Raw genomic sequence first — 57,671 nt, forward strand, 5'->3', positions numbered from 1 at the left:
GGTTCGCGCAACTTTTCGGAGCTGCTGCCCGCTAAGGTATGCCAAGATTGCCCCGCTCGCGATTGCTAGCCCGATGCTGCTGGTGATCACAAAGCCCGTTCTTTGGCTTACCGTTTGAACGCGCTTGGCTCGGAGCTGTTCTTCTATGGCAATGAAGTTTGTGATCAGGCTTCGCATCCTGTCCATTTCCCCTTTGCGGCGCAGCAGGGTGGCTCGCAGGGTGACTCGATCGCTGTCCACCAGGGCAAGGACTTGCGGCACACCCCGCGTCCATTGAATTTGCTGCTGCTGTAGATCTTCGGCTTGCTGCACCTGCCTCGGATTGTCGCTCACCAGACGTTTCAACTGATTTGTGGCAGTCCCAATCTGGCTGCGGGCTTGCTCGTAGGGTTCTAAAAAGATTGGCTCTCTGGTGAGCAAATAGCCGCGATTGCCGGTCTCCATGTCGAGCAGCAGCTTTTGCACCCGATTGGCGTGGGAAATGACGCGATCGGTGTGATCGACCCATTGCAGGGCTGTCATCAGGTGCAGCGTTTGCCCGATGAAGATGCCCGATACCAGTAACAGCAGCACAATCGGAAGGACGAACGCCTTCGTTAGCCGTTGCTGAAGCTGTGTTTGAGCAAAGTGCTGCCTAGTGTGGTTCATTCAATCACCCTAACAAATGATCGATTTATGACCCATCAAACTGGCGGGCGAGTTTTCAAGAGCCTGGTAATCTCTATGATGAGCACCACTGGTTCGATCGGCTCTGCCAGATGGCATTGAAACCCTGCCTGGAGTGCCTGCTGCTGGTCAAGCTCTGCCGCGTAGGGATCAGACTGCTGCGATTGAAACTGACTTGTGCCTGTAGACAATTCCATCATTGGTGATACCCCCGCTGTGGCTTGAAATAGTTAGCATCCGAGATTGGGAACAAGTCAGGACAAGCTAAAACTCTTCTGAGAAATATTGCTTTAACAACCGACTCGCCGTAGCTTGGTTTGCCTCGATTTCTTCGGAGTTCTGCCCAATACCCGTTCAGGCTGGGTCAGCTCAACCTGCAATGATTTGACTTGCCGCAGGACGATCGGAATTGGCTTGGCACGATCATTCTCCCACCGGTTGATTGTAACTAAGGACACACCTAATTTAGCAGCAAACTGCTCCTGCGTTAATCTACACAAGTCGCGCTCAGAGGGAATCAGAATATCAATACTGGCAAAGTCCGTGTTGGCTGTATTCATACTGAATCATGTACTGAATCATGCCGATTGGCCGTTTAACTTTGTCGTTTTACCTTAACGGAAAAATACTCGCAAAATCCTCAAGGAAAATGCGTTAGGGAATGTACTCTCTATCGAAAGGTGTGAGAGCAGTTGGCACAACTGACTTTTGATAGATCTGTCTACTAAGGATAGATTTATTTGCAAAGAACTGCTGGGAGGAATGCTTTGAGCCGCCTGCAGAGTGCCATATTTTCAAACCCTTATTTTCAAACCCTCCTTCAAGAACGGCTCAAGTAAGAACGGCTCAAGATGATCAATAAGACTTTAGCTCCTTTCCGATCGCTGCAATTCCCCAGGCGATCGACTCTGGCGGGTGAGAGAAGTTGAGGCGCATCGCGTTATAGCCTTTGCGATCGGGAAAGAAGGCGGTTGCGGGCGTGGTGAGGATGCCCTGTTCGCGCAGGGTGTGGCAGATTTGCTCTAACGGTAGCCGATCGGGTAGCTGTACCCACAGCAGCAGTCCTCCGATGGGCACAGTCCAGGTTACCTCTGCGGGAAAATGATCTTCCAGGGCTTGCAGCATTTGATTGCGGCTCTGAAGGTGATAGGTCTGCAAGTCGCGAAGCCGATGGCGATAGTGCCCCGATGCCAAATATTCGCTGACGATCGCCTGTGAAGGAGTGGGCGTGTGCAGATCGTTGATCAGCTTTTGCTCGATCAGGGGTTGCAGATGCTCGCCCGTCACCACCATATAGCCCACCCGCAAACTGCCCATCAGCGTTTTAGAAAAGGTGCTGACATAAATCACCCGATTTTGCTGATCGAGGGCTTTGATGGGCGGCGGCACGGGTTCAAACTGGAGTCCTTCATAGGCGTTGTCTTCTAGAATGAAGCAGTCATACTGCTGTGCCAGGGCGAGAAGCTGTTTGCGGTGGGCAAGCGACGTAGTGATTCCCGTAGGATTGTGCAGCGTGCTGACGGTGTAGATTAATTTGGGACGATGGCTTTTTAAGTATTGTTCAAGCAGTTCCAGATTCATTCCAGCGGGGGTCATGGGAATGCCGATCGTCCTGGCTCGCAGGTTTTCCAAAATCGATAGTGCGCCGTGATAGCAGGGCGTTTCCACAATTACCCAATCTCCCGGCTGCACAAAGTAGCGCAGTGCCAGCGAAATTCCCTGCATTGAGCCAGTGGTGATCATCAGATTATCCGCAGAAACGATCAGACCGCGCTGCACCAGCAGTTGAGCAATTTGCTGCCGGAGGGTTTGCAATCCGCGTGGCGTGTCGTACTGATAAAGCGTATCGGCAATCTGACTCATGGCACGACGGGCAATCCGCTGCAAGTCTTCTAAGCCAAATGCCTGAGGAAAACCACTGCTAAAGTCCAGAATGCCTGGCTGTCGCTGTGCCTCAAAAGAAGTCATGTAAGACTTACAGAATGTTCCATATTGGGGTGGAGGAATGACTACCCTTTGAGCCGGGGCAAAGCTAGAAACTAGATTGAGCGGGATTTCAGGGCAGCAGTTAACAAAGTAGCCCGACCCCTGACGAGCGTGAATTAGCCCGTCTGCTTCTAAAACGCTGTACGCCTCGATCACGGTGAGCTTGTTGACTGCGGCTTCTTTCGCCAATTCGCGTACCGAGGGCAAACGATCGCCCGGTTGCAGTGCCCCGGAACTGATCAGACGACGAATGCGATCGCGAATCTGCAAATAAATTGGCTGCTCTGCCTGGCGATCGAGGGGAATTTGCATAGCGCAAGTGCATTCAACAATGCAAAGAATTGAACCTTATCGCTTTTATCGCTCATTCGCCTGGAAATGTCCTGGTACAGTTTCTTAAATTTTGAACAGAACAGTTTTAGAAATCTTGAACTGTACTAGCAAAAGCGATCGAATCTGTACCTTCTCCTCAAAGAAAAGTCAGCGCAAATTAGAACAATACTGATTCACGACTCATTCACCCCGATTCACTTTACTCATGACTGATTAACCTTATTCACCCCAATTCCCCTTTAAGGAGGCTGCGATGAATACGCCAGAGTATCGCTACTTGACCGATGAAGATCTTGCCCTGCTTCAAGCCAGAATTTCGCGCCAGTCTTCTATTTCGCTGCGGCGATCGCTGAGTTCGCTCTGGCAGGCTTTTTTGAACTGGGCTGCGGCTCGTCCTGAACCCCGGATCACAGAAAAGTTCGATCGCCAGGGATTGAGGATGGGCTGGCAGGTCTTTGACCCGGAAACTGGGAGAACTGCTTTCTTAGGTTCTGAACTGGAAGTTCGTCAATGGTTAGAAGAACGCTATCGATAATGGCGTGGTTTCCTTGTGGAAGTTTTGGGGTTTGCCAAGCCAGTTTTCAATGCTGATTCCCAGTGCTTTATTCACCGTGATCTTGAAATCCTGAGAACACTGTAGAGAATGGGCAGTTATCGATTTTGACAATCATGCGGTTATTGATTTCGAAAATCGTGCTCAATGCGATTTATACACCCTTGAAGATCATTCCTTAAAAGTTGGTGCATGAAATTGCCCCATTCAATCGCCGCGATAAACTGCCAAAAGTTAACTGAATTCAGATCATTCTCAGATTCATTCATAGACATCTTGTTGAAAGAGAACAGGCTCTCGCTGCACTGTGGCAGATCCAACTAAATTGACAATCGCCTGGATAAAGACTTCGGGTTCGATCGGCTTGGAAATGTGCTTCTGGAACCCGGCTTGGAGTGCCTGCTGCTGATCGAGTTTGCTGGCATAGGCAGTCAGCGCGATCGCCGGAATTTGTCCTCCCTGGTCTGGAGGTAAGGCTCTCACCTGCTGTATCAGCGAATAGCCATCGATGTCTGGCATTCCAATGTCACTGATGAGCAGGGCGGGCTGAAAGCGATCGACTCCGGTTAAAACTTCCAGAGCTTCAGCTGCTGACGCTGTAATCTGGACGATCGCTCCTGCCTGTTCCAGAATGGCGACGGCTAACTCTCGCATATCTGCTTCATCATCGACTACCAGGATTCGTAGGCCGGTGAGGGGTTGGAGGGGTAAGGAAGTCAGCGAACTGTTTGCATCCCATTGCCCCATCTCCCCGGCTCTGATTCGCTTCAGCAGCGGTAGCCTGACGGTAAAGGTGGCTCCTGTGCCTTCTCCTTTACTCTCAGCCCGAACGGTTCCTCCATGCAGTTCGACCAGTTGACGCACGATCGCCAGCCCCAGCCCTAATCCACCAAATTTACGGGTGGTCTTCCCATCCTCTTGCCGGAACGACTCAAAGACATAAGGTAAAAAGTCTAGCGCGATGCCTTTGCCCGTGTCTCTGACTTGAAGCTGCGCCTCTGACCCGACCCGCTTTAACTGCACCTCGACCTGTCCGTCACTGGGAGTAAATTTGATGGCATTGGAAAGCAGATTTGACACAATTTGCTGTAAACGTCCGCTATCTCCTAGGACAGGGAGGAAGGACGAATCAAAGTCAGTTTTAATCTGAATATTTTTGGCTTCGGCTGCCAATCGCACGGTTTCTAACGCGGCTTCGATCGTCAGGACTAAATTAACAGGGGCTTTGTTTGAAGCGAGCTTGCCGCGCAGAATTTTAGAGATGTCTAGCAAATCATCAATGAGCTGCGTTTGCTGTTTTGCATTGCGCTCAATAATTGCTAATGCTTGCTGTGTTTTTTGAGCATCAAACCTGCCTGTTTGTAACAGCTTTGACCATCCCAGAATCGGATTCAGGGGCGATCGTAATTCATGGGATAGCACTGCCAGAAATTCATCCTTGATGCGATTGGCTTGCACTAAATCCTCGGTTTGCTGCTGGAGGGCTTGCTCTACCTGCTTCCGCTGGGTGATGTCGAGTAGCGAAACCAGCACATGATCATACGACTCTGAGGCAGGTGGAAACGTGATGCTAAACCAGACATGGAGCCGCTCACCCTGCAAAGTTTGCAGAACGGTTTCTGTGACAAAAAAGGTTTCTTCGTTGGCGATCGCGAGTAGCTCTTCGGCAAAAGCGGCTTGCGTTTCCGGGACAAAGATTTTCTCTAAGGACGCGAGCAGTTCTCTTTTTTCTTGGGCGCCAAACATGGTTAAGGCAGCCTGGTTCACATCCTGAGGTTTGATGAGCTGTGCCATTTGCTGAACAAATTCGGGATGATCCGCAAAATACTGACGAAAATCCTGAACTCCTGCTGCTTTGAGCTGGTCGATCGCAACCTTTGCTTCCGAAAAATCCTCTTCCCAAATTGCCACGCCGACTGATTCAAAGATGTAGCGATAACGCTGTTCCTGTTCTACTAATTCTGATTGTGCCCGTTTGCGTTCTGCTTCGCCGTGCCTTGCTGAGGTAATATCCAGTGCTGTGCCAAAAAAGTCAACGGTTCGGCGGGCTGATCCTTCCCCTTCAAATCGAGCTTGCCCCTTGGCAGATATCCATCGCTCGGTGCCGTCATTCCACACCACCCGATACTCAATTTCATACGTTCCCGCTGAAGCGGGATCGAGTGCAGCCGCCACAGCCTCCGCAACCGATTTACGATCGTCGGGATGAATGCGCTCCAGCACGGTCGAGAGCGGAATCATAACCAGGTCATCTGGCTCACCCCAAATTTGACGCATTCGTTGATCGATTTCGACCAGGTTTGTCTCCAGATGCAGCCGCCATCCTCCTACCTGCGCCACCTGGGTTGCTATCCGAGTCCATGCTTCACTTTCTTGCAGGGCTTGTTCAGACTGCTTGCGATCGCTAATGTCGATCGAGACTCCCAAAATTTGGCAAGGCAAACCATCTGTAGTGCGGTTAAACACAACGCTTTGCGTATAAAACCAACGCCACTCGTCATTGGCATGATGTGCGCGATACTCAATGCCCAGCACCTCATTATCGGCTGCGGTCTGGAACGATTCAGAATAGGATAATACGCGCTGTCGATCGTCAGGATGAATCAGGATTGCGATAACGTCTGTTCCCATTGCCTGAATCTGTTCAGAAGAGTATCCCAACAAATCAGCAATTTGGCGGTTTGTATAAATATTTCTCTGTTCCAGAATGTCATGGACAAACAGGATACCGGGCATCGCTTCGGCGATCTGCTGGCTGTAACGCTGGCTTTCCTTAAGTTGGGTTTCAATCTGTTTGCGAACCGTAATGTTTTCAAAGGCAAGTCCAAGGCAGCGATCGGGAAGGGCAAACGCTTTGAGCGCATAAAATCCAGTCGAGATACCGTCTTCACCGTAGGAAACTTCGCCCAAATCGATTGGTCGTCCAGTCTGAATCACCTCCAGGTATTGCTGTACCAATGGGGTTTGCAGCAGCTTCGGAAAGCTTTCTGCCATCGTTTTGCCGATCAGCGGTTCAAAATTCAGCCCAACTGTTTCCGAAGCGGCAGGATTGGCAATGAGCAGCCGAAACGATTCGGGGTTATTGGGGTCTTCCAGTTGCCAGACGACAATCCCCACTTGAGTATTGCGAACGATATCCGCATAAAGCTGCAAACGCTGTGCGGCTTCCTGCTGAATGTCTTCTGCCTGCTGTCGCTCTAGCTCTGCTGCAATTTGCACGGCAAACAGGGTCAGTAAGGATTCAACAAGCTGGACATTTTCTATCGGCTTGTTGTCCATTACGCCCAGTAAGCCTAACAGCGTGCCCTGTGAATTAAAGAATGGAATCGCGGCATAGCTTTCAATTCCCAATGAAACCAGAAAGCGATCGTCAGGAAACAACGCCTGAGCCTGACTGCCATAGCAGACAATTTTCCGTTGACGAATCACTTCGAGACAGGGCGTATTCTTGAGCGGATATTCCAGGTTGTCAGCAATTTTGCCTTCAGCATAAAAGGCGATCGTTTTGATCGTTTCCGGGCTGTCGTCCATCAGCAAAGTAATGCAGGCGTAATTCACCCCCAGGGCGGTGGCGAGATGCTGTACCAGCGCAGTAAAAAAAGCCTTGCCTGTTACTGCCGAAACGCCCTGCGTGACCTTTAGCAGAGCTGCATCAACCTGAGCCATTCTACGAGCCGCCAACCGTAGCTCCAGCTCATCCATTACTATTGCGGCTAAGTCAATCAGGGTTGCTTGCTGCTCATCGGTCAGACCCGGACGCGGTTTCGTATCTACCAGAGAAAGCGTGCCCAGATTCACTCTGTTTTCAGTTAGCAGCGGTGCACTTGCATAAAAGCGCACGCCTGGTTCACCCTGCACAAAAGGATTGCGACTAAAGCGATCGTCTTGCAGCGCATCAGGGATGATCAAAACATCGTCACCCAATAGCGCGAAGCTGCACAGAGAAACATCTCGCGGAATTTCCTGCTGATCAAACCCGTAACAAGACTTGAACCATGCCCTTGACTCATCCATCAGAGATACAAACACCATCGGTACATCAAATAGCCGCGCAGCCAGAGCCGTGATGCGATCGAATGCTGCTTCGGAAGGCGTATCGAGAATGTTGTAGTACCGCAGTGCCTCTAATCGTTCCGTTTCATCGACAGGTCGAGCAGCAGACTTAGGAATGGGCGGGGGCACGGCTTCTGCCATAGCAAATTACAAATAAAGTTACAAACTATCAGAAACGAAAATTCTCAATAAATTATGAGAAGGGGTTGCGTGTCCGTTTTTCCCATGTCCGTTTTCCCAAGTTGTTGTATTGGAGTGTTTTATTTAAGCAGCCATCGCTGGAGGAGCCACTTGAGAGGGCTAGCAAGAGTTTTCTGTCTACTACTTTTGAGTGGTCATGATCCAACGTCTATCATTCTAAAGGTTGGGCTTCGGTTTTGCTTGAGCGGTTTTGCTTGATCGATTCTGCTGAGTGAATTGCTGAATCAACGGCTGAGTCCATTGCTTGCTGAATCCAGTGCTGAATTCATTGAACTGCTGGCGATCTGATTGCTAGCGGTCGTTTGCGGTTGACCGTGCTGTTATCGCTGCGGATTGAGCACTCGCGCAGCAGGTCTTACCCCGGCAAGATGCGATCGGGTCCAATTCAGCAATGTCAGCCGTCTTTTTGTAGCGTTTCAAACAACCTTAAGCATGGCTTTACAGTTGTAAAGGTAAAGTATCCCAAGTACCTGCGATCGTCAAAAATAAGGCTGTTATTTCTTTATAGACCTATCCAGGGGAGGATTGACAAATCAATCAATCTAGTGTTTATAGGGCGAATTGCTGATAAACACTATGAAGATTACTTGAAATCCTTGCGCCACAAAAGTTTTGTTGTAATTATTAAGAAGTGCAAAGATGCAAGATATCTGAGGCTTACGGTGCCGAACGTGATTCGTTCTGGAGTGACCTCATCTACCCACACAATTCAGAACCACAGAGTAAAAGATTCTATCTAGGATTGGGGCATGGGTCGTCTAACGGCTGCACAGCTCCAATCAAGACTCCGCGTTTCGCTCAGTCTGCGGTGCAGTGATCAGGGATGCAGTTGAGGTGCTTGTCCACTCAATAATTTCTCCCTCCGCCTCGGTGAACTGTGAGTCTCGCCCGCTTAACGAATGAATACTTCCTTGTCCATTAGTCCGATCGATAAGTCTTTGAACGTCAACAACACAAACAGCATCAATGAGCTGAAACAAGCAGTTCAGGTGTTTATCCAAACACAGTTTACAGGCTGCTTAGAGATAACGGTCAAGGGTCAACAAAGCTTCCAGGCAAACCTGTTCTTCAGATCAGGTCGTCTATTCGCAGGAAGCAGTAGCCTCCATCCAGTTCGTCGGTGGTGTCGCCAAGTGGCTCAATACTGTCCCCACCTCACGGCATCTTCTTCACAGCAATCTCCTCAATTTCAGTATTGGAGTCAGAATGGCTTAATTGAATTCACAAAACAAGGCAGGATAACCCATGAGCAGCTGGCTGCAGTGGTTGAAGGCAACCTGATTGAGATTTTGTTTGATATTACTCAAACCGCTGCCCAAACGAATGCAGAAATGCAGCTCACCTGCAAACCGCTCACAGAAAATCTACTGCCTCCCTACTTGGTTTTTCCTTCAATCAGTCGCATTCATCAGCAAGCGCAGCAAATTTGGCAAGTTTGGCAAGAGTCTAACCTGAGCCCGTGGTCTCCCAATTTAGCCCCGGTAATTTGGGACGCTGAGGAACTCCGGCAGCAAATGTCATTCCTGGCGTATCACAATCTCACATTATTGGCAGACGGCGATCGCACTCTGAGAGACATTGCAATTCAGCTAAAACAGCCCCTCGTGCCGCTAACCCGCTCCCTGTTGCCCTACCTTCAGAGCAGAATTGTTGGTCTAGACCAGGTTGGGGATTGGGATCGCGATCGAATGTCTTTGTCGAATCGTCGCACAACTCCACCAAGCACAACTCCGCCCAGCATAACTCCGCCAACGGCTGTTGCTGCTCAGGCGCGATCAACGCCGCTAATTGTCTATATCGAAGATAGCCGCTTTGACAGTGTTGCCATGAGTCAAATTGTGGCTCAAGCAGGCTACCGATTTATTAATGTGCGAAACCCGATCGAGGCATTGCCCATTTTGCTGGAGCAGAAGCCAAGTCTCATCTTTCTAGATTTGCTGATGCCCGTGACCAATGGCTATGAAGTCTGCACCCAAATTCGACGAATCTCAGCCTTTAAAGACACGCCGATCATTATCGTGACGAGCAAAGATGGAATCGTCGATCGCGTTCGGGCAAAGCTGGCAGGGTCTTCAGAGTTCATTACTAAACCGATCGAGCGAGACAAAGTATTGAGTGTTTTAGAAAATTATCTAAAAAGTTGCTGAACGTCTCTCAATCGACAGTAGATTGAATAGTGTCTGCTGGCATGACATTTGCAAACAAACGGTGAACAAAGTAGGAGTGTATTAAAGATACAGCCTTGGTGTGAAATCTATACGGACTTTTATGTTTTACTCAGGAAGTAACGCGCTTTACCAAAGCGATGATTGAAGAGGTGATCGAAGAGGATATTTGAACAATTGCGATGATGCCTTGAACGATGCTGCTCCCAGGTCAATGTTGGGAAAAAGCCAATTACGATTACTTTTCAGGGTTGCTTTTCAGTGCTACTTTCAAAATTTTACAGCGTTGACCGATTTAGGGAGCTGCAAAAACTGAAAGGCTAGCAAAATGAATTTGTGTCTATACAGTAGTCAGTATTAGAGAATTTAGGGGACAAGGTCGCACCTTTGATAGTCCTCAAACATTCTCCAAGAATTAAAAGGAATGCTCCAAGCCAATTCCAATGAATTTAGGATTAGATCGAATGCCAAAAGTTCTCCTGGTTGAAGATAGTTTGACCGATGCTGAGATATTAATTTCCTACCTTCAACAAATCGGCATTGCTGTTGTCAAAGTCACGAACGGCGAAGAAGCTCGTACAACGCTCAAGTTACACAAACTTGATCTGGTGGTTTTAGATGTGATGCTGCCAGGACAAAGCGGATTTGAACTTTGCCATGAATTTAAAACCAACGTCGCGACAGGACATATTCCAGTCGTTCTATGCTCAACGAAGCAAACCGATGTGGATAAACTTTGGGGATGCTTATTAGGTGCGGATGCCTATCTACCCAAACCAATTAATAAACACAAATTGCTAGACACGATCGCAGAACTCATCCGGTTAAAAGGGCTGAATAACTAGATGGAAAAATCATTGCACCTGGAGCTAACCGCAAGCAGCCTTGATACATTGCTGCTGGACCCGCTCCCGCCCGAAGTTCGCCAACGATTACTGCGCTTTGTCCTGAGCGATCGGGACGAAGTTCTCCTTCCTTTAGAGCAAGTGACCGAAGTGCTTCACATCGATCCGGTCGATATTTTACCCATTCCCGAAATGCCGGGTTATGTGTTGGGAATTGGCAACTGGAGAGGGGAAATGCTATGGCTGATCGATCTGAATCATTTCATTGGGTTTCCTGGTTCCCCGTTCCACGCGCAGGCTTGCTCTTATTTCACGGTTCTTGTGGTTCAAATCAACCATGCCTTTGTTGGAATTCGAGTATTACAGGTTAAGGATATTGAATTACATAATTTGCAGCAGCTTCAGCCCGTAGTTGCTGGCTTATTTTCTCCCAATTTGCTGCCGCTTGTTTTGGGAGTTCTGCCCGAAAGCTGTGATGCGGTCTTAAATCTTCAAGCGATCGTTCAATACCCTTTATGGAACAGATACCCGAAAAAAGGCGTTTGAAATTTTTGAATCCCAATGCCTCGCCCCTGATGCGATTCGCCCGGCAAATCGTGGCGAGTTCCGATCAGGACTTTTCAGCAATTCAGAATAGCGATACCACGACTGCGGAGGATACGACGATGCGAGCCTTTGAAAGATCTCATGAGAAATACCAGCAGGACTATAGTTCCAGAATGCAGCCCACGACGAGCGTCGAAACAAAGGTGGATGAATTTGCGATCCCCGGTGGTAACAGTCTACGGAATGAAATAAAAACGGTTGATCTGAACCAAGCCTTTACCATCGTCAAACAGATGCAGCAGGCAGACAACCTGAATACGCTGCTGGCAACAACTGTCAAAGAAATTCATCAATATCTGCAAGTCGATCGGGCGATCGTCTATCAGTTTCAAAGCGAGAATCAGGGCATTGTGCTGGCAGAATCGCTTACCGGAGGTTATACCCCCACCCTGGAGGAAACGCTGCCCGCGATCGCTTTTGGGGCGGCAATGTCGCAAGATCCCCAGCCCTTTATGACCGTGGATCTGACTTCAAGGGCATCGCTCACCCCCCACCAAGTGCAATTGCTCGATCGATTTCAGGTGCAGGCGAGCTTAAGCTTACCGATCTGGCTCGAAGATGAACTGTGGGGACTGCTCGTGGTGCAGCAGTGCAATCGGGTGCGACAGTGGCAGGATATGGAAATTCTAGTGCTGCGTCAAATCGCGACGGAACTGCAACTGCAAATGCAGCCGATCGAATATCGCGATCGACGGCAGCAAAAGGCAAGAATGGAACCCGTTCTGGCTCAGATAATAGAATCAACGAACTCTTCTTCAGATACCTATACTGCCCTGGCGAATCTCTGTGAACAGTTGCGACGGTTTTATAAAGCGGATCGGGTTGTGGTGTATCGCTTCTACCCGGAATGGCAGGGGGAATTCGTTGCCGAATCAGTTGGGGCGGGCTGGCTCTCGCTGGTGGATGCTCAGGCAGATGATCCTAGCCTGACCTCGTCTGAAATCGTCAGCCACGATCGCTGTGTGAGCAAGCGAAACGGTGCGCCCGCGTTTAATGATGATCGAGACAAAATCCTGGAAGATACGCAGGGCGGCAGTTACACTAGACGGCAGCAGGTGAAGCGGGTGAATGACATCTACAGTGCTGGCTTTTCGAGCTGCTATATTAACACCCTGGAAAAGTATCAAGCGAAAGCTTACATTATCGCGCCTGTGTTTGAGCGAGATAGCCTGTGGGGTTTAATTGCGGTCTATCAGTGTACGGCTCCGCGAGTTTGGACGGATTCTGAAGTGATGCTACTTTCGTTGTTGAGCGATCGGCTCAGTACCGTTTTGCGGCAGCTCGAATCTATTGGTCGAGTTCAGGAAAAGTCAGCACAGCTTGAAAGCCAATCTCAGCGGTTAGCCCAGATAGTCGAACGGGGCGTTTCCTACAGCAAGTTGACGTACAAGCTTGGTTCTGCTCTGCTTCAGGAGAATTTCTCGATCGATCACATCCTGCAATTCGTTGTTAAAGAAGTGCGACAACAGTTGGGCAACCATCGTGTTGCGCTCTATCGCTTCAATGAAGACTGGAGCGGTGAATTTATTATCGAAGATGCCGATCGTAACTGTTATTCGATCGTGGGAGCACATCTCAAAGTATTTGGCGAAGATAGTCTGCAAACGAGCCAGGGAGGACGCTATCGTCGCAGGGAAACGCTTTGCGTTGATGATATTTCGGTGAATGAGTCGTCAGATTTTCCGGTGACGCTTTTACAGGAATGGGGCGCGAGTGCCTATCTGGCTGCGCCGATCGTCAAAGAAGAACAGCTTTGGGGATTGATTGTTGCATTTCAGAACGACGGTCCGCGTCACTGGGAACAGATTGATATCAACTTGCTGGCTCAGGTCGGAGTGCAGGTCGGGCTGGCCTTGCAGCTTGCAGAATCCTTCGAGCAGCTTCGAGGACAATCGATGCGAATGGCTCAATCGGCGGAGCAGGGTCGCTTTATTCTTTCAGTTGTGGATCGGATTCGTCGATCGCTCGATTTGCAGCAGGTTTTCAAAACCACCGCACGAGAAATTCGCAATTTTCTGGAGGTCGATCGCGTTGCGATTTTCAAGTTCCATGCGGATTCCCATTACACCACCGGAGAAACGATCGCTGAAGACGTGCGCCCCGGCTACACCTCTGCTTTAGCAGTTCAGGTGGTTGATCACTGCTTTAATGAACGCTATGCCGAGGAATACCGAAAGGGACGAGTCTGGGCAACTGCCGATATTTATCAGGCAAACCTGCAAGCGTGCTACATCGAAGTCTTGGGCCAATTTCAGGTCAGAGCAAATCTGGTGATTCCGCTGTTAAAAGGTGAGGAACTCTGGGGCTTGTTCTGTATTCACCAGTGCAGCGGAGCCAGAGAATGGCAGGAAACTGAGATTGAATTTGCCAAGCAGATTGCGGCTCAACTCAACGTGGCGATTCAGCAGGGCGAATATGTGGAGCGATTGCAGGCTCAGTCCGCACAGCTTGCAGAAGTTGCCGATCGAGAGAAAGTTGCCAAAGAGCAGCTCCAGCAAGAGGTCATTCAGCTTCTCTCTGCCGTTCGTCCTGCGCTGGATGGCGATCTCACCGTTCGCGCCCCAGTGACCGACGACGAGGTTGGCACCATCGCTGCCGCCTATAACAATACTCTGGGCAGTCTACGGCAGATTGTCATGCAGATGCAGACCGCAGCGAATCAGGTCGCTCAGACTTCTCAAGATAGCGAATCTTCGATCGCCAGCCTCACGGCTCAGGCACAGGAGCAGTTTCAGGCGTTAACGCAGGCGCTCCAACGAGTTCAGCAGATGGTCAGCTCGACGCAAGCCGTAGAAACCAACGCGCAACAGGTCGAAGCTGCCGTTCAACAGGCAAACCAGATTGTGATCACCGGGGATGCCGCAATGGATCGTACCGTCGATGAAATGGAAGGCATCCGTGAAACCGTTGCCGAAACAAACGATCGGCTTCAGCGATTGAGCGAATCGTCCCGCAAGATTTCCAGAGTGGTGAGCTTAATTAGTAACTTCACAACGCAGACTCAACTCCTGGCACTGAATGCTGCGATCGAGGCAACTCGTGCTGGAGAATATGGACGAGGTTTTGCAGTCGTTGCGGATGAAGTCCGATCGCTAGCTCGCCAGTCTGCCAATGCTGCAACTGAGATCGAACAGCTTGTCCAGGAAATTCAGGCGGGAACCGCAGAAGTGTCTACCGCGATGGAAACGGGCATTAAACGGGTGGTCTCAGGAACGGAAGTGGTGAATGATGCGCGTGAAAATCTGAATGCGATCGTGGATGCGACAAGCCAAATTAGCTATCTGGTTGCAGGAATTACTCAGGCAACGCAAGAGCAAACGCACCAGTGCCAGTCGGTGACACAAACAATGACAGAAGTCGCAGCGATCGCCAATAAAACCTCAGGTGATGCGGTGGAAATTGCAACCTCCTTTAAGCATCTGCTGACGATGGCGCAAGATCTGCAGTCGAAGAGTGAACAGTTCAAGGTGGATTGATGCGATCGCTCCTCAGGAGTTGAGTAAAGTTTTGGGGGAATTTGAGGAGTCTTAGAGATCCTACAGTGCCCCCTATATTCCTCAACTCTAGAGGACTTTGAGAACACAAGGATCGCCTTTTCTCAGGAGTCTTTGTTGTCTTTGTCAGATGTGTTAGCGCAGTGTAACGCGTTATCGTCAGGGCTTCTAGAAATTGATGCGTTACGGTTTTGCCCAACCCACTCTACGGTTAATTACGCCTACCTACTTAGCACAGCAATTAGCACAGCAATTATTAGTAAAAGCGATCAGTTATTAGCAAAATAATGACTACAGATTCAGAGATTCGCGAGAGAACTTATCAATATTTTCTTCAAGAAGCACCAGAATTGCTTCAAGCATTAGAACAGGGATTGCTCAGCTTCAAAGAAGAACATGGTATCAATCAAGTCAATAACTTGATGCGAGTGACGCATACGCTAAAAGGGGCAGCAACCAGCGTAGGACTGGAAACGATCGCCACTGTTGCTCACTCTCTAGAAGATATTTTTAGAGCCTTGTGTAATCCTCAGGCCCCGATTAATTCTGAAACCGAAGCGTTGCTTTTTGAAGGCGTGGAGTGTCTGCGTTTGCCGCTCGTGGCAGAACTTACCGGAGGCGCGGTTGACCATTCCGAGATTCTCGATCGAGCCGCTACGATTTTTGCTCAGTTGCAGGAGCAGCTCGGCGATTGTTTTGATCAAACGGTTTCCTTGCCTACCTCGGCCGAACTGGGTTTCGATGTCACACAATCGATTTTTGAAGTCGGCGTGGCTCAGCGATTAGATCAGATGACAGCCGCCTTGTCCAATGCCCAGCCCGACGAATTAGTGGCAATGCTCCAAACTCAGGCAGAGGTGTTTCAGGGTTTGGCAGAGTCGCTCAACCTTCGGGGATTTGGCGCAATTGCTCAGGCAACGTTGCTGGCACTCAACCATTACCCTGAGCAGGCGACAACGATCGCAGCCCTTGCATTAGCTGATTTTCGAGCCGGGCAAAGTGCAGTGCTTGAAGGCGATCGAAGTCAGGGCGGGTTCCCTTCAGAGGCGTTGCAGCAACTGGCAGGACAGAATGTTGATGAGGCAATCTTCGGTGTCGTGGAAATTTCGGCTCCTGAATTAGAGCTACCGAATCAGTCGGATTTAGCGGATTCAGCGAATTTATCAGATCTATCAGATTTATCAAATGCATTAGATTCAGCGGATTTATTAGATCTATCAGATGCATTAGATCTATCAGACCCATCTAATTCACAGGAGTCAGACCCGTCTTCAGATGCCTCAGGAGGTTCTCTGATTGAGAATATTTGGGGTCAATTGACCGACCTCGAGAGTCTCAATTCTGAAGAGGAGACAGAGCAACTCGCTGCAATCACCGTTGTGCCTCCGGCCGAGAACAATTCAACTTATCAAATTGATGTATCCCCGATCGCCAGCGATACTTCGGCGATGCCTTTCCCAAAGGAGCCGGGCAATCCGCCTGTCCATGTTCGGGTGAACGTTAAACACCTTGATGAATTAACTTATTTGGCAGGTGAGCTATTAACCAATCACAGTCGCCAATCCCTTCAGGTCGAACAGCTTCAGGGGGCTGCCCAGGCATTAATCAGTCGAATTCGGCAGCATCAACAACGCCTCAACCCGCTCCGAAGTCCGTCGATCTGGCAAACGAGCGGATTAGAACGCAAGCCGCGAAAATCAAAAAAACGTTCATCGCGGAATGGCGCAGCTCATCAACAAGCGACCGATCGCATCAATCGAAAAGATAGGATTCAAGATTCTCCAGGCTCTAACCCGATTAATCCCCAGCTCATCCAGTCGTTGCTGGATGACATCGTTCAGCTTACTGAAGTTGCAGATGCGATCGATTTATTCACCCGGACATCCAGTCAAACTTTAGAAAATCAGCGATCGCTATTAACCAACACGCGCCGCGCTCTGATTGAAGTTCGAATGCTGCCGCTGGGCGAAATTCTCAATCGCCTGCCGCCGATCGTGCAGCAGCTTGAAACCCTTCACAATAAGCAGGTAACGCTGGAATTCAATGGCACTGAAGTGCTGGTCGATAAGGTGGTGGCTGAGAAGCTATACAACCCATTGTTGCATCTGGTTCGGAATGCGTTTGATCATGGCATCGAACCGCAATTGCTCCGACAGCAGCAGGGTAAAGTTGGCTATGGCACGATTAGAATCTCTGCGCGGAATCAGGGCAAATACCTGATGATTGAAGTCCAGGATGATGGAAAAGGGTTGGACTTTGACCAGATTCTGAAACGGGCGATCGAGCGTCAAATCATTTCGGCAGACGCAGCAATGAGCGTTAAACCGTCGCAGTTGATTGATCTCTTGTTTGAGCCGGGGTTTTCCACTGCCGATCGCGTCAGTGATTTGTCGGGGCGCGGCGTTGGGCTAGATGTTGTACGAGATCAGATTCAAGCCCTGGGCGGCTCTGTCACGGTTGAATCGCAAAGGGGAGAAAGCACCTGTTTTGTACTGCAAATTCCGCTCAATTTGACTGTTGCTCCCCTGCTGGTTTTTGAAGCTGATGCGAAACGATATGCGCTGCTTGATGACGCGATCGAACAAATTGTTATTCCTCAATCTGCTCAGGTTCTAATGCGAAACGATCGCAGAATTTTGCAGTGGGGCAAAGGGAACGATACAAAATTAGTTCCACTTTACAAGCTAAAAGATCTTCTGAACTATGATGCTTTAATTCCTGACTTGACTCAGTTTCAAATTCAAAATTTGCCTGTTCAAGAAGGAATTAGACCTGTAATTCTGATTCGCTTTCGAGATACGCTATTAGGTCTAGAGGTGGATCAGTTGATTGGCGAACAAGAATTAGTCATTCGCCCTTTTGGAAGTTTGCTGAAATCTCCTGACTACATTCACGGCGTTAGCGTTTTACCTGATCGTCGCTTAGCTCTGGTCATTGATGGTGCATTATTAATGCAAAAAGCACTTGAAAGCCCAGTGGCTTCCAGTATCGCTCGCCATTGGAACAGTCAAGTGAGCCAAATGTCGCAGGACGATGCCGCAACGGCTCTGCTTCAGCCCCAGGCTCAAGCTGCTTTACCAGGCTTGCCCAATTTTGTGATTCCGGCTAATCCCAGTCGCAAGATTTTGGTGGTGGAAGATTCCATCACAACCCGTCAGGCGATCGTCTTGATGCTGCAAAAAGCGGGTTATCAGGTCTATCAGGCGCAGAATGGATACGAAGCGTTAACACAGCTCGAAAAACAGAAAATTGAGCTTGTGCTGTGCGATCTAGAAATGCCGGGAATGAATGGCTTTGAGTTTTTGAGACGGGTTCAGCAACAGCCAAACCTTGCCAATATTCCTATTCTGATGCTGACCTCACGTAATGATCAAAGCTACCGTTTGGTGGCTTCACAGCTAGGGGCAGCCGCGTATATGACAAAGCCTTACATGGAACATAAGCTGCTAGAAATGGTTGAGAACTTGCTTGAGAGAACTATCTTGAGAAAACCGTCTTAAGAAAATCATCCTGAGCAAGCAATGATGAGGTGATTTTTAATCAACCATTCGACGAGCAAAGAAGAAATGATACAGCGCGAGCAAGAAGAACGAACGTTTGTTGTATTTGCGATCGTAGGATATCACTTAGCTCTGCCGATCGAAATTGTATTACAGGTTGTGAACTGCCCGGCAATTGCTCAAGATGAGCTGAGCAAAATTGGATTGCTACGGATCGGGCAACATCTCATTCGGGTCGTTAATCTAGATCGGTGGCCAGACATCGATTCGGTTGAGTCGTCCCGGAAAAGCCAGAACTTTTTGATTGTCATTGCTGGCATTGAAAAGAAATTGTATGGAATTCTGGTGCATGAGCCGCCAAATTTGATGAAGCTTCCGCTCAATAAAGTTCAATGCCTGCCCCCAATGGAGCGTCAATTTCCTTTGTTGAATCTGGTAAGCCATGTCATTATGCGAGATCAGGCTGAAAGTCCAACAGCCGTCTTTTTGTTGGACAGAGATAAGTTTTAAAGAATATTGGGGTGATGCGCTACCCCTTTAGCCCTTGAGCCAGACGATCGATCCCGACTGCAATTGTTTCTGCATCCAGGTCTCCATAGCCCAAGATAAATTCACCTCGATCGCCGGAATCGAGATAGTGAAATTGAGCAGGCATGATTCCTACACCGGCTTTCGCAGCCCGTTCGATCACTTCTGCATCACTCCAGGGCGAATCGAGCTTGACCATAATATGAATTCCCGCCTTTTCACCAAAAACGATCGCCCGATCGCCAAAATGGGTTTTCAAAGCTTGTACAAGCGTTTGGCGAAGCTGGTCATAGTGCGATCGCATTTTGCGAATGTGGCTCTCCAGATGTCCCGCTTTGATAAATTCGGTTAAAACTTGCTGTTCGAGTGTGGGAAGCTGACGATTGCTTAGCCATTTTGCCTGGGTGAACAAAGACACCAGCGATCGAGGAACCACAAGATAACCGATTCGCAACGCAGGAAATAGAACTTTGGAGAACGTGCCGATATAAATAACAGAATGATTTTGATCTAATCCCTGTAATGCGGGAATTGGTCGATCGCCATAGCGGTACTCACTATCGTAGTCATCTTCGAGAATTAAACAGCGATGCTTTTGTGCCCAGCTCAATAGTTCCAGGCGGCGGGAAAGCGACAGAATTGATCCGGTGGGAAACTGATGCGACGGCGTGACATAGACTAATCGTAAAGTATCTAATCGCAAAGTATCCGAATTCAAACTGGCAAGTTTTTCGACCCTTAAGCCTGACTCATCGACCGGGACCGGAAAGAGGGTGGCTCCGTGACTGAGAAAAACGCGACGCGCACTCAAATACCCCGGATCTTCGATCGCAATTCCATCCCCGGCATTAATCAGCAATCGCATGATCAAATCGAGAGCCTGCTGCGTGCCGTTGGTGAGGATGATTTGTTGAGGGTCACACTGCACCGCTCTTGCCCGCGACAAATACCCGGCGATCGCCTGCCGCAATGCCTGCTCGCCCTGAAAATCAGTGGTGTAGTCTAACCAGCGATCGTTTGACAAACAGTAGCGCGACAACAATTTGCGCCAGAGCGCGATCGGAAAATGCTGAAGTGCGGGTTGCCCATAGCGGAAGCTGATCGGCAAATTTGAACTGGGCTGCGGTAAAAAAGAAGTTTGGCTCAGGCGAGTGCCGTAGTGAGACAGCGCAACGGATTGGGTAGGAGAAACGGGTTCTATTTCGATCGGCGCAGACTGCATCAGATCATCAGGAAGCTGAGCGCAAACATAGGTTCCAGAACCCCCGATCGTTTCCAGATAGCCCTCGCTGAGCAATCGATCGTAGCTCTGCGTGACGGTGGTGCGCGAAATGTGCAGAGACTGAGCCAGCGATCGAGTAGAGGGAACCTTTTGGCGGGGCAGCAATCGTCCGGTGAGAATCGATCGCCGCAGTTCCTCATAAAGCTGCTGATGGAGCGGCAGGGCAGCGTTGCTATCGAGGGTAATGGCTAAGTCCATCTCCGGTTTCGCTCCTTTGTGTTCAAAGTGGACTGATAGAAAAGCATACAATTGGCTATTGTGAAAGTCCACTCAGGCGGGCTAGGCTCAGAATACCAGGATGTTAAGCGATGCCACTCAATGCAACACCAGATGCAACAGTGCTTCCAGATTCGGGCAGCCGTTCCCGCAGAAGATGCCTTAATTGCCCATCACTTTTATCAGATGTGGTTAGACAACCAGATTGCTGAAGAATCGATCGCACCTGACTGGTTAGAAATTACCCTCGAATTTATCCAGCAGGCTCGTCATACCTTGGGATATCAGGCGTTTGTGGCAGAGGTCGAAGGACGAGTGGTTGGTTCTGCCGGAGGTCAGCGATTTGCCGGACTTTACCCCAGGGTGATTAAAACTTGCGATCGATGTGATGGATACATCTGGGGCGTTTATGTGGAGCCTGCCCATCGAGGTCGCGGAATTGCAACTCAACTTACCCAGCAGCTAATGGCTTATCTGAGGACGATCGGCTGCACCCATGCCGTCCTCAATGCCTCTCCATCGGGCAAGCCGGTTTACGCTCGCCTGGGGTTTATGGAGGGTAATTTGATGCGGCTTGATTTACAGCAGCAAAATGTCAATCTGCATTAATTCGGACCAAAAGAGACTAAAAGAGATTAAAAGTTGAGAACAAATGCGATGACATCAATCAATACCGGAATGAATCCAGAGACAAACGATAGGGATACAGAATCGAACTCATTGGAGATCACCCAGCGCACCCAAATCAAGCGGCTCCCGCAGCGTGGTAACTACGATCGCCCTTTGATTCACCAAATCCTGGATGAAGGCTTAATTTGCCAGGTTGGATTTGTCGTGGAGGGTCAGCCCTTTGTCATTCCCACGGCTTACGGTAGAGTAGACGATCGCCTCTATCTTCACGGATCGCCTGCTAGCCGAATGCTGCGGACGCTGAAGCAGGACGTTGAGGTGTGCGTAACGGTGACGCTGCTCGATGGACTTGTACTGGCGCGATCGGCGTTTCACCATTCTATGAATTACCGTTCGGTGGTGGTTTTTGGGCGAGCAGAAGTTGTTGAAGATGCCGCCGAGAAAATAGCAGCATTGAAAGCCTTTACAGAACACGTCATGCCGGGTCGCTGGTCGGAGTTGCGTCCTGCTACACAACAGGAAATCGCCGGAACGCTGGTGCTCTCGCTGCCGTTGAACGAAGCCTCTGCCAAGGTGAGAACGGGACCGCCTAAAGACGATGAAGCCGATTATGAATTGCCGATCTGGGCAGGAGAATTGCCTTTACGCCTGACTCCCCTGGCTCCCGTTGCCGATCCTCAGCTCTCGGTCAATGTGGATGTGCCGTCTTCAGTGCAGCAGTACAGCAGGAGCCTGCTGGAGGCGGCGGAATGAGCGCGAAATTCAGGTATTTGCTGGGTGATTTTTCCAAAAGATTTCAGCCTGAAACGATCGGTTTAGCCTACGGATTTTTAGGAGTACTTACGTTTAGTCTGACGCTTCCGGCAACCCGCATGGCAGTCGTTGAACTTGATCCAATCATCGTTGGGTTAGGACGAGCGATCGTTGCAGCGATTCTGGCAGCCGGGCTGCTGAAAGTGACTCGGCAACCGCGACCTGCTCAGCGTCATCTTACAAGCCTGGTTGTGATTGCGGCTGGCGTGGTGGTGGGGTTTCCGCTGCTTTCTGCCTGGGCAATGCGATCGCTTCCTGCGTCTCACGGGGCGATTATCCTGGGCATTTTGCCGTTGGCGACTGCTGGGGCGGGTGTACTGAGAACGGGCGATCGTCCCTCTGCGCTGTTCTGGCTCTGGAGCGGTCTAGGAAGTGCAGTGGTTGTGCTGTTTGCGGTGTTAGCAGGCGGGGGACACGTTCAACTTGGAGATTTTGCATTGCTGGGGGCAGTTGCATCAGCGGCGATCGGGTATGCCGAGGGAGGACGCTTATCGCGTGAGCTAGGCGGCTGGCAGACGATTTGCTGGGCGTTAGTTTTGTCTGCGCCGTTTCTGGCTGTGCCCGTTGCGTTGACCGTTGCTGAGCGAGGACTGCACGCCTCCTTTGAATCGTGGTTAGGCTTTGGTTATGTCAGCGTGTTCAGTATGTTTCTGGGCTTTTTTGCCTGGAACCACGGGCTGGCGATCGGCGGCGTGGCGCGAGTTAGTCAAGTTCAGCTTTTGCAGCCTTTCTTGACGCTTTTTGCCTCTGCCCTGCTGCTGCACGAACCGATTACCTTCTTCACGATTGGGACGGCGTTTATCGTAGTTGTCCTGGTGGGTTTGGGAAGAAAAGCTCCGATCGATCGACTATAGCCCGTCATTCTCTTAAGACAAACCTTAGACAAACCCTGAAAGCAAACCCTTAAGGCAACTCTTAAGGCAAATTCACCATCTCGCGGATATCGCCCCGTACCCCGCCCACACCCTGATAAAACTGGCGATCCTGTGCTTGTACTATCATTGGCAGCCCGTATTTGGGAGCCATCACAATCACACCTGAGCGCTCGATCGAGCGGCGGGGCACAAACTGAAGACGGTATCGCTGGAGCAGCATCGCCAGAATGATCTTGATCTCCATCATGGCAAAGCCTGCGCCAATACAAATCCGAGGACCCGCACTAAAGGGATTGTATTCGTATGCGGTTGGGGTAATCGTTGTCCAGCGATCGGGGTTAAAAGAGGCAGGGTCAGGATAAAGGTCGGGCATTTGGTGCGTCTGGTAAATGCTGACCAGCACCTCGGTTCCTTCGGGCAGGGCATAACCGCCCAGTTCAGTTGGCTTAGCAGTGACGCGACCATTCCAGGGAACGGGGGGCAAGATTCGCATACTTTCTTTAATCACTCGCTCCAGCAAGGGCAACTGCTGCAACTGCTCTAGCGACGGCGCACTTCCGTGCAGAACGGAGTCTAGCTCATCGACCAAATCTCCTAAAATCTGCGGATGCTGTGAGAGCAGGAATAAAGTCCAGGTTAGGGCGTTGGCACTGGTTTCATGCCCTGCTACAAATATCACCCCAACGTGCCCCAGCAGTTCTGCTTCGCTCAGGCGAGAGCCGCTTTCCTCATCCCGTACCTGAATCAGCATCGATAGCACATCGGGTTCATCGCCACCCCGCTGCTGTTTGGCTTTGATTAACGCGCCCATTTTCGCTTCGTATTGAGCCACCCGGTTTAAGTATTGCCACCACGGTGAACCGGGCACATCCAGGGGAAAGAGCTGCGGTAGCAGACTCCCCTGCAAATGCAATGCATCGTAGATGATTTGCCCTGCGCCACGATCGGTTCCAATATCTTCTCCAAACAAAGATTTGGTTGCAATGCGAAGGGTGAGCTGTCGCATCCAGTCAGCAATCTCATGAACCTGCCCTGGCTGCATGCGGTTCAGCTCGTTCTCTGTAATGGTGATCATGTCGCTGGCATAGGTTTCGAGCCGCTGACGATGAAAGGCAGGCATCATCAATTTGCGCTGTTGCAGGTGGTGGTCTTCATTGACCCCAAAGAGTCCGGCAAGAAAATGCTGAAGTGGCTTGGTGCGCTCTGAGGTGTTTCGGAAGCGGTATAGTGGTCCGGTCAGCGGATACTTGTAATAAACGTCGTGCTGAGTTGCCACCTGACGCACCAGATCAGGACCATAAGCGAAGACCGTTCCGGGACAGTGAGTACGGGGGGAGTAGATGCGGGTTCCTCCATTCCGGGACAGGGCAACAAGCGTGCCATAGTCGCGAAAAAGCTGGCGGCTATAACCGATCGAATCTCTGGCAAACCGGAGGCTGTTGAACGTAGAACCCAGGAGGGGCAATGGACGCGGACCTGGGATGTTAAAGCTGGGACGTTCTCCGATCGCAGGTGTCATGGGTTCCTCCCCAGATGGCTACCGTGGGTAACTTCATCCGCATCTTATCTCGATCGCCAGGGTTGCAATCAGAGCTGTGATTGAGTGTTACAGAACGCTTGAATTGTAGTTCTGCGCTTTTGGGAAGGACTTGCTGCACCATCAGCCGCATCAATCAACGGGTGGAAATGGCTGATTCCGAGGGCGATGTAAATCGCTGCCAACGCTTGCTAAAGGAATGCGCTAAAATTTGACCGAAAATCGACGGCTGCAACAGTACGCTCGAGGGTTTGAGCAAATGCAGCACTTCCAGGAAGGTGTGATGAATGCTAGCGCGATCGACGATCAGTTCTAGTAGCTGATCCCAGTACCAGTTTGTGAACCGGGTGGCAGCGTTTATTGGTTTGCCCTGAGTGCTGTGATAGCGGTAGTCAATGCTGATTGCAGCCGTCCATGCCTCTTGATGCGCCTTGGCAAGCTGTTTTTGCAGCGCGTGAGTTTGCTGGTCGAGCTTGTCGATCGCCTGGTGCCGAAGAAACTGATCCAGTGTCATGGCTTCAAGGGCAGCAACGGTCATGGCTTGCCCATAGGTAGGATTCAGCAAGCAAGCCGCATGTCCGACGACAACTAAACGGGCAGGCAGCGGGGACTGCTCATAGTAATGCTGGCGATTTTCGTTGCCGTAATAGGCATAAGGTGGCGTTAGTGGGGTTGCTCGCTCGATCGCCTCTGCCAAAACAGGCGAGGGCAAACTGCGGGCAAACGCTAAAAATCCTGCATCATCAGTCGGAGGATAATCGCGATCGCCGCCGACTAAACTCACAATCCAGCGACACTGGTTGGGATTGTCGCGATCGCCTTCAATTGGAAAGATGGCTCCGCCTCGAATCTGCTGAGGGGGGGCAGTGGGCATAAACACCATTTTCCAATTCACATCCCAATCGGGCGGGGGCTGATAAATCCGAGCTACATAACCCACAAAGGCATTAATCTCGGTTTCGGGCGGTGCTTCATACCCTAGTTTCCGTAACCACTGCGGCGTATGAGAAGCCTTACCGCTGGCATCCACAACCAGATCCGCGTACAAATTCTGATTGGATTCAGAGTTGGATTCAGAATTGAGTTCAGAGTTGGATTCAGGATTAGATTCAGGATTGAATTTTTTGTGTTGATGCAGCGATACCCCCAGAATTTTTTGGCGTTTCGGGTCGGTTAACAGTTCAGTCACGCTGGCTCCTGTTAGAAACTGCACCTGGGAAAAAGCGGCTAATCGGCGGCGAATGCTCCAGTCCAGCAAGTCCCGGCTAAAGGCAAGCAGTGCCAGCTCCGAGTCACGCTGGGCTGCCCAGCCGTTCGGTGTGAGGAAGGCAACGTCTTTTATGCTGTCTAGCTCGATCGCACCCTTGTCGAGCAGTTCTGATTTCAGTCCGGGAAAGAGCTGTTCCAGGATTTGTTGCCCTCGCAGCATCAGTGTGTGGGGAAAGCGAGAGTGGGGCACTCCCTTGCGGGGGGCAGGCTCATCTGGATAAATATCGCGCTCGATAACGGTAACGCGATCGAAATGATTTGCCAGAACCCGACTCATGAGCAGCCCTGACAGACTGCCCCCAATCACGACTGCATGACTGTTGTGTTGCATTATGGCATCCTCCAAAGCACTCAAGCAGCCCGACTGCCTGATACTCTCCAATCTTAATCGCGATGTTAATCAAGCAACATTCCCCTTCAGGGGAACAGGCAGGACACGCGGCTACGATCGCCCTTCCTTTCTTGCCTTTATCCTTTCTTGCCTTTATCCTTACCTTTGAAGCGCGCTGCAGCTCTACTGCATCCGTAAACAACACGACTGCGAGTAAAACAACATAACTGCGAGCAAACAACACGGCTGCGAAAAGGATTCCTGTCGCATGTCTAAAAGCATTCGCTGAAACATTGAGCGGGGTATCGGTATTTCAGCCCTTAATGAACTGCCAGCCGCAGCAGAATGCGATCGCCTCGGTGCTCTCAGTTTTCTACACTTTTTTGCAAGCAATAATGTTCACGCGATCGTCACTGCGAACGTTCTTTCAGTTCTACATACTCAATCTAAAACTGTACAAATCATCTATAAGCTATCTACAAACTATTTATAAATTATTTACAAATTAATGATGCTTCGGTGCAGATAATCCTTGATCCCTTTTCATCCCCTATGATTTTCCTGATAGGTTCTCCTGCTGTCTTAATTTTTGTAGCTGGGTAGCTTCGAGTTCGGTGAATCGCGATGCAGCGAGTCCATTAGCTTGACGATGCAGCAGCTTTCAGAGAATTTGATGGAGCTTGAAGTCGATCGAGGGGCTGGTACGATACCATCCTTAAATAATGGATTGGCAACACTACACTTTTTAACTTCCTTACTTCCTATGGAGCCATCACTGCCCACTGAGGTGATTCTCAGCCACCCAAAACGATCGCTTGGTAGCCTGCACCTGAATTGGAATCCACAGCCAGGGGCATATCTCGATCTCGAAGGTAAAACCTATGCAGTGCTGGAGCGTCATCATCGCTATCAGTTCAAGGCAGGCAAATACTGTCTGCAAAAAATTGCCCTTTATGTCCAGTCCATTCAGCGTCCGGCTGAGCAGAGTGAGTTTAATGGACTGTGGATTATTGGCGATGCGACCTGTCGCTACAGTGCGCGATCGGAGCTAATTCGGTGTGCGATTAATCCGTCTGGTCCCTGTGAAGGATGCAGCCACTATGAAACGATCGCCGAAGCCTGAAGTGGCTTTTGCCAAACGGCCCCACCGATTGCTTCGCACGTTCCTGGAGAGATAATCGCCTCACAGCCTGTCCAGCTTTTCGCCTACCTGGAGCCGCATCCCGTTGACAAAATCCCAGCCGGACTGCGATCGTTTTCCGGCAGGCTGCACCTCTTTGAGCAACAGCACCCCTGCCCCGGTTTGCACCACCGCGCCCTGACCTTTCAGCAATCCCACGATCGTTCCCGGTTCCGCGTCTTGCAGTGCATCAGCCTGGGTCCATTCCTGCTGGATCTTGCCGAGTTCTGGCGGCATAACGGAAAGTGAACAGTCCAGGGGAAGAGTAACGCTAATCTTGAGGGGCGCATCTCGAAACTGAGTCACGCAGCTCGGATAAAAGCCGCGAATCTGATTGTGTAGCTCCAGAGCCGATCGCGTCCAGTGAAGCTGATAGTCTTCTTTTTTGATCAGCGGCGCGTAGGTTGCCTCGGCATCATTCTGCGGCACAGGCTGAATCAGGTTTTGCTCCAAACCAAACAGTGTGTTTACTAGCAGCGTCGCCGCATCAAAGGACAGGGTTTTTGCCAGGTCGAGGGCATGGTCGCTAAGGGCGATCGGCGTCACAGACTTGAGCAGCATCGCGCCTGTGTCCATTCCCGCGTCCATCAGCATCGTGGTAATTCCGGTTTCTGCTTCGCCGTGATAAAGGCTCCACTGAATCGGCGCAGCTCCGCGATACTTCGGCAAAATCGACCCGTGGGCATTGATGCAGCCCAGACGCGGCATATCAAGAATTTCCTGTGACAAAATCTGACCGTATGCCACGACCATAAAAGCATCTGCCCCTGCCTGACGCAAAGTTTGCAGCACCGTTTCATCTTTTTTGATGCGCTGCGGCTGCCACACCGTTAGCCCCTGCTCGATCGCCAGAGCTTTCACCGGAGAAGGCGTGACCTCATTGCCGCGTCCCCGTCGCTTATCGGGCTGCGTCACCACGCCCAACACCTCGATCGCCTCATGACGAACCAACCGTTCCAGGCTGGGCACGGCAAACTGAGGAGTTCCAAAAAAGATAATTTTCATAGGAGACCACAGGAAAAAAGCAGGCGATCGCAATCATGCCGAATCATGCTGCTGAACGATTGAGTTGCCGAACTTCTAATGGGATGGACTTCGGATTTGATTTATTTTGGCTCGATAATAATTTCAATTCGGCGATTGCGCTGGCGATTGATTGGCGTATCGTTTGCTGAAATCGGGCGACTGTGCCCATAGCCTTCGACCAGCCAGTGATAGCCCTCCTTGAGCTGACCTCCCAGATACTGCTCGATCGCCTTTGCCTGTTGAAACGATCGCTCTCGATCGGCAGCTTCGGTGCTTTGAGCATCCAGATGGGCAGTCACGCGAATCGTCGCGCCTGAATACTGCTTAAGGTCACTGACAATGCTGTTTAAAATCGCATCGGTTCCCGGCTTCAGCGTCGTCTGGTCTGACTCAAATAAAGCATCACTGGGCAGCGTCACCATTAGCCGATCGTCCTGAGACACCGTACTGGTTGCTGCCGGAGGAACAGCTGTTGCTGGATTGGGGCTGGCAGTCGAACGGGAAACACCCGGATTAAGCTGCTGCTGAATTGCCTGAAGCCGGGCGGTAATATCGCTGCTGCGATTCGGCGTTCCCAGGCGATTTTCAATTGTAGTGGCGCGATCGCTAATCCGGTCTAGCTCCTGCTCAAGCTTGGTGAGTTCGGTTTGCAGCTTTTGACGATCGGCATTGGCCAGGGGCAGTGCAGCCGCATCGGTTACGGTGGTTGTTGCAGGAGCAGGACTCGCGGCAGGCGAATTGCCAGCGACGATCGAGGTATCAGGCGAAGCAGTCTTGCCCTGCCAGGTCTGGGGCAATCGCTCAATCTGTCTCAGCAGGGTCTCCGAGCTATTCAGCAACCGCTCGACAAAGGGCATTTCCTGCGTTTGAGCCGGATAAAAATGAGCGATCGCCACGCCTGCAATCACCGCAAAGCTCCCGCCTGTGCCCAGCAGCATCAGCCGAAATAGCCAAACCAGGGCTGACCCGCGCTTACGAGGTTTCGCGACGACTGTTTTTGCTGGCGGGTCAAGCAGTGCTGCCTGCGGGGGAATTGGCTCATTGACCCCGGTCGAACTGCTTTGCACTGGCTCTGCGGTGTTAGAGGGAGAAGTCGAGGGGGATTGCGTCATACACACCTCATGCACGTCCTTACATTCCTGATGATGCTAACTCAATTGGTCACAAAGTCCAGCATTTTGCGGCAGTTTTTTCTTCCCGATCAGGACTCGCGCTAAAAATAAACTTTCCGGGAATAATACCTGTAATCGAGGTGAAATGAATCATCGCTGAGGATTGAGCAGCCCGTAGCAAAGCTGTATTTCGCAACATTAAGGCAAGTTGAAAGATTTTCTAAGCAAACCATCCTGAACGGTAATCCCTTGCTATACATGGAAGTAGAAAGCTTTTGCTGTTTGGGCGCACTGTTTCAATTACCGTCGTCCAGAGGCTACTTCTATGGTTTCACGGCTTCCTACGGGATCGGCGCAATGCCCGTCCCGGCTGTGTTTGTCAGTACTTTTGCTATCGTGTGCCGTGTGGGGTGCAGGTTCGCGCTGGGCTTTATCTCGCTCAGTTTTTGACTCGATTTCGACTTCTACCTCGACTTCTGCTTCGATTTCCACGGTTGGTTTCACAACTGACCAATCGGGAAATCACGCTCCGCTTTTTACCGATACTTCTGTTCCCCAGTCTGACCATCCTCCTCACACCGATAATTCCATGACCCCTGTGCAGCTTGACCCGCTCGATAGTCCTTATCCGGTTCCCTGGAGCTGGATTATGGCAGTGCTGACCGAAGCAAAAGCAGACGCAACGCCGCGATTTCGCTACTACCGCAGTCCTTCCCTGATTTCGCCCGACGGAGAGTACGCCGCTTACAGCCGGATTCAGGTGGAACTGGGAACGCACTTCACTCAGAGCCGAGTGGCAAGCGTTCTGTTCCTTGAGAATTTGAAAACGGGTGATCTGCACACAATTACCGCTTCTTCCCCGTTTGCCGATAACCCATTTATGGCAGAAGCTGAGCCAGAAGAGGCAGGGCGCATTGCCATTCTGATTCCGGTTGCCTGGTCTGAGTCGGGCGATCGCGTGCTTGCCCGTGAGTTTGAGTCGATTTTTGGCAGCGATATTGCGTCTGATTTTGCCGTTGTCTGGCATCGATCGTCTAACCTGACCCGCACGATCGCCCCAACCCAGGTAGACTACAGCAATGCCGTGCTGCTGGGCTGGAGCCAGACTGATCCTAATCAGGTGCTCTTTCGAGCAGGCAATTTGGGCGATCCCGAATGGTTGCTCTATGCGGTCGATGCAAGCGGTCAAACCCGCCAGATGGCTCAAGATCAGCCGATCGTGTTCGGGCAAACGGTCAACAGCATTTGGGCAGGACCACAGGCGTACGTTCGTCCTTGATTCTGCTCTAGATTCTTTCCCTGCTTAAATAGCCGCTCAGGGCGAGGGCGAAGGTGAGGGTAAGACTTCCGCCTGTCCATTCCACGGGCTTACCTCCAGCACACCATCCGGTTGAAACACCACGCGAAACTGAGCCAGCGGTTCCTGGCTGTTTGCCTCGTTGGGGGGATAGCGTAGATCGACCAGGGGCGTTTCGTTGACAAAGTTGAGTGCAGGGTCATTGGCAAACCTAAAGCCCAGCACTTCTCCTGACGGGGAAACCCCGACCCGGTAAATTAACGCTTCTTTGAAAGTTGGCTCAGTTCTCCAGGCGCGATCGAGGCGCTCGTACAGGGCAACTTGCAGCCGCTCAAGCTCGATTGGCTCTGTAATCTCAGGTCGGTTTGTGAGAATGGCAGCTGCCGCTGGATTGGTTGCTGCATTTGCAGATTCCGTAGCGGCTCCGGCACTGGCGTTTGCGGCAGGCGACTCAACAGGAGAAGCGATCGGCGAAGATTCGGTCGGGCTGTTAGTTGCCTCAGGCGAAGGCGACTCGGTTGGGGCAGGGGAACTGCCGGGAGAAGGGCTGGCAGCAGGCGAGGCTCCGGGCTGCGTTTGGCTGGTGGCGTTCGGCACAGGCTCCGGTCGGCGCACTTCGGGAATTGGCACAAAGAACAGCGCGGCGGCAGCAGCAGCCAGTCCCGCAATCCCTAGCAAGGCAGGCACGGTTTGCTGAGTCGCAGGTTTTTGCACCGCAGCCTGTCGTTTCGGGAGCGGCGATAGATTCAGCGTCAGATCGGGCAGCGTTTGACCATCTGCTAGCATTTGGTCGATCGCCTCAACCAGATCAAAAAACTGAGTGGTGGTCAGGTCAAACTGGGCAGCCGTGGGATTGACGGGGCTATCAACGTGAACTTCCTGCGGCTGAACCAAAAGGCGATGCAGCGTAGGACTGACCTGGGCAATTTGAACTGACGATCCGCCGCGCTGCCCAACTCCTGCCGCATTGCTAGCAAGCTTAGATCGATGGGGAATGCCGCTGAGGTAGGTTTGGGCATAGTCGCTCACGGTGGTTATGAGCTGGTTGAGCAAATCTCGCCCGCCGGACAACGGCTTTTCCTGTCCTGCCAGATAGCACTGAAAGCCTGTAACCATCGATAGCAAAGAATGAGCCATACCGCCGCTAGCAGCCGGATCGCCTACCCCTTGCAGAACTAGGGTGCAATTCGGCAAACTATATTGCCGTTGAATCGTCATGACACTTCTCCATCAAACAAGCTGCTCCAGAGCCGCTGGCTTCCTGCCGTGCCTGTACAAAACAGGAGCTGACCCAGCAGGGTAAGTGCCAGTTCGTTGAGCTTTTCATCAGAGCTGTAGGCCGTGACCGCCGATCGTTTTGGGTTCATCCGCGATCGAAAATGGGCGCGAAACCGCTCCAGGTAATTCGATAAGCGCAAATGGTGGTCGGGAGTAAACTGTTTTTCGACCATTTGCTCGTAGGCAAACATAAGCTGCCGCACTAGCACCGTGAGCCGACGGGCAAGATGGCAGGTAATCACGACTAATGCTTTGCCCTCGGTAAGGCTGAGCGGACGACGCTGACTGTTTCGTCGGAGCGGGTTTGTTGCTCGCAGTTTCCACAGTGCCACGCGGTTCGGAATCACGTCGCTTAGCTCCAGCTGTCGGGCAGCCGCTAAAATTGCTTCGGAACCGCCTAGATCCAGAGCTTCGATCGCCAGCAGCAGCAAATCAATATCTTGACGAGTCCGACGCGGACAAACTCCTTCCGGCACATTGGGGTCAGGGAGGAGTGATAAAACTGCCGGAACTGATGGGGTGGGTGGACTACTTGCTTGCATTACCCTCAAAAAGAAAAATCAGCAGAGATTCTAGCAAACCATACTTTACCCGGGTAGATTTGCCCAGAGTAGATTGCTCAGTTGGATTTGCCCAGTATGGAGCAAAACTAGGGTGAAGCAAAATGGTGTAGCACAATTGCGGGAGTCTGCCCAGTCCATTATCCTAGCATCTCCGTATCCGCAGGTTACACTTCATTCGGTCAAGTTTGCTGTATAGCAGACGGGGCAACCGACTTTATAGTGCCCTTAATTACCAGGATCAACCTATGCAAAGATAGGAAAGTGATTTGAACGCAAATCAAACTGTGCCGCTTCGGGTGCAGGATGCAGTTGCGAGGTTATTTTTTGAGACGTTGTTTATGAAAGTTGGCGATCGTGTACGAGTCAAAGAATCAGTTGTGGTTTACAACAATCCCACTCACCGTAACCAAGCGTTTGACATTCAGGGCATGGAAGGAGAGATAATGGCACTCGCTAACGAATGGCATGGCAAGCCGATCAGCGCAAACTATCCGCTTCTGGTTAGGTTTGACAATAAATTTAAGGTGCACCTGCGCGAAAACGAGCTGGAGCTAGTTTAGATAAACGACAGCCATCTTTAGTACGTTTGTGGTTTGTTTGCGATCGGGTGGTTCGCGAACTGCTGTTGAGGAATTCATCCAGAGGAATTCATCCACCCGATAAGCCCCTCGCACAAGGCTCAACCACCCTCTAGCTCAACCACTCTCTAAGGAGTCGTAGACGGGGCGGCATCAGCAACACTGCGATTCTCGATCGTTCTTACCGTAACGACTTGTGGAGGCGTTGCGTCAGGCGGATAAATAAATTGCAGCTCAACTTGTCGCCTTGCCCCGCGTGGCACTGTCATTCGGATGAGCGGCTGCCCTTCCTGTCCGCGTCGCTGCACAAGGTGCATATAGCGAGTCTGGGGAATGCCAAAGTCGTTAATGAAGCGAATCCGCACCGTCCCCCGGAAAAAGATCTGATCATAGGGCGGATTGCGGAACCGTAACCCATCGCGCTGTCGCTCGTCCTGCATCGGAGTTTGCATCATCACGGCAACTTGCTGTGTCGTGTCGGTATTGTTTTGCAGCGGCAGCGTCACGTTGTACTGCACGCCATAGTTGCCATGGGCCCGATAAGCCGTGTCCGGGTAGCGTACCAGCATCGGGGCACTTTGAATCTGCCCTGTGCCAAACGTATTGCGATCGACCGTGCTGAGGACATAGGAAAAAGCCCGTCCCGGCTGCGGAATGCTGAGATAGTCTACCGAGGAGTTATCAGTCGCTGTTGCAGTCCACTGCGTCCCCTGCGAAACACCTGCCACTCGGCCGTAGAAGAATCGTGTAAACGATCGGCTATTGGGCGGCGTCGGAATTCGATCACGCGGACCCGCAAACGTTCCGTTCCTCAGCAAATTTTCCCATTCCACCTGAGTCGGAACTCGTTCTACCCCTCTTGTAATTTGGGGTGCGTACATCGCAAGGCTGGCGACATAAACAGGTCCATTGCTGTTTAACTGCATCAGAATCGTTCGACCATTGCTAGGGAGCGGACGATTATCTCGCACAGGCGGACGACTGACCGCGGCCGCGTTGTTTGTGCTGATACCGGTCGCCAGCGGACGCGCTACGGGATTGCCTTCTGGATCGGTCTGCGCTTCTTCGGATGCAGCGGGAGGGGCGGGTAAGCCGGGAATAATGTAGCCAGGGGGCAGTGTGCCGTTGGTTGCCACGGTTAATCGCCGCAGCGGAATCGGCACGTTTGCCAGAAGATAGGTTCCCCCAGGCGGAATGGTAATTTGAGTGGGCCAGTGCGTCTGTCTCTGCCCTCGCAGCACATCGTTGGTGGTGCGGCTACCTGGTCCTGCAAAGACGGTTCCCATCGGGTTCGCCACATAAGCGGGCAAGTCGAGGAAAGGAGCCTCCTGACTCAGGTAGCTAGCTCCCTGCCCAATCTCAATTTTGACGGGCTGCCTGCTGGGATTGGCGATCAGAATTCCCACATAAAGGGTTCGCACGTCGTCAGGCGTGGTGCCCCTGGCAATGTGATGGGCAAAGATATCAAATCGCCCCTGAAATGGATAGTTCAGGTGGGCGGCTGGACTTCTCATCCCCGTGGGAGAAAAGGTCGAAAGCAAAATCCCCTCAGTTTGAATCAGCTCTGGACTATTGCTGTTAAATACAGGGGTGTCATCAAGCTGCCCTGGAAGTGGACGGACTTCCTGCCCCTGCACAATCTCGATCGGACCTTCGATCGGACGAGGATTCAGCGGCAGCTGGGGAATGGTTGGAGGCGGTTGAATGGGGGCGGCAGGGGATCTTCTAATTTCAGTGGGGGGAATAACAGGAACCCCAGGACGAGGGGCAATAATTTGCGCGAGGGAAAGAGCGGAGAGGACTGTTAGCATGAGCGAACCGAACAGATGCCGATAGCAACAAACCAAAAAGCAAGGATACACAAACCAGTCATTGCCTGGTCAACATCCTTTATCAGGCGTTAATGTGCCCTTTTTGGAGCAATATAATTCAGTAAAAAATTCTGTTATCTCGTTCTTGTAATCTCTTAAGGAGAAGCAGTAAAGACAGGACTGCACACCAACTCAATCAGGAACACTGGCTGAACCGCAGGAAAAAACAGACAGATGCGATCGTTCCAGACTGCAAATCTGCCAGATTGAAGAATTTTAGAAACAATGCTTCTCACCATATCATCAAGTGCATCATTACTCTGCTGGAGAAGTTAAGGCTCTACCTGGAGCAGTGAAGGGGTGCGCGATCGAATCGGCATCCAAAAACTAGGAGAAACAGCCAAAAATCATCAAGGCATATTCCTCTGCTTCATAAAATCCTGGATCGATGACCAACCACAAGCCAATGCTCAGCCCAGAGTGACTGGCAAAAGACCCTACTGAGACTATAAAAGTTTTTCCAGGGTTGCCCCTGCTTATCCGCAAGCTTTACAAAATCTTTGTAGTGGAAAACCAGTCATTCGAAAAAGCTTTATCCAAAACCGCGCAGAAAAGAGTTGCAAAAATGCAGCAGGTTGTTTAAGATTGGAAATCGTGCGATACAGACTGTTTTCAAGTCTTGCTTTCCTGATATTGCGGGTCTTCCTGCGATTGATGAAACGGTGATCGCACGTGACTTTACAAATGCAGAGTTTCAAATCAAGTCTTAAGTCTTTAATCGACTTTGATTCGGCATTTAGGCTCTGATCAAGATTTGAACGTAAGCCTTGAAAAGGCTCCTGCGGGCATAGTTTAGTGGTAAAACCATAGCCTTCCAAGCTATTGATCCGGGTTCGATTCCCGGTGCCCGCTTCTAAAAGTTCAGGTTAGGGTTGATTCAAGTCAAATTTGGATCGATCGCTTCAATCTCAGGTCAATATCAAAAGATTGCTTTGCCCACTTCTGCCCTGTTTCTGTCCTGGGGCGATCGGGGCTATTTTACTTTGCTCTGCCGAATTACTGCGCTACGGCAAGGTTCAAGTGGACAGAGCAGGTTAAACTAGAAAAATTGGCTTTTAGGCTGACCGTGTCTGTTTGGGCGAGTGGGAGCTATGACATCGTTTTTGTTGGAAGTTGGAACCGAGGAATTACCCGCTAGTTTTGTGAACGACGCGCTGACTCAGTGGCGATCGATCGTTCCCGCAAGCCTGACGCAAGTGTTTTTGGGGTTCGATGCCGTTGAAGTTTACGCGACACCGCGCCGTTTGGCGGTTCTGGTGAAAGGACTGCCCGCCCAGCAACCCGACCGCGAAGAAGAAATTAAGGGTCCGGCGGCTCAGGTAGCTTTTAAAGACGGCAAGCCCACCAAGGCGGCTGAGGGATTTGCGCGATCGCGGGGGGTGGATCTGTCTGCACTAGAAATTCGATCGACCGACAAAGGCGAGTTTGTGTTTGTGCAGCAAAAGATCGCGGGTCGTCCAACCGCCGAGGTGCTGACCGAACTCGTGCCGCAATGGATTTCTGGGTTAGAAGGCAAGCGGTTTATGCGCTGGGGCGATGGCGATTTGCGCTTTCCTCGTCCAATTCGCTGGCTGGTTGCCTTGTTGAACGATGCCGTTTTGCCGCTTACGCTCGTAAATGGCTCCGAAACTTACACAAGCGATCGAATTTCTCAGGGGCATCGGGTGCTGCATCCTGAGCCCATTAGCCTTAGTCAGGCAGAATCGTATGTGTCTAGCTTGCGAGATGCTTTTGTCGAGGTAGACTCGACGCAGCGTGAAATCAAAATTCAGGATCAGGCACAGGCGGTGGCTCAGTCCGTGGGAGGGTATGCCTCGATCGATCCAGGTCTGCTGGAAGAAGTGCGCGATCTAGTGGAGTATCCCACTGCAGTGGTCGGCAAATTTGACGCAGCATTTCTAGAGCTTCCGGCAGAAGTTATCGTAACCGAGATGGAAAGCCATCAGCGATATTTCCCGGTGCTGAAGTCTGAGGAATCGTCTGATTTGCTGCCCTACTTTATTACGATTTCCAATGGCGACCCGCAAAAAGCAGATATTATCGCTGCCGGAAATGGGCGCGTGATTCGGGCAAGGCTCTCGGACGGCAAATATTTCTTTGATGTCGATCGCAAACAGCCTCTAGAAGCCTATCTGCCCCGGTTAGAAACCGTCACTTTTCAGGAACAGCTTGGTTCGGTGCGCCAGAAGGTCGATCGAATTGTGCAAATTGCCGCTGCCATTGCCGATCAGCTTGGAGTGAGCGAATCCGATCGGGCGAGTGTTCAACGGGCTGCCCTGCTGTGCAAAGCTGATCTGGTGACGCAAATGGTGGGTGAGTTCCCTGAATTGCAGGGGGTGATGGGCGAAAAATATGCCTTGGTCAGCGGAGAGCCGATTGCTGTTGCGAAGGCAATTTACGAGCATTACCTGCCGCGCAGTGCAGCCGATCGCCTGCCGATATCGCTGCTGGGTCAAGTCGTGGGGCTGGCAGACCGAATGGATACGCTGGTAAACATTTTTAGCATCGGGCAAATTCCAACAGGTTCTGCTGATCCATTTGCGTTGCGGCGGGCTGCCACCGCGATCGTAAATATTATCTGGGCGGCAAACCTATCGATCGATCTCGATCGCCTGATTGGGCAGGTCATCCATCTCCTCAAAACCGCTCTGCCTAAAGGCATTGACCAGGCAGACAGCCTGCAAATTCAGCTCCGCAATTTCTTCTTACAGCGCATCCGCACTCTGTTAGAGGACGATCGCGCCATCGACTATGACCTGATTAATGCTGTGCTGGGCGAAAACGACCCCGAATATACCGACCGTGCCCTGCATGATTTGCTGGATTTACGCGATCGAGCGCAGTTCCTTCAGACGATTCGCCGAAACGGAATGCTCGATAAAATCTACGAAACGGTCAATCGGGCTTCTCGGCTGGCAGCGCAGGGCAACCTGGATACGCAGCAGCTCGATCCGCAATTGGTCATTCAGCCGGGGTTATTTCAGCAGCCTTCTGAGCAGGCATTCTACGACGCGCTGATGCAACTCTTGCCACAAACGACTGCTGCCCGTGATCGCCGCGATTATCAAAAGCTGGTGGAGGCTCTCGGTCAGAGTGCGCCTGTGGTCAGCAATTTCTTTGACGGTTCGCAGAGCGTGCTGGTGATGGACGAAAATCTCGACATTCGCAAAAACCGTTTGAATCTGCTGGGGCTGCTGCGAAACCATGCCCGCGTTCTGGCAGATTTTGGAGCGATTGTGAAAGCAGGCTAAAGGCTAAAACTGCGAGCGGGTACGGGTTTTACGGTACGGTCAGCGATTGACTAAAGCAGCACAAGTGACACACCTCCGTCACAAAATTTGTTCATAATAAAAGAACATTGCTTGCGATCGTCTTTTGCTCCGGTCGCTCCATCCCACTATGGTTTCAACCCGTTCCCTGAATCACGCTGGGTTTGCTGTTTCGCTGCTGGCAGCCACCCTCTTTGGAAGTTTGTTTGCAAATCCGGCTGATCACGCCGCCCATGCTACCCAACCTGTGCTTCTCACGTCTGCCGAGGTTCGCTTGAATCGTGCGGGAGAACCCGTCGGGGTGAATCGAGAAGCTGTCCTCGCGCTGGCTTTGGCTGGAAGCATTGCCACAGGCGTGGGCCTAAGTGCCATTCACCGACAGATGCACCCCAACTGGGCAGAAGAGCATCTAGAGCCGCGTAGCCGGAGAAATCGTGGGGCTGTGAATTATTCTTCGGGCACCCAGTTTCACACTGCCAGTCCCCGGCTTCAGCAAAGGCTGGTTCGCCTGCTGCATGACGATCGCGCTGCGGCCTCCCGGCTCGTGGCTCAGGCACAGATTCGCTATCCTGGTCAATCTCCAAACTGGTACGTTGAAAAAGTGATTTATGACCTGGAGCGCGATCGGGGCCGAGTGTAAGCCTACTGTGGACGAGTAAAGTTTGACATCGGCTTGAAGGTCTCGACAGGTACGCCTTCTAAAGCTCGGTTCATGAAATTGCGCCAGACCGGAGCCACCAGCGTTCCACCAGTTGCGCCAATCCCGATCGGGGTATAGTCATCGTTTCCGACCCAGATTGCCGTAGAGAGCTGAGGCACATAGCCCGCAAACCAGATGTCGCGCTCAGAGGAGGTGGTTCCTGTCTTGCCTGCTGCCGGGCGACCAATCCGAGCAGAGGTTGCCGTTCCGCTGCTGATCACGCTTTGCATCACGTCATTCAGCGCAGCAGTTGCCCAGGGGTCTAGCACAAGCTGAGGCTTGGGTGTGTTGTCCAGCAAGACTGCGCCCTGACTGTCGGTTACTTGAACGATCGTCGTTGTGGGAGATTGCCAGCCGCCGCTTGCAAACGTGGCATAAGCCCCTGCCATTTCGAGCGGAGTCAGATCGACCGAACCGAGCGGCAGCGATGTTACCGGATCCATCGGACTCTTGATTCCCAGCGTACGGCAAATCTCAATTACACGGTTAATCCCTACTGACTGACCCAGACGAATGGCGGGAATGTTACGCGAAACGGCGAGTGCCTGCCGAATCGAGATTGGTCCGTAGAAACTGCCGTCATAGTTTTGTGGTGAGTAGTAGCCATCGCCATCAGGATAGCTGACAGGCGTATCAGAAATTGTGGAATTGGGGTCGTATTGTCCGGCTGCAAAGGCAGCGTAGTAAACAAACGGCTTAAAGGCTGATCCGGGCTGACGGAGTGCCTGGGTGGCGCGGTTGAACTGGCTCTTGCTGTAGTCTATGCCGCCCACCATTGCTTTCACATAGTGGGTTCGCGGATCGACAGCAACCAGTGACATCTGATCGGCATAAACGCCTTGTCCCTGAATCGAAGCCATGCCCTGGCGCACGGTTTCCTCAGCGATGCGCTGAAGGTTCATGTCCACTGTGGTTTGAATCCGCATTCCGCCTTTAAGGACGGCATCTTTGCCAAAGCGATCGCTGAGTTCCTGCCCCACCGCATCGGTGATATAGGGAGCCTGACTGCCGCGAAATGCCGTAATTTGTCCGAGCTTAATTTGTTCTGCCTGCGCTGCCTTCATTTCTGCAGCGGTAATCCAGCCCAAGCCGCGCATTCGGTTTAGTACTGTTGCCTGCCGCTGCTTGGCAAGCTGCAAATCAACAAACGGGCTGTAGTCTTCGGGAGCCTGGATCAGCCCTGCCATCATTGCAGACTCTCCCAGGGTCAGCTCTGAGGCATGTTTGTTGAAATAGCTCATTGCTGCCGTTTCAACCCCATAGTTGTTGTGCCCCCAGTAAACCTGATTCAGATACATTTCGAGAATCTGGTCTTTGGTAAACACCTGCTCTAGCCGTAAAGCCAGTACTGCTTCTGCCACCTTGCGGTTAATCGTGCGGCGCGGATCGAGGAAGAGGTTTTTTACAAGCTGCATGGTGACGGTGGAGCCGCCTTCCACGGTTCGCCCTTCTTCCAGGTTGGCGAGAAAGGCACGGGCAACGCTGGGGGGATTAATGCCATGATGCGAGAAGTAATAGCTGTCTTCGATCGCCAGCACAGCCCGCTTCAGTTGGGGGGAAATTTTATCCAGGTCAACGACTTCCCGGTTGGCTTCGCCGTGCAGACTGGCAAGTAGCCCCCCCTTCATGTCGTAGATATAGCTGGTTTCAGAAGGCACATAGTTCCGCAGGACGCGTACATCTGGCAGGTTGCGAAAGCTCAACGCCAGCCCGACCAGTCCTCCCGCCACGACCGAACTGGAGAGCATCGTGAGCGCCAGCAGTGTCCCTGCACTGACTTGAGCAACTCCCTGAAGGTATTGCAGGACAGGAGAAGACTTGCCTGCTCGATGGGGCTTCTTCGCGCTTTTTCGCGGATTGACCGGGTTCGGTTTAGCGGTGTTGGAAGACACAGTCGTGTTATTTCCCTAGAATTTTGCAATTATAGTAGTCTGGTTGCCCATTTATAGCGTAGCGAGTGACCCTTCTGGCAGAGGCTAATGCTGGAAGTGTAACCAATCTTGTTTTATCTTGACCACGTCTTTCTTCCTGGAAGACTCTGTTTTCGTTAAATCTTGCCGCCTATGCCTGCTGAACACTCGATCGACTCCTCCAAATCCTCTTTTTCCTGGCTCTGGCGCGGCACAAGCGAAGTTTTCCCCAATCAGCCAGACTCCACCGATCCGAACGAAAATATTACCCAGCGCATTCTGCAAGCCGATCGCCCCTTACGAATCAAATTTGGCATCGACCCGACGGGCAGCGATATCCATTTGGGGCATAGTATTGTCTTCCGCAAATTGCGATCGTTTCAGGATGCCGGACACAAAGCCGTTTTGATTATCGGCGATTTTACTGCCCGGATTGGCGATCCGACGGGAAAATCGGAAGTCCGTAAGCAGCTTACGGCGGAACAGGTAGCTCAAAACGCCCAGACCTACCTCGACCAAGTGCGCCCCATTCTCGACTTTAGCCCGGAAAAGCTGGAAATTCGCTATAACTCCGAGTGGCTGTCCAAACTGCATTTGGACAAGATTCAGGATTTGCTGGCAACGATGACGGTAGGACAAATGCTGGCAAAAGAAGGCTTCGCCGAACGCTACGAAAAACAGACGCCGATCTACCTGCACGAGTTTCTCTATCCGCTGATGCAGGGATACGACTCGGTGGCAGTCGAAGCAGACGTGGAGCTGGGCGGAACCGATCAGAAATTTAACCTGGCGGTTGGGCGCGATTTGCAGCGTCATTTTGGGCAGCGTCCCCAGTTCGGTCTGCTGATGCCGATTTTGATTGGTATAGACGGGGTGCAGAAAATGTCGAAATCCCTGGGCAACTATGTGGGCTTGAACGAGTCGGCGCAGGAGATGTACAACAAGCTGCAAAAGGTTGCCGATAGTCAGCTCACGAACTACTACGAGCTGCTGACGAACCTGCCGCTGGATCAGCTTCCCGAACAGCCTCGCGATCGCCAGATTAACCTTGCTCTGGAAGTCGTGACCCAATACCATGGAGCGGAAGCTGCCCAGAACGCACAACAGGCGGCGAGTGCGGTTGCGGGCGGAAACGTTGCTGAAGCGGCGAATGCAGAGGAATTTTCGATCGCCTTGATGCAGTTTCCGGTCAAGCTGTTTTACCTGCTCAGTGCAACTAAACTCTGCAGCAGCAGCTCTGAAGCCCGCCGCCAGATTCAGGGCAAAGCAGTCAAGCTCGACGGACAGCCGATCGACAATGTGGATCTGACCTTCAACCAGCCGGAGGAACTGAACGGTAAGATTTTGCAGGTCGGCAAGCGCAAGTTTGTTCGTCTGGTCGCTTAGGGTCTGCCGCAATGCTTCATCTGTCTCCTGCCGATCGCATTATTGTTCCCCTGGATGTGCCCACCGAGAAAGAGGCTCTGGCTTTGGTCGATCGCCTGCCAAAGGTCACCTTCTGGAAAGTGGGTTTGGAACTGTTTGTCAGCACGGGCGGTACAGTGCTCCAGCAGCTCAAGGCTCGACAAAAGCGCATCTTCTTGGATTTGAAGTTTCACGATATTCCAAACACGATGGCAGGAGCCTGTCGATCGGCTGCTCAATATGGCGTTGATTTGCTCACGGTTCATGCTGCTGCCGGGGAAATTGCCCTCCAGAAGGCACAACAAGCCGCGATCGCGGGAGCCGAAGCTGCTGGGTGTTCGCCGCCGAATCTGATCGCGATTACGCTGCTGACCAGCATTACGCCACGGGCACTGGCATTCGAGCTAAAGATTCCGCTGGAGCTAAACGACTACGCGCTTCAGATGGCATTACTGGCAAAGGAAAGCGGTCTGGCGGGGGCAGTGTGTTCGCCCCAGGAGGCAAGCCAACTTCGATCGGTTTGCGGCGAAGACTTTCTACTGGTGACCCCGGGCGTTCGTCCGACTTGGGCAGAAGCCGGGGATCAAAAACGCTCGCTCACCCCCTCAGAGGCACTGAAAGCAGGAGCAAATTATCTAGTGATTGGTCGTCCGATTACGGCTGCCGATGATCCCGTTGCTGCTTTTGCGCGGATCTGCGAGGAATTGGGCTGAATTGATCAAGGAAATGAACGCAGACAACCGAATGCTGAAGCGATCGGGCTGGATTACTAAAGTGGTAGGGGCGATCGTGGGTTTGAGCAATGGAGTGCTTCAGTCCCCGATCGCGCTGGCTGCATCACGTCCACTTATGGCGATCGATCAAAGTGACGTGAGCGAAAGAATTGCAGCTTCCAGTTATATTCGTCCTCGTGCTACCTGCCCTACCCGCTTATCAGAACTCATTTCCCCAATGCTGCGGGATTTGCCCGGCTATGCCAATCGTGTCAGTCAACGGGCTGCCCTATCAGACGATCCAGCGGATAGTGCGACCTATGTGCTGCTTGCGGGTCGCGCTGAGTATGAGCCGTTGACTCAGGGACCGGGAGAATATTTGCCCGCGACCGAGAGCGACCTGCCACAGGTATTTTTCACGACGCTAGAACGACTGTACATTCACGATCGCCCCGTCAACCTGCAAGTCTTCCACTGGCTATTTCTCACGCAGACGCGGGTGGGCTGGCGATTAGTTCTAATGCAGTCTGCGATTGGTCATGCGCCTGATCCGGTAAACCCCGAACCTCCTACGCCGCCTCAAGATAGCAGTCAGGGGGTGATTGCTCAGGCAATTCGGCTATGGTTGAGGGATTGTGAAGCCGGAAGCGTTTATCCCTAGAAGGGAGTATTGAATCAGCGACAAAGCAAACCCCGATCGCGTTAGTGTGGCTTAAAACCACTTCAGCGATCGGGGCAACAGTGAGGCGCACCTAGCGTTTTTACTCAGTGATAGTTTTACTCAGTAACAATTTTACTCAGGGACAATCTCGGAAGGATTGTTAAACACGATCGCAAAATTATCGCGTTTTGCCTGGCTCAGCAGCCGCAAATGTGCCTCGGCATCGGGACGACGACGGAAGCGAGCCACCGTCATCGGAGCTTGCTCCGACAGGCGTACCACGCACCAGGGATTAAGGCGATCGCGGTAGGCAGAAGACTGAATTGGGGTGGCTTCAACGCTTGCAGCTTCAATCACAGTCGCAGGTGCAGCAGGGGCTAGAGGAGAAGTTACAGCAGGAACCGTGGCAGAAGAAAGGGTCGCAGCAGAATCAGCCGCCACGGGCGTTTCGGTGGGTGTCATAAAATCACATCCTGATTATGGAAAATACTGTGCTGTCGCGCTCCTAACGGCTCAGTTAGCAGGGCGATTCATCAAGAGCAAAATAGATTAAAGGCTACGATTGTAGTCCCTGTCAAGTCGCAGTTAAGTCATGGGGCGAGTCCGGCTCAAAACTAGAGAATAGATGCATTTCAAGGTTGGACGCTCAGGAAATGTTCTGATTGCCCAGAAGGAAAAACGGCTTCGCATCGCTAAGCATTCCCGATGCCACCATCAACCAATGCCAGTATCAAACAGTACGCCTAAGCAAACCGCTGAGCGATCGTAGATTCTACTGCGCTGCAAAAGCTGGCTCAGAGTTTTGGTGTGCTTCTTTTGGTGTGCTTATTAAGCGTTAGTGGAAGTCCCGGAAGCGAAAATGGCTCCCTAATTTGCTCCCTGATTTGGCTATCGTTCCCGCAGGCTGCCTTACTCTATCAGGTTTCCTGGCGATCGGATTAACTCATTTCCTGTCGAATTTCGTCGAGCTTCGATCGCACGGTTTGAATATCTTGCCAGGTAAGCCACTTGGGGCTGCCCTTATCCCGGGAAGGGTTTCGCAGCAGGTACGCCGGATGCAGCATGGGCATACAGAGCCGATTGTCCCACTCAATCCACTGCCCGCGAATCTTGGTAATGCCGCGCTTGTCGCCCGTTATCCCCCGCACTGATGCCGCCCCCAACAGCAGAATAATCTTGGGGTCGATCATGCGAATCTGCTCCATCAAATACGGACGGCAGGCATCCATTTCCTGCACGGTTGGAGTTCGGTTGTCGGGAGGACGGCACTTGACGATATTGCTGACAAAGTAGTCGTCTTCAGTGATCTGCACCGATGCCAGAATTTTGTCCAGGAGCTGTCCTGCTTTTCCTACAAACGCCAGTCCGGTTTCATCCTCGGTTTGCCCCGGACCTTCTCCCACAATCAGGATCGGAGCCTTATCATTGCCTCGCCCCACGACTGCATGAGTTCGATTTTTGCCCAGTTCGCAGCGATGACAACGATTGCAGTGCTCTGAGATCTGCTCCATTGAGCGATAGATCCCAGATGGAATCGGAACTTTGACATCGGTGGGAATTAGATCAGGGTTAAAGTTAGCAGCCGGAGCCGAATCTGCGGCAGGAGCCATTCCCGCCAGGTTAAACAGATCCATTTGATCATCACTAGCCATGAGTCTTGCGTGGGGGTGCGCTCAGTCGGATAAGAATTTCTCTTTGCAAAGACTGTATCTTAAGGCATCTAAGGGCGATCGTCCAACTGCCAAAGGGGGAATTGGGAGGGGATGGCTGGAGATTGGCAGATAACGAGGGGGGAAATTTGGGAATACAAGGTTGCAAAGTTAGCCAACAAAAAACCGACAGTCCAAAAAGAAGCTGTCGGCAAGTCGTGTGTTCCCTGTTGATGACTCGGCTAGAGTTGAGTCTTCTACAGTATGCAGTTCTACAAGCGCGGGTAACAGGATCGTAATCATCCTTTGGTGTGATCTTCGTCACCGCGCGATCACCTTGTCTTCGGAGTGCAGTGAGGTTTCCATTAGAAAGGGCTTTGCCTAGAGCAGGTAGTCCTTCTTGAAGCAGAAGACAAGTAGGGCAAACGTGGGAAAATAAGGCAAATCCAAGGCAGCACGTTAACGGGCAGGAATAACCTGATGAAAGATAAAAATTACTCCTGGAAAGGCAGTCCGAATGCGGGGCGAGTATTGACGATTCTGGCGCTGGTCGCAGCCGCGGTGCTGGTACTTGCTGGATTTAGCTAGGAGAATTCGCTTCTAGCTGTGCAAACTTCGCCCGGATCGTTTCAATGCGCTTGCGATTAACGCCCAGGTCAGACTCGCCCAGACGAGAAGCAGAGCGCACATTAATCACCCTTGCTGCTGGGTCGATCGCAAATTCGACGTCATCCACAAAGCCCATCAGGGCACTGGTAAACTCAGCGTAAAGATAGCCGGGTGAATCAGCGATGATTTCGGTGCGATCGAGGGCTTGAATCACGTTCTTCAGCGTTGCCATTGCTTGGCTGGGGTTAGAGCGAACGGCGATCGGCTGAATAAAATGCTCCTGATCGGTGGGAGTAGTCTGGCTGTTAACGCAGTTTGGCGTGGCAGGGCAGGGGGCGAATTTACCCGATGCAGCGCCTAAGTGGTCGGGACGCTGACCAGAAAAGTGAAAGAGCGGTTTTCCTGCCATTGCAATTTCATCTGGAAACAGTGTTGAGGCGATCGCAGGCGAAGACAGAGGAACCGGAAACAAGGTTTGAGCAGTCACATTTGCAGCGGCTCCTAACCAAAGCATCAGGGTCAGGAAAACGGCAAAGCAGAGAGACAATCCCGACGTAAGCATGAGAAAAAGTAAGCGAAAAGAACATTGGAAAGGCTCTCACTAACTTACTACTTGCGATCATTCAATGGCATCTGATTGGGCAAAAGCTTAGTTTATTGCAAAGATTCGTGCAAAATTAGCCGATTTCCGGCGGGGTCATAGGCATAAATTTCGCGCCCGTGGGAAGCAGTGGTGATCGTTCCGGGGGGTGGATATCCGATTGCGGTGAGTCGATCGATCGCCACTTCAAGCTGCGGCACTTCAAAACAAAGGCTCATACTGCCGCTGGATAGCGATTCAAATTCGGATTGGTGATTGGTTTTGGGCTGAAAAATACCAAGCCGCAGTCCGGCAAGCTGAAACTCGGCATAAACGCCCGGAAGCTCTAAGTCAGGAGGCTGTCCAAGCAGATTTTGATAGAAGGGGACAAGCCGGCCATCGCGATCGGCAAGGGCAACAAAAACGGTGTGGTACTGCAAGGACAGCATTCGCTAAAGAAAAAGAACCAGAATAAATATCTTAGGCTTAATAAATATAACGATGGCATGACATTCTGATACCTGCTTTTGCAATACAGTAGGGTGGATTGAATTACAGTGGAAAAGACCCGATCGCAAGTCGATGACCCGGTAGGGGAAACTGGCAACGCGCATCGCGGCGATTAATCTTCAGAGTTTTGTGAGTCTTGGGGTAAGCATGAAACTGGCAGCACGGATTGGGGATGTCACACCATCGCTGACGTTAGCGATCGATACCAAAGCAAAGGCAATGAAGCGGGAAGGCATCGACGTGCTGAGCTTCAGCGTAGGCGAACCCGATTTTGATACTCCAGCGCATATTCGAGCCGCCGCAGAAGCCGCGTTAAAGCAAGGTAAAACCCGCTATGGGGCAGTGGCAGGCGAACCGAGACTCAGAGAAGCGATCGCTCACAAGCTTCAGAAAGATAATGCCTTGCCCTATCAGCCGGAAAATATCGTCGTGACGAATGGCGGCAAGCACTCGCTGTTTAACCTGCTGATGACGCTGATCGAACCGGGCGACGAGGTGATCATTCCTGCGCCTTACTGGGTCAGCTACCCCGAAATGGTGAAGCTAGCAGGCGGCACACCCGTGATCGTCTCCACCACGGTCGAAGGCGGCTTTAAGATCTCGCCAGAGCAGCTTCAGCAGGCAATCACGCCGCGCACCCGGATGTTTATCCTCAACTCGCCGTCTAACCCGACCGGAATGGTGTACGCTCCGGCAGAAGTGCGGGCGCTGGCGGCGATCGTGGCTCAGCATGATATTTGGGTGGTATCCGATGAAATCTACGAAAAGATTCTATACGACGGAGCGGAGCATCTCAGCATTGGCGCGGTGAGTCCCGAACTGTTTGAAAAAACGATCGTCAGCAGCGGCTTTGCCAAAACCTATGCGATGACTGGATGGCGAATTGGCTTTCTGGCAGCTCCCCTGCCGATCGTCAAAGCGGTTTCCACGCTCCAGGGACACAGCACTTCAAACGTTTGCACCTTTGCTCAGTATGGGGCGATCGCGGCTTACGAAGGTTCCCAGGACTGTGTGACCGAAATGGTGAATGCTTTTGCAGAGCGGCGCAAGGTGGTTTTAGATTATGTCAATGCCATTCCTGGCTTTACCTGTCCGCCGCCCAACGGAGCATTTTATGTGTTTCCCAACATTGGCAAGCTGGGAGTGAAGTCGCTCGATTTCTGCGATGCGCTGCTAGAGAAAAAGCAGGTTGCTGCCGTGCCGGGAATTGCCTTTGGCGCAGATGACTGTATTCGCCTTTCTTATGCCGCCAGCCTGGATGCCATTCATGAGGGAATGCAGCGTCTCACCGATTTTGTGAATTCGCTGCTGTAGCTGATGTCCTACGCCTGCGATCGATAAAAGCTCACTGCCGTATTGCCGTAGACTTTTTGCCGGTCGCGCACCAGTGTGCCGATCGCTTCTGGCATTGCCCGGCTGGGATTGTGTTCGGCAGCTAGCTCTCCTGCTGGAGCAAGCAGATCATGCTGGTCGATCGCTTGCAGCACGGGCTCATACAAATTGCCGTCATAGGGCGGGTCAAAATAGATGCGATCGAACTGCTGTCCCTTGAGGGTGAGCAATCGCTGCACCACGTCGCCTTGGAGTAACTGAAAGGTCTGATCGGGTTTGGCGACCTGCTGCCAGTTTTGCCGAATCACCGTGCAAGCCCGACTCGACTGCTCAATGCCCACAACCGACGATGCACCGCGACAAAGAGCTTCTGCTGCCATTGCCCCACTGCCAGAGCAAAGATCCAGCCAGCGACAGCCTACGATCGTGCCCTGCCAGATGTTAAATACTGCCTCTCGCACCCGTGCCGGAGTCGGACGAGTTGCCTGTCCCGGTAAGGTTTTGAGGAGACGATTGCCGTAGATCCGAAGCGACATGAACGCTAGCGAGAAACTGCTCCCACAGGCTGCTGCTGTTTCACAAAAGCAACAAAGTTCGAGAGAATTTGCAGCCCGGCAGAAGAGGATTTTTCTGGGTGGAACTGAACTGCCATCAAGTTTTGCTGGGCAATGGCTGCCGTCACCGTTTGGCTGCCGTGGGTAATGGTGGCTGCTGTGACAGAAGGATCGATTCCCTCAGAAAGGGAAGTGCTTCGCACTGGGTCAGCATAAAAAGAGTGAACGAAATACACCCAGGAATTCGGCAAATCTTTCCAGAGCGGCGACTGCGGCTGCGTCAACTGAAGCTGATTCCAGCCCATGTGGGGAATCGTCAGCCCGGGTTCTGGCTGAAATCGACGCACTACGCCGCGCACTGCGCCAATCCCCGGTTCTCGCCCTTCTTCACTGCCTTCCAGCAGAATTTGCAGCCCCAGACAAATTCCCAAAAATGGCTTGCCGCTGGCAATGATGTCGCGAATGGGTTGGATCAGGTCACGCGATCGAAGATGCTGAATGGCTGGATCAAACGCACCCACACCCGGCAGCACCACCCCATCTGCCCGCTCCAGGTCTTTCACTGAGTCTGTGATCAGGGGCGTTGCGCCTGCTCGCTCTAAGCCTTTGCAGGCAGAGTGCAGGTTGCCCATGTCGTAATCCACCACAGCGATGATCGTCATTGATCGTTCTCCATTGGGATGTTTTTAGTTATAGCAGGGAATGGGGGTGAGGGGTGGGAGATGAGGGGGGATGGGGAGATGAGGGGATGGGAGATGAGGTAGGATTTGTTGTGCGGGTTTGAGGATGTTCTGGGGGATTTTGAGCGTGAGGGCGGTTTGGTTTCACCAGGATTGGGGTCACGGAGGTGGTTTGAGTCAGGATTATTACTCTTTCAAACATCCGCTTTGGCTAGCTTCTGGTGATTTTTGAATAAGCGGTGCGAATTGCGATGGAAACTGCGTTGATTTTGACTTCTTTTGCGCCCTGGCGGAAGCATCAGCGATCGAATGCGTCGGATGATGTGCTGGTGGGTTTGCAGGAGCGGGGGTTGCCTGAGTCGGTATCACTGGTGCGGCAGTTACCTGTAAATTTGCCCGTGGCGAAAGAAATCACAATCGCTAAACTCAAGCAGCTTCAGCCTAAAATTTTGGTGTTGTGCGGCTTGGCGGAGTCTCGATCGCGGATTAGTTTAGAGCAGCAGGCGACGGTTCGGGGCAGGACGTATCAAACTTTGATTGATCTCAATTCTTTGGTGGAAGGGCTGTTGATTACAGAAATTAGTCAAGATGCAGGGCGGTATGTCTGCAATAGCCTGTATTATGCAATGTTGGATTACACCTTGAATGATTGGGATCAAGCTTCAGCCTGCGACTGTTTGTTTGTGCATATTCCTGTTGTAACCAAGGAAAGTCGATCGCAAATTTTAGCCGATATGAGTTCTATTCTCGATCGATTACTGGTTCGGGCTAGAGGAGTAGGTTTCAGTCAGTTTGCCAGCAGGGTTGAAAAGAATTCGTGAGATTAGGACGAAGACGAATGATTGTATTTAGTCTGGGTGCTGCCGAAGGGAGTTGTCCGAGAATTCAATATCAGCGTTCTCAATCGCAAGGTTGAATGATCGGAAGCGAGGTTGAATGATCGGAATCGATCGCCCTTCAACCAACAGACCAAAAACAGACCAATGCAGTTCAGTTGTGAATGAGGATTGCTACTATGTTTCGCCGTTCCCCTCGTTATCGCCCCTGGAAACGCAAAACGCAGTCTCGCCCCTGGTGGCTCTATGTGCTGCTGATTCTCAGTTTGCCGATCGGCTTAGAGTTTTTGATGCGGGCGATCGTTGGGACAACGGGTGGTGCAACGCGGTGGTTTGGCGACGAATCCGCCTGGGCAAAGCAAGTGCAGGCGTACCAGCTTGGCTTTGCTGACCCGCGTGGACAAGCCTATGAGGATTTGCCCTATCAGGGAAACCTGCGTGCGCTGCGAAATCCGCTCATGAGCTACCAGCTTCAGCCCAATCAAAAAACTTCTTTTTGGACGATTAACGCTCAGGGATTTCGTGACCCCGATCCGGTTCCGCTTCAGAAGCCAGAAGGCGAGATGCGAATCTTTGTGCTGGGCGGCGGCATGGCATTTGGACAGCTTAGCTCCAACGATCAGGCAACCTTTACCCATCGGCTGGAAACGCTGCTCAACGATCGCGTTAAGGCACAGCGCGGTAAACCCAACCAGTTTCAGCCTACGGTTTTGCCTTACCGTGCTGATCAGGTCGAGCAGGTGCTTACCCGTCCTCCCCGGATTCAGGAACGCCAGTATCGCGTGATTAATGCGGCGGTTCCCGGCTACGCCTCCGGCAACGATCTGTCGATGCTGATGCAGCAGGTCGCGAACTACAATCCTGATTGGATCATTATCCTCAACAGCTACGAGGATCTGCTATTGCCCAGCGCTCAGGCAGGCGTTGACATTCCCGGGCTGGATGCCCTGCTGAAGGGCGATCGTGACCCAGTAGGAGCAAAAGCGAAAGAAACCGTTCAGGGCTGGTTGAATCAGCTTTATTTGGTGCAGGGAACACAGCGATTTGTGCTGCGATCGCCTTCAGAATCAACAACGCCTACAGCTCCGCTTAATCTGCTCTCGGCAACAGGGACGATTGATGCTAGCCTGCCCACCGATACCACCGAGCTGGATCAGCGAATTTCTCGCTACCGAAATCATCTCTTGCAAATGGTGCGCTGGACCACCGCCAGCAAAAAGCGGCTCCTGATCGGACTCCAGCCCGAAATCAGCACCCGTCAGCAAAGCGTCCTCACGCCCGAAGAAAAAGCCATCCTGACGGAACTGGGCGACAGCTACGCGAAGCGAGTCCAGACGGCTTACCCCAAACTTGTCGCTGCGGCTCAGCAGGTCACCAAAGGCACTGCCAACTCCACTGTGCTAGACCTGCATCAACTTTACGCTAACACCCCCGGGCAGGTTTTCCTCAGTCCCACCAGCGTTACCGATGAGGCAAATGCTGTGTTAGCAGAACGGTTTTTTAAGGCGATCGAGCAAAAGATGGCGATCGAGCCGAAGCCGTTTGGGTCGTAGGGGGTAGTTTAGGTCCGGCTATATTTTCTCCTCCCACAACACTGCCCTTTGAAGGATGTAGAGCTTCCTAATTCCATCTATCTCTTAGGAAGAGACCCTCTTTTGAGCAGGAGAATAATCCATGACCGCGATCCTTGAAACCGCAGCGCAGGCTGGCTCTTTTAGCCAACTCATGAATGCGTTTAAAACGGCTGATATTGAGCAAATGTTCCAGGGAGAAGGACCTTATACGATTCTGGCTCCCACTGACGAAGCCTTTGCAAAGCTGTCCGAAGAAACTGTGAACGATTTGATGCAGGATACCTACAAGCTGAAGCAGGTTTTGCTGTATCACGTTTTGTTTGGCGATGTGCGATCGGATGATCTGGCAGAAATTCACGAAGCACCCACGGCAGAAGGATCGATCGTGATTGTGGAGCAGAATGCAGACTGCATTAAGGTGAATGATGCTCAGGTAATACAAATGGATATTCTGACCGATAACGGAGTGATTCACGCGATCGATTCAGTGCTAATCCCGACAATTCTTGAGCCGTAATCGGTTACACCCTCATTCAGGGTAAAACGCCAGGATGAAATTCCACCTGGGAGAGAGAAGACGATCGATTGGATTTATCTCAAACGGGAGAATCGCTCGATTTCACGATCGCTGTACTCTTTTGAGGACTGATAAAAGGACATTGCCGAGCGAAATTAGCACCCTTATCTAAGAAGTGTTGTAAAAGCGGGTTGCCAGAAAAAGAGCAATACTGCGCTGAATTTAAGGAGAAAAATCATGGAAGAAACAACGAATCAAAATCCGAACATGGGTGATCCGGCAGAAGCAGAACCCGGTCGGGGTGCACCTGGCGACCAGTGGGGCGTTCAAACCGCTCAGTCGATCGCGGTGAATGACCCTGAAGCGCGGATTCCCTCCAACGTCGATGTTGAGCAAAATATTCACCAGCTCGAAGAGTTTGCAAAGCAGGAAGGTGGCGAAGACGACCTTCACACGACCGACGGTTATGTGATCGACGAGTCCGGCAGAATTGATAACTTTGCGATCGAGCCGCCGATGTATATCGAAGAACACGGTGAAAAGATTTATCTTGACGAATAATTCTCTAACCCCTTTTGGGTTTGGAGGATTTTAGGACAATCCTCGATTAAAAACAAAAGATTGCAAATTTCGGCAGCAATTGGAGGCTTAGCTCATCCAGTTCTGCCGAATTTTTGATTGAACTAAAACTCTTTAAACCTTGCTCCGAGACCTCTCTCCGAATGATAATTCTCACGATCTAAATGCTTTTCAATCCCGTCTAATTTACCATTGAAAGGCGAAAAAATGCCTGATCTCGACTCTACTTATTTATTTAGGGGGCTGCATTATAGAGAGGTGATCAATTAACTCCATTCGATCGCGCAATGAGCGTTGACAAAATTACTGGCTTTGAGGTCAGTCGATCTCCGATTACACGCTATCGAAAGACCTTTACTGCCTTTCCAAATCGCCGGATTTGCTTCGAGTCGGTGGTGAAAAAAGTGACGAAAAAAGCGGCTCAAACGAGTAAATCACTCATTACCATCGTGATGAGCAGTACAATTGCTCGTATGACTATCTCACTCGATCTCAACAACTGCGTGATTCTCGGCATTGACCCTGCGATCGCAACCATTGGTTTTGGTGTGATTCGGGGCAGTGAGGCACTAGAATACGGCGTCATTAAAACCCCGGCAAAATCGCCCATGTACGATCGCCTCAGCCAGATTCACACAGACATTAAAGCTTTGTGCGACATGGTGAAGCCCGATATTGCGGCGGTCGAGATGCCCTTTTTTGGGCGCGATAACACTAATGCGGGAAAGGTGCTGCGGGCGTTGGGCGTCATCGAACTCGCGTTAGGCGACTGGGGATTGAGCGAGATCACATTTCTGCACCAGTCCCAGGTGAAAGCTGCTGTTGCTCAGTATGGAGCCAGCAAAAACGATATCAAGCAGGCTGTGATGCACATTTTTGGATTGCCCAAGCCGCCTTCCCCCGATGATAGTGCGGATGGATTGGCGATCGCTTATGCTGCTCAGTGTGGCGCACGGGCAAATGTGGCGTAGGTGTTTTGCAGTTTTAATTTGCAGTTTCAATCACCGACGGCTTTTCAAACTTTCTCCGAACCCATAGTCTGTCCCTTGCGGCAGATCATCCCCCCTGGGAGAGTTGTCACAATAAAGCGGAGAAGGACTGCGATTTTTACCCAGAATTAGCGTTTAAGCTTTCTCCAATCGGTTCTTGATCGATCGGTGTCAAATCTCTAGATCTAGAGTAGGATAGTTTTGCTTAACGCCAGACATCCCTACCCATAGGGTTTTCTTGCCGCCTGATTTCGTTTTTTAACCACCTGTCATTTACGCTTGCTGTCATCCCAACGAGGACGCACCATGGTTCAAGACCTCGAACGCAACCGCACCGTTCAACCATTCCCTGAAGCGGCTCCTGCTGCCAACCCAGTGTTTTTCCGCACCTATAGCCGTCGCGGTGAGAAAACGGCAAATCTGCGCGAATCCTGGGATGAGGTTTGCGATCGAACGCTGCGCGGCATTGTTGAACTGGGCACCCTGACTCCCGAAGAAGCCGACCTGCTGCGGCGAATGCAGCAAGAGCTAAAAAGCTTACCTTCCGGTCGCTGGCTGTGGGTGGGCGGCACGAGCTGGATTCAAAAGCCCGAAAACTTCTCCGGCGCATACAACTGCACCAGCACAAACGTCACGGATTGGCGTGCCTTTGGCTTGATGATGGATCTCGCCATGATGGGCTGCGGTACAGGCGCAATGCTGGAACCCAAATACATTTCTCTGTTGCCTGCTATCCGCAATCGCCTCACGGTAAAAATGCAGGGCGACGTTGGGATGGCTTCCGCTGAAACCCGACAAGATGAAACGACGGTTGAAATCAACGGGAATCAGGTGCTAATTCGCGTGGGCGATAGCCGTAAAGGATGGGTCGATTCCTACCAGACTTTGCTGGAACTCTCTACAGATGAACGCTTTACTGACACTGTAGAAGTCACGATCGATCTCAGCCAGGTGCGTCCCGCAGGTGAGCGGCTCAAGGGCTTTGGCGGCATGGCAAACCCAATTCGTCTGCCTGCGCTTTACGATCGCTGCGCGACAATTTTGAACAAGGCGAGTGCTTCGCAGAATGGAGGGAGCGGACGAAAGCTGACTTCGGTGGAGTGCTGCCTGCTGATCGATGAAGCGGCTGCCTGTGTGGTTGCCGGAAACATTCGGCGCAGCGCAGGGATGAGACAGTTTGATGCCGATGATCAGCTCGGCGCAACTGCAAAAGACAACCTCTGGATGCAGGATGCGGAGGGGAACTGGCGCATCGACCCGGAACGTGACGTGCTGCGAATGGCAAACCACACTCGTGTCTTCCATCGCAAGCCAACCCTGGAAGAATGCACTGATGCTGTTCGTAAACAGTTTTATTCGGGGGAAGGAGCGATTCAGTTTGCGCCAGAGGCGATCGCCCGCAGCAATGCCGATTTGCTAAAAACGGCTGAATTAAAATCTGAATTCCTCCAGGCTTATGTGCAGGGTAATGGCGCCGCCTGGATTCAGCAGCAGGTTCCAGGAATTGCTGACGAGGAGATACAGCATCGACTAGGACGCTATGGGCTGAACCCCTGTGGTGAGATCCTGGGCGAAAATTTCCACTGCAACTTAGCGGAAGTCCATCTCAATCAGCTCAATCCCAACAATCTGGAAGACCAGGAAGCTGCCTTTACTGCTGCTGCCCTTTCGGTTGCTGCCCTGCTGAATCACCAGTTCCAGGAGCCGCGCTATCGCTATTCTCGATCGATCGATCCGATTGTGGGCGTTTCGTTCACCGGGCTGTTTGACTTCTTTGTGCAGGCATTTGGCGTGGAGTGGCTGCACTGGTGGGAGCAGGGTCGTCCTGATACAATGACGGGTTTGCAGTTCAAGCAGCGCGAAAAAGAATATCTGATGCGATGGAAGGAAACGGTGCAGCGCGTGGTGTGGGATTACTGCGATCGTCACAAATTGCAGCGTCCCAATCGCTGTACGACGGTTCAGCCTGCGGGAACCAAGTCGCTCCTGACAAGTGCAAGTCCGGGCTGGCATCCGCCCAAAGCGCAGCGGTTTATTCGCCGCATCACGTTCCGCAAAAACGATCCGGTCGCGCTCGCTTGTCTGGAGTACGGCTACAAGATTGTTCCCTCTCAGTCCGATAAAGACGAACAGGGACGGCTGCTAGACGATGCTTTTGATCCGCGCTGTACCGAGTGGCTGGTTGAGATTCCGGTCGAAGTGCCCTGGGCAAATATTCCAGGAGCCGATCGCGTCGAGATCTCTAAGTTCAATGCATTGGCGCAGATGGATTTTTATATGCAGGTGCAGCGGCACTACACGACGCACAACACGTCTGCAACGATCGAACTCCGCGAAGCCGAAGTGGAGCTACTGGCACAGCGAATCTACGACGCAATCCAGAACAACGAAGGCTATATCTCTGCCGCGCTGCTGGCCCGGTTCGATGATCACCAGACCTTCCCGCGTCTGCCCTTTGAGCCGATTACAAAAGAAGAGTACGATCGCCTCAGCCGTGAAGTGGTCGAACGTCGTCAAACTGATGACTTCCACTATGCCCTCAGCCGCTACGATTCGGGAGAACTGAGCGAAGCGGGTCCGGCAGGCTGTGACAGCGACAAATGTATGCTGCCTGAGTCAAAGTAGAGCAGTAAAACTTCAGGCGATCGACAAATTTGTTTGAGCCTTCGATCAGGAGTGGGACAATTCCACCCCTGATTTTTTTGCCTCGCTTATTGCTCAAGCACGCTCATAAATTTCCCTGGCGCAAACGGAGCCGGAATAATGGGCGTGAATTGAACGCGATCGGTTGCAATCCGTTTTACATAGAACTCGTTAATCCGGTGATTCACCCATTCTCGTGAACCAATGATCCAAATTTGCCCTTTCTCGCCATCGGAAAATGGCAGCAGTTCACTGAACTCTGTAGACATGATATTTTTGCCTCGCTAAGCGTTGATTTGTAGAGAAGAAAAGCCTAAGGCGTGGTTTTCCCAACCACTCATTTCGCATTAGCAAGGCGATCGATCGTAAGATCATCACAGCCTAGCCTCCTGCTCCTTCAGGAAGTTAGGTTAGCTGGTTAGTCGTGCGCCAACACTTCTAATCAGCGTCCTCACCTTAAGCTTTGTCTACTGGTACTCAATAACCAGTGTTGATCAGGATAGAGGAAACCTTCTTTGTAGACAAGCGTACTCCAAGATTTCTTAGGCAACTTTCCTTGAAAAACTGCTTCACATTGAATTTTCCTTTAACCCGATCGTTCTTGCTAATTCCTGTCCTAGCGGATTAGACCGGATGGAAGGACACACAAAGTAAAGAAACGCTGAGGAATTCTGGCTAATGTTCTTGTTTGGGATATTGTGCAGAACAATTGCCGGGCTAATATCGAGTTTAGGCAATTAGACGGAATAAATTCAGTCTAACCACCTATGGAGGGCAGATAGCCCGAATGAGTTCAGTCTAATCAAGAGTTGGGCTGCTTCATATCTTGGTAGAGACATCGCGAATTGTTTGAAAGGTATTTAGGGTTCAGAGCCTTTGAGAGAGCTTAAACTTGAAGGAATCGGAATTTACAGTTTTTGGGATAAGGTACTTTTCCTAATACGGCATTGCTGCAAAATAATCTAGCATTAATCGATGAATGAAATGGTAAGAACCTCCTACACGCTGAAGTATGAACCTTTCAGTACAGTAGTTGAGAAAACGAGCATAATTCCAAGGTGAATTTCCGCTTTTCCAAAGAATAAGCCGTAATACAAAATGCTGTAAACACACCAAACCACCAAAAAATAATGCACTGATTAAGCCAATACCCGTTCCAATTCTGAAACCTGTA

General features: G+C 51.5%; 47 protein-coding genes and 1 tRNA gene (2 of these 48 cut by a window edge). 26 read left to right on the forward strand and 22 right to left on the reverse strand.

Features of this window, described 5'->3' with window-relative positions:
* The 4 genes from NDA02_RS18120 to NDA02_RS18135 form a co-directional block, all read right to left on the reverse strand.
* On the reverse strand, window positions 1-648 hold the 5' portion of the coding sequence (locus NDA02_RS18120) for a CHASE3 domain-containing protein (RefSeq protein ID WP_348255606.1). Its footprint begins 2,136 nt before the window's first position; the window shows 648 of its 2,784 coding nt (coding positions 1-648); it begins with the start codon at window positions 646-648; its stop codon lies beyond the left edge, outside the window.
* A 35-nt stretch (window positions 649-683) separates the two neighbouring features.
* Complete coding sequence (locus NDA02_RS18125; RefSeq protein WP_348255608.1) at window positions 684-866, reverse strand: hypothetical protein; 183 nt, start codon at window positions 864-866, stop codon at window positions 684-686.
* 90 nt (window positions 867-956) lie between these two features.
* Window positions 957-1,226 (reverse strand): helix-turn-helix transcriptional regulator, encoded by a 270-nt coding sequence (locus NDA02_RS18130; RefSeq protein WP_348255610.1) that lies wholly within the window; start codon window positions 1,224-1,226, stop codon window positions 957-959.
* A gap of 295 nt (window positions 1,227-1,521) precedes the next feature.
* Entirely contained in the window at window positions 1,522-2,964 is a 1,443-nt protein-coding gene (locus NDA02_RS18135) for a PLP-dependent aminotransferase family protein (protein ID WP_348255612.1), read from the reverse strand.
* 274 nt (window positions 2,965-3,238) lie between these two features.
* Here NDA02_RS18135 and NDA02_RS18140 point away from each other — a divergent pair, with 274 nt between their 5' ends.
* A complete protein-coding gene (locus NDA02_RS18140; RefSeq protein WP_190792808.1) occupies window positions 3,239-3,520 on the forward strand; it encodes a hypothetical protein in 282 nt (93 codons plus the stop codon).
* 279 nt (window positions 3,521-3,799) lie between these two features.
* Here the strand turns inward: NDA02_RS18140 and NDA02_RS18145 are convergent, their stop codons facing one another.
* Window positions 3,800-7,732, reverse strand: a complete 3,933-nt coding sequence (locus tag NDA02_RS18145; RefSeq protein ID WP_348255614.1) for a PAS domain-containing protein — start codon at window positions 7,730-7,732, stop codon at window positions 3,800-3,802.
* A gap of 959 nt (window positions 7,733-8,691) precedes the next feature.
* On the opposite strand from NDA02_RS18145, the gene NDA02_RS18150 reads away from it, so the two are divergent.
* The 6 genes from NDA02_RS18150 to NDA02_RS18175 all read left to right on the forward strand — a co-directional run bounded on the left by NDA02_RS18150 (window position 8,692) and on the right by NDA02_RS18175 (window position 18,912).
* Complete coding sequence (locus NDA02_RS18150; RefSeq protein ID WP_190792809.1) at window positions 8,692-9,939, forward strand: response regulator; 1,248 nt, start codon at window positions 8,692-8,694, stop codon at window positions 9,937-9,939.
* 482 nt (window positions 9,940-10,421) lie between these two features.
* Window positions 10,422-10,802 (forward strand): response regulator, encoded by a 381-nt coding sequence (locus NDA02_RS18155; protein WP_190792810.1) that lies wholly within the window; start codon window positions 10,422-10,424, stop codon window positions 10,800-10,802.
* The gene (locus tag NDA02_RS18160; protein ID WP_190792811.1) at window positions 10,803-11,348 is read left to right on the forward strand and encodes a chemotaxis protein CheW; all 546 of its coding nucleotides are present in this window, start codon (window positions 10,803-10,805) and stop codon (window positions 11,346-11,348) included.
* Window positions 11,345-14,884, forward strand: a complete 3,540-nt coding sequence (locus NDA02_RS18165; RefSeq protein ID WP_190792812.1) for a GAF domain-containing protein — start codon at window positions 11,345-11,347, stop codon at window positions 14,882-14,884. The genes NDA02_RS18160 and NDA02_RS18165 overlap by 4 nt, the downstream gene beginning before the upstream one ends.
* 305 nt (window positions 14,885-15,189) lie before the next feature.
* Window positions 15,190-18,402 (forward strand): hybrid sensor histidine kinase/response regulator, encoded by a 3,213-nt coding sequence (locus NDA02_RS18170; RefSeq protein WP_190792813.1) that lies wholly within the window; start codon window positions 15,190-15,192, stop codon window positions 18,400-18,402.
* A 66-nt stretch (window positions 18,403-18,468) separates the two neighbouring features.
* Window positions 18,469-18,912, forward strand: coding sequence for a chemotaxis protein CheW (locus tag NDA02_RS18175; protein ID WP_190792814.1), 444 nt, complete (start codon window positions 18,469-18,471; stop codon window positions 18,910-18,912).
* A 19-nt stretch (window positions 18,913-18,931) separates the two neighbouring features.
* Here the strand turns inward: NDA02_RS18175 and NDA02_RS18180 are convergent, their stop codons facing one another.
* Complete coding sequence (locus NDA02_RS18180; protein WP_190792815.1) at window positions 18,932-20,410, reverse strand: PLP-dependent aminotransferase family protein; 1,479 nt, start codon at window positions 20,408-20,410, stop codon at window positions 18,932-18,934.
* 120 nt (window positions 20,411-20,530) lie between these two features.
* On the opposite strand from NDA02_RS18180, the gene NDA02_RS18185 reads away from it, so the two are divergent.
* The 3 genes from NDA02_RS18185 (at window position 20,531) to NDA02_RS18195 (ending at window position 22,725) form a co-directional block, all read left to right on the forward strand.
* The gene (locus NDA02_RS18185) at window positions 20,531-21,037 is read left to right on the forward strand and encodes a GNAT family N-acetyltransferase (RefSeq protein WP_242067422.1); all 507 of its coding nucleotides are present in this window, start codon (window positions 20,531-20,533) and stop codon (window positions 21,035-21,037) included.
* Window positions 21,038-21,106: 69 nt separating this feature from the next.
* The gene (locus tag NDA02_RS18190; RefSeq protein WP_190792838.1) at window positions 21,107-21,811 is read left to right on the forward strand and encodes a pyridoxamine 5'-phosphate oxidase family protein; all 705 of its coding nucleotides are present in this window, start codon (window positions 21,107-21,109) and stop codon (window positions 21,809-21,811) included.
* The gene (locus NDA02_RS18195; RefSeq protein ID WP_190792817.1) at window positions 21,808-22,725 is read left to right on the forward strand and encodes a DMT family transporter; all 918 of its coding nucleotides are present in this window, start codon (window positions 21,808-21,810) and stop codon (window positions 22,723-22,725) included. Before NDA02_RS18190 ends, NDA02_RS18195 begins: the two co-directional genes overlap by 4 nt.
* 61 nt (window positions 22,726-22,786) lie before the next feature.
* Here NDA02_RS18195 and NDA02_RS18200 read toward each other — a convergent pair whose 3' ends face one another.
* Window positions 22,787-24,265, reverse strand: coding sequence for a cytochrome P450 (locus NDA02_RS18200; protein ID WP_190792818.1), 1,479 nt, complete (start codon window positions 24,263-24,265; stop codon window positions 22,787-22,789).
* Window positions 24,266-24,419: 154 nt separating this feature from the next.
* Entirely contained in the window at window positions 24,420-25,883 is a 1,464-nt protein-coding gene (locus NDA02_RS18205) for a 2-polyprenyl-6-methoxyphenol hydroxylase-like oxidoreductase (RefSeq protein ID WP_190792819.1), read from the reverse strand.
* A gap of 763 nt (window positions 25,884-26,646) precedes the next feature.
* Here NDA02_RS18205 and NDA02_RS18210 point away from each other — a divergent pair.
* Window positions 26,647-27,006, forward strand: coding sequence for a DUF6464 family protein (locus NDA02_RS18210; RefSeq protein ID WP_190792820.1), 360 nt, complete (start codon window positions 26,647-26,649; stop codon window positions 27,004-27,006).
* 60 nt (window positions 27,007-27,066) lie between these two features.
* Here the strand turns inward: NDA02_RS18210 and fmt are convergent, their stop codons facing one another.
* Together fmt and NDA02_RS18220 are read right to left on the reverse strand one after the other, a co-directional pair.
* On the reverse strand, window positions 27,067-28,068 hold the full coding sequence (fmt, locus tag NDA02_RS18215; protein ID WP_190792821.1) for a methionyl-tRNA formyltransferase: 1,002 nt from the start codon (window positions 28,066-28,068) through the stop codon (window positions 27,067-27,069).
* 101 nt (window positions 28,069-28,169) lie between these two features.
* Complete coding sequence (locus NDA02_RS18220) at window positions 28,170-29,201, reverse strand: OmpA family protein (protein ID WP_348247519.1); 1,032 nt, start codon at window positions 29,199-29,201, stop codon at window positions 28,170-28,172.
* Between the two features lie 325 nt (window positions 29,202-29,526).
* Here NDA02_RS18220 and NDA02_RS18225 point away from each other — a divergent pair, with 325 nt between their 5' ends.
* Window positions 29,527-30,480 carry a hypothetical protein gene (locus NDA02_RS18225; RefSeq protein WP_199296650.1) on the forward strand — a complete coding sequence of 318 codons (954 nt, stop codon included), beginning with the start codon at window positions 29,527-29,529 and terminating at the stop codon, window positions 30,478-30,480.
* Between the two features lie 36 nt (window positions 30,481-30,516).
* On the opposite strand, the gene NDA02_RS18230 is transcribed toward NDA02_RS18225, so the two are convergent.
* The gene (locus NDA02_RS18230; protein WP_348255617.1) at window positions 30,517-31,716 is read right to left on the reverse strand and encodes a DUF4335 domain-containing protein; all 1,200 of its coding nucleotides are present in this window, start codon (window positions 31,714-31,716) and stop codon (window positions 30,517-30,519) included.
* Window positions 31,713-32,318: a DUF3038 domain-containing protein gene (locus tag NDA02_RS18235; protein WP_190792824.1), complete on the reverse strand. Its 606-nt coding sequence runs from the start codon at window positions 32,316-32,318 to the stop codon at window positions 31,713-31,715. The genes NDA02_RS18230 and NDA02_RS18235 overlap by 4 nt, the downstream gene beginning before the upstream one ends.
* Window positions 32,319-32,677: 359 nt before the next feature.
* Between NDA02_RS18235 and NDA02_RS18240 the strand changes: the two genes are divergently transcribed.
* Complete coding sequence (locus tag NDA02_RS18240; RefSeq protein WP_190792840.1) at window positions 32,678-32,899, forward strand: ferredoxin-thioredoxin reductase variable chain; 222 nt, start codon at window positions 32,678-32,680, stop codon at window positions 32,897-32,899.
* A gap of 146 nt (window positions 32,900-33,045) precedes the next feature.
* Here NDA02_RS18240 and NDA02_RS18245 read toward each other — a convergent pair whose 3' ends face one another.
* A complete protein-coding gene (locus NDA02_RS18245; RefSeq protein WP_190792825.1) occupies window positions 33,046-34,728 on the reverse strand; it encodes a DUF3370 domain-containing protein in 1,683 nt (560 codons plus the stop codon).
* Between the two features lie 841 nt (window positions 34,729-35,569).
* Between NDA02_RS18245 and NDA02_RS18250 the strand changes: the two genes are divergently transcribed.
* The 3 genes from NDA02_RS18250 to NDA02_RS18260 all read left to right on the forward strand — a co-directional run bounded on the left by NDA02_RS18250 (window position 35,570) and on the right by NDA02_RS18260 (window position 38,697).
* A tRNA-Gly gene (locus tag NDA02_RS18250) sits at window positions 35,570-35,640 on the forward strand.
* Window positions 35,641-35,879: 239 nt separating this feature from the next.
* Window positions 35,880-38,039: a glycine--tRNA ligase subunit beta gene (glyS, locus tag NDA02_RS18255; protein WP_348255618.1), complete on the forward strand. Its 2,160-nt coding sequence runs from the start codon at window positions 35,880-35,882 to the stop codon at window positions 38,037-38,039.
* Window positions 38,040-38,187: 148 nt separating this feature from the next.
* On the forward strand, window positions 38,188-38,697 hold the full coding sequence (locus NDA02_RS18260; RefSeq protein WP_190792827.1) for a hypothetical protein: 510 nt from the start codon (window positions 38,188-38,190) through the stop codon (window positions 38,695-38,697).
* A 2-nt stretch (window positions 38,698-38,699) separates the two neighbouring features.
* On the opposite strand, the gene NDA02_RS18265 is transcribed toward NDA02_RS18260, so the two are convergent.
* The gene (locus tag NDA02_RS18265; RefSeq protein ID WP_190792841.1) at window positions 38,700-40,505 is read right to left on the reverse strand and encodes a penicillin-binding protein 1A; all 1,806 of its coding nucleotides are present in this window, start codon (window positions 40,503-40,505) and stop codon (window positions 38,700-38,702) included.
* Window positions 40,506-40,820: 315 nt separating this feature from the next.
* On the opposite strand from NDA02_RS18265, the gene tyrS reads away from it, so the two are divergent.
* From tyrS to NDA02_RS18280, 3 genes are read left to right on the forward strand one after another with little or no spacing between them, the layout of a single operon-like run.
* Window positions 40,821-42,053, forward strand: a complete 1,233-nt coding sequence (gene tyrS / locus NDA02_RS18270) for a tyrosine--tRNA ligase (RefSeq protein WP_348247523.1) — start codon at window positions 40,821-40,823, stop codon at window positions 42,051-42,053.
* A gap of 11 nt (window positions 42,054-42,064) precedes the next feature.
* The gene (gene pyrF, locus NDA02_RS18275) at window positions 42,065-42,784 is read left to right on the forward strand and encodes an orotidine-5'-phosphate decarboxylase (RefSeq protein WP_190792829.1); all 720 of its coding nucleotides are present in this window, start codon (window positions 42,065-42,067) and stop codon (window positions 42,782-42,784) included.
* 13 nt (window positions 42,785-42,797) lie between these two features.
* Window positions 42,798-43,445 carry a hypothetical protein gene (locus tag NDA02_RS18280; RefSeq protein ID WP_199296651.1) on the forward strand — a complete coding sequence of 216 codons (648 nt, stop codon included), beginning with the start codon at window positions 42,798-42,800 and terminating at the stop codon, window positions 43,443-43,445.
* Window positions 43,446-43,577: 132 nt separating this feature from the next.
* Here the strand turns inward: NDA02_RS18280 and NDA02_RS18285 are convergent, their stop codons facing one another.
* The 4 genes from NDA02_RS18285 to NDA02_RS18300 form a co-directional block, all read right to left on the reverse strand.
* Window positions 43,578-43,907 (reverse strand): hypothetical protein, encoded by a 330-nt coding sequence (locus NDA02_RS18285; RefSeq protein WP_348247524.1) that lies wholly within the window; start codon window positions 43,905-43,907, stop codon window positions 43,578-43,580.
* Window positions 43,908-44,383: 476 nt separating this feature from the next.
* On the reverse strand, window positions 44,384-45,097 hold the full coding sequence (locus tag NDA02_RS18290; protein WP_190792830.1) for a uracil-DNA glycosylase: 714 nt from the start codon (window positions 45,095-45,097) through the stop codon (window positions 44,384-44,386).
* 577 nt (window positions 45,098-45,674) lie between these two features.
* On the reverse strand, window positions 45,675-46,265 hold the full coding sequence (locus tag NDA02_RS18295; RefSeq protein WP_242067424.1) for a DUF1499 domain-containing protein: 591 nt from the start codon (window positions 46,263-46,265) through the stop codon (window positions 45,675-45,677).
* Window positions 46,266-46,357: 92 nt separating this feature from the next.
* Window positions 46,358-46,732, reverse strand: coding sequence for a VOC family protein (locus NDA02_RS18300; RefSeq protein ID WP_190792831.1), 375 nt, complete (start codon window positions 46,730-46,732; stop codon window positions 46,358-46,360).
* A gap of 208 nt (window positions 46,733-46,940) precedes the next feature.
* On the opposite strand from NDA02_RS18300, the gene NDA02_RS18305 reads away from it, so the two are divergent.
* A complete protein-coding gene (locus NDA02_RS18305) occupies window positions 46,941-48,107 on the forward strand; it encodes a pyridoxal phosphate-dependent aminotransferase (protein WP_190792832.1) in 1,167 nt (388 codons plus the stop codon).
* Between the two features lie 8 nt (window positions 48,108-48,115).
* On the opposite strand, the gene rsmD is transcribed toward NDA02_RS18305, so the two are convergent.
* Window positions 48,116-48,661, reverse strand: a complete 546-nt coding sequence (rsmD, locus tag NDA02_RS18310; protein ID WP_348255620.1) for a 16S rRNA (guanine(966)-N(2))-methyltransferase RsmD — start codon at window positions 48,659-48,661, stop codon at window positions 48,116-48,118.
* Window positions 48,662-48,666: 5 nt separating this feature from the next.
* The gene (hisH, locus tag NDA02_RS18315; protein WP_190792834.1) at window positions 48,667-49,341 is read right to left on the reverse strand and encodes an imidazole glycerol phosphate synthase subunit HisH; all 675 of its coding nucleotides are present in this window, start codon (window positions 49,339-49,341) and stop codon (window positions 48,667-48,669) included.
* Between the two features lie 269 nt (window positions 49,342-49,610).
* Here hisH and NDA02_RS18320 point away from each other — a divergent pair, with 269 nt between their 5' ends.
* The 6 genes from NDA02_RS18320 (at window position 49,611) to nrdJ (ending at window position 56,479) form a co-directional block, all read left to right on the forward strand.
* A complete protein-coding gene (locus NDA02_RS18320) occupies window positions 49,611-50,180 on the forward strand; it encodes a peptidase C15 (RefSeq protein ID WP_190792835.1) in 570 nt (189 codons plus the stop codon).
* Window positions 50,181-50,374: 194 nt separating this feature from the next.
* Window positions 50,375-51,748, forward strand: a complete 1,374-nt coding sequence (locus NDA02_RS18325; protein WP_348247529.1) for an SGNH/GDSL hydrolase family protein — start codon at window positions 50,375-50,377, stop codon at window positions 51,746-51,748.
* Window positions 51,749-51,869: 121 nt separating this feature from the next.
* The gene (locus tag NDA02_RS18330) at window positions 51,870-52,286 is read left to right on the forward strand and encodes a fasciclin domain-containing protein (protein ID WP_190791670.1); all 417 of its coding nucleotides are present in this window, start codon (window positions 51,870-51,872) and stop codon (window positions 52,284-52,286) included.
* 237 nt (window positions 52,287-52,523) lie between these two features.
* The gene (locus NDA02_RS18335; protein ID WP_190791671.1) at window positions 52,524-52,847 is read left to right on the forward strand and encodes a hypothetical protein; all 324 of its coding nucleotides are present in this window, start codon (window positions 52,524-52,526) and stop codon (window positions 52,845-52,847) included.
* Between the two features lie 305 nt (window positions 52,848-53,152).
* Window positions 53,153-53,836 carry a crossover junction endodeoxyribonuclease RuvC gene (locus NDA02_RS18340; protein WP_242067298.1) on the forward strand — a complete coding sequence of 228 codons (684 nt, stop codon included), beginning with the start codon at window positions 53,153-53,155 and terminating at the stop codon, window positions 53,834-53,836.
* A gap of 324 nt (window positions 53,837-54,160) precedes the next feature.
* Window positions 54,161-56,479: a ribonucleoside-triphosphate reductase, adenosylcobalamin-dependent gene (nrdJ, locus tag NDA02_RS18345; protein WP_190791672.1), complete on the forward strand. Its 2,319-nt coding sequence runs from the start codon at window positions 54,161-54,163 to the stop codon at window positions 56,477-56,479.
* An 86-nt stretch (window positions 56,480-56,565) separates the two neighbouring features.
* Here the strand turns inward: nrdJ and NDA02_RS18350 are convergent, their stop codons facing one another.
* Together NDA02_RS18350 and NDA02_RS18355 are read right to left on the reverse strand one after the other, a co-directional pair.
* Window positions 56,566-56,766: a hypothetical protein gene (locus tag NDA02_RS18350; protein WP_190791673.1), complete on the reverse strand. Its 201-nt coding sequence runs from the start codon at window positions 56,764-56,766 to the stop codon at window positions 56,566-56,568.
* 667 nt (window positions 56,767-57,433) lie between these two features.
* A protein-coding gene (locus NDA02_RS18355) for an NACHT domain-containing protein (protein WP_190791674.1) crosses the window boundary here: on the reverse strand, window positions 57,434-57,671 show its 3' end. Its footprint extends 1,505 nt past the window's final position; 238 of the gene's 1,743 nt are visible here — the last part of the coding sequence; its start codon lies beyond the right edge, outside the window; its stop codon occupies window positions 57,434-57,436.

Source organism: Leptolyngbya sp. ST-U4 (assembly GCF_039962215.1).
Taxonomy (GTDB): Bacteria; Cyanobacteriota; Cyanobacteriia; order Elainellales; family Elainellaceae; genus Leptolyngbya_A.

Excerpts from the sequence above, each read along its gene's own strand:
- NDA02_RS18125 (WP_348255608.1), bottom strand. The coding sequence starts at position 866 with ATGATGGAATTGTCTACAGGCACAAGTCAGTTTCAATCGCAGCAGTCT.
- NDA02_RS18130 (WP_348255610.1), bottom strand. The coding sequence starts at position 1,226 with ATGAATACAGCCAACACGGACTTTGCCAGTATTGATATTCTGATTCCC.
- NDA02_RS18135 (WP_348255612.1), bottom strand. The coding sequence starts at position 2,964 with ATGCAAATTCCCCTCGATCGCCAGGCAGAGCAGCCAATTTATTTGCAG.
- NDA02_RS18140 (WP_190792808.1), top strand. The coding sequence starts at position 3,239 with ATGAATACGCCAGAGTATCGCTACTTGACCGATGAAGATCTTGCCCTG.
- NDA02_RS18145 (WP_348255614.1), bottom strand. The coding sequence starts at position 7,732 with ATGGCAGAAGCCGTGCCCCCGCCCATTCCTAAGTCTGCTGCTCGACCT.
- NDA02_RS18150 (WP_190792809.1), top strand. The coding sequence starts at position 8,692 with ATGAATACTTCCTTGTCCATTAGTCCGATCGATAAGTCTTTGAACGTC.
- NDA02_RS18155 (WP_190792810.1), top strand. The coding sequence starts at position 10,422 with ATGCCAAAAGTTCTCCTGGTTGAAGATAGTTTGACCGATGCTGAGATA.
- NDA02_RS18160 (WP_190792811.1), top strand. The coding sequence starts at position 10,803 with ATGGAAAAATCATTGCACCTGGAGCTAACCGCAAGCAGCCTTGATACA.
- NDA02_RS18170 (WP_190792813.1), top strand. The coding sequence starts at position 15,190 with ATGACTACAGATTCAGAGATTCGCGAGAGAACTTATCAATATTTTCTT.
- NDA02_RS18175 (WP_190792814.1), top strand. The coding sequence starts at position 18,469 with ATGATACAGCGCGAGCAAGAAGAACGAACGTTTGTTGTATTTGCGATC.
- NDA02_RS18180 (WP_190792815.1), bottom strand. The coding sequence starts at position 20,410 with ATGGACTTAGCCATTACCCTCGATAGCAACGCTGCCCTGCCGCTCCAT.
- NDA02_RS18185 (WP_242067422.1), top strand. The coding sequence starts at position 20,531 with ATGCAACACCAGATGCAACAGTGCTTCCAGATTCGGGCAGCCGTTCCC.
- NDA02_RS18190 (WP_190792838.1), top strand. The coding sequence starts at position 21,107 with ATGAATCCAGAGACAAACGATAGGGATACAGAATCGAACTCATTGGAG.
- NDA02_RS18195 (WP_190792817.1), top strand. The coding sequence starts at position 21,808 with ATGAGCGCGAAATTCAGGTATTTGCTGGGTGATTTTTCCAAAAGATTT.
- NDA02_RS18200 (WP_190792818.1), bottom strand. The coding sequence starts at position 24,265 with ATGACACCTGCGATCGGAGAACGTCCCAGCTTTAACATCCCAGGTCCG.
- NDA02_RS18205 (WP_190792819.1), bottom strand. The coding sequence starts at position 25,883 with ATGCAACACAACAGTCATGCAGTCGTGATTGGGGGCAGTCTGTCAGGG.
- NDA02_RS18210 (WP_190792820.1), top strand. The coding sequence starts at position 26,647 with ATGGAGCCATCACTGCCCACTGAGGTGATTCTCAGCCACCCAAAACGA.
- fmt (WP_190792821.1), bottom strand. The coding sequence starts at position 28,068 with ATGAAAATTATCTTTTTTGGAACTCCTCAGTTTGCCGTGCCCAGCCTG.
- NDA02_RS18220 (WP_348247519.1), bottom strand. The coding sequence starts at position 29,201 with ATGACGCAATCCCCCTCGACTTCTCCCTCTAACACCGCAGAGCCAGTG.
- NDA02_RS18225 (WP_199296650.1), top strand. The coding sequence starts at position 29,527 with ATGGTTTCACGGCTTCCTACGGGATCGGCGCAATGCCCGTCCCGGCTG.
- NDA02_RS18230 (WP_348255617.1), bottom strand. The coding sequence starts at position 31,716 with ATGACGATTCAACGGCAATATAGTTTGCCGAATTGCACCCTAGTTCTG.
- NDA02_RS18235 (WP_190792824.1), bottom strand. The coding sequence starts at position 32,318 with ATGCAAGCAAGTAGTCCACCCACCCCATCAGTTCCGGCAGTTTTATCA.
- NDA02_RS18240 (WP_190792840.1), top strand. The coding sequence starts at position 32,678 with ATGAAAGTTGGCGATCGTGTACGAGTCAAAGAATCAGTTGTGGTTTAC.
- NDA02_RS18245 (WP_190792825.1), bottom strand. The coding sequence starts at position 34,728 with ATGCTAACAGTCCTCTCCGCTCTTTCCCTCGCGCAAATTATTGCCCCT.
- glyS (WP_348255618.1), top strand. The coding sequence starts at position 35,880 with ATGACATCGTTTTTGTTGGAAGTTGGAACCGAGGAATTACCCGCTAGT.
- NDA02_RS18260 (WP_190792827.1), top strand. The coding sequence starts at position 38,188 with ATGGTTTCAACCCGTTCCCTGAATCACGCTGGGTTTGCTGTTTCGCTG.
- NDA02_RS18265 (WP_190792841.1), bottom strand. The coding sequence starts at position 40,505 with ATGCTCTCCAGTTCGGTCGTGGCGGGAGGACTGGTCGGGCTGGCGTTG.
- tyrS (WP_348247523.1), top strand. The coding sequence starts at position 40,821 with ATGCCTGCTGAACACTCGATCGACTCCTCCAAATCCTCTTTTTCCTGG.
- pyrF (WP_190792829.1), top strand. The coding sequence starts at position 42,065 with ATGCTTCATCTGTCTCCTGCCGATCGCATTATTGTTCCCCTGGATGTG.
- NDA02_RS18280 (WP_199296651.1), top strand. The coding sequence starts at position 42,798 with ATGAACGCAGACAACCGAATGCTGAAGCGATCGGGCTGGATTACTAAA.
- NDA02_RS18285 (WP_348247524.1), bottom strand. The coding sequence starts at position 43,907 with ATGACACCCACCGAAACGCCCGTGGCGGCTGATTCTGCTGCGACCCTT.
- NDA02_RS18290 (WP_190792830.1), bottom strand. The coding sequence starts at position 45,097 with ATGGCTAGTGATGATCAAATGGATCTGTTTAACCTGGCGGGAATGGCT.
- NDA02_RS18295 (WP_242067424.1), bottom strand. The coding sequence starts at position 46,265 with ATGCTTACGTCGGGATTGTCTCTCTGCTTTGCCGTTTTCCTGACCCTG.
- NDA02_RS18300 (WP_190792831.1), bottom strand. The coding sequence starts at position 46,732 with ATGCTGTCCTTGCAGTACCACACCGTTTTTGTTGCCCTTGCCGATCGC.
- NDA02_RS18305 (WP_190792832.1), top strand. The coding sequence starts at position 46,941 with ATGAAACTGGCAGCACGGATTGGGGATGTCACACCATCGCTGACGTTA.
- rsmD (WP_348255620.1), bottom strand. The coding sequence starts at position 48,661 with ATGTCGCTTCGGATCTACGGCAATCGTCTCCTCAAAACCTTACCGGGA.
- hisH (WP_190792834.1), bottom strand. The coding sequence starts at position 49,341 with ATGACGATCATCGCTGTGGTGGATTACGACATGGGCAACCTGCACTCT.
- NDA02_RS18320 (WP_190792835.1), top strand. The coding sequence starts at position 49,611 with ATGGAAACTGCGTTGATTTTGACTTCTTTTGCGCCCTGGCGGAAGCAT.
- NDA02_RS18325 (WP_348247529.1), top strand. The coding sequence starts at position 50,375 with ATGTTTCGCCGTTCCCCTCGTTATCGCCCCTGGAAACGCAAAACGCAG.
- NDA02_RS18330 (WP_190791670.1), top strand. The coding sequence starts at position 51,870 with ATGACCGCGATCCTTGAAACCGCAGCGCAGGCTGGCTCTTTTAGCCAA.
- NDA02_RS18335 (WP_190791671.1), top strand. The coding sequence starts at position 52,524 with ATGGAAGAAACAACGAATCAAAATCCGAACATGGGTGATCCGGCAGAA.
- NDA02_RS18340 (WP_242067298.1), top strand. The coding sequence starts at position 53,153 with ATGAGCGTTGACAAAATTACTGGCTTTGAGGTCAGTCGATCTCCGATT.
- nrdJ (WP_190791672.1), top strand. The coding sequence starts at position 54,161 with ATGGTTCAAGACCTCGAACGCAACCGCACCGTTCAACCATTCCCTGAA.
- NDA02_RS18350 (WP_190791673.1), bottom strand. The coding sequence starts at position 56,766 with ATGTCTACAGAGTTCAGTGAACTGCTGCCATTTTCCGATGGCGAGAAA.